This is a genomic window from Mesorhizobium ventifaucium (assembly GCF_935822925.1).
Classification (GTDB): Bacteria; Pseudomonadota; Alphaproteobacteria; order Rhizobiales; family Rhizobiaceae; genus Mesorhizobium; species Mesorhizobium ventifaucium.
This window is the reverse complement of record NZ_CAKXZS010000016.1, coordinates 1-56,651: the sequence shown is the minus strand read 5'-3', so window position 1 is coordinate 56,651 and position 56,651 is coordinate 1. Positions and strand designations below refer to the sequence as shown.

56 protein-coding genes and 1 pseudogene (1 of these 57 running past the window's edge) are annotated in these 56,651 nt (G+C 62.6%); 30 read left to right on the top strand and 27 right to left on the bottom strand.

What is annotated here, in order from left to right; translation table 11 throughout:
• The 4 genes in view from ehuA to ehuB are tightly spaced (at most 55 nt apart) and all read right to left on the bottom strand, a layout consistent with a single transcriptional unit that may run on beyond the window.
• On the bottom strand, positions 1–491 hold the 5' portion of the coding sequence (gene ehuA / locus NMG70_RS14985) for an ectoine/hydroxyectoine ABC transporter ATP-binding protein EhuA (RefSeq protein WP_301555157.1). It extends 289 nt beyond the left edge of the window; the window shows 491 of its 780 coding nt (coding positions 1–491); it begins with the start codon at positions 489–491; its stop codon lies beyond the left edge, outside the window.
• Positions 488–1,147, bottom strand: coding sequence for an ectoine/hydroxyectoine ABC transporter permease subunit EhuD (gene ehuD, locus NMG70_RS14980; RefSeq protein WP_254025253.1), 660 nt, complete (start codon positions 1,145–1,147; stop codon positions 488–490). The genes ehuA and ehuD overlap by 4 nt, the downstream gene beginning before the upstream one ends.
• Positions 1,144–1,872, bottom strand: coding sequence for an ectoine/hydroxyectoine ABC transporter permease subunit EhuC (gene ehuC / locus NMG70_RS14975; protein ID WP_254025252.1), 729 nt, complete (start codon positions 1,870–1,872; stop codon positions 1,144–1,146). Before ehuC ends, ehuD begins: the two co-directional genes overlap by 4 nt.
• A gap of 55 nt (positions 1,873–1,927) precedes the next feature.
• Positions 1,928–2,797 (bottom strand): ectoine/hydroxyectoine ABC transporter substrate-binding protein EhuB, encoded by an 870-nt coding sequence (ehuB, locus tag NMG70_RS14970; protein ID WP_254019840.1) that lies wholly within the window; start codon positions 2,795–2,797, stop codon positions 1,928–1,930.
• Between the two features lie 219 nt (positions 2,798–3,016).
• Between ehuB and NMG70_RS14965 the strand changes: the two genes are divergently transcribed.
• The 6 genes from NMG70_RS14965 to NMG70_RS14940 all read left to right on the top strand — a co-directional run bounded on the left by NMG70_RS14965 (position 3,017) and on the right by NMG70_RS14940 (position 10,451).
• A complete protein-coding gene (locus tag NMG70_RS14965) occupies positions 3,017–4,207 on the top strand; it encodes a M24 family metallopeptidase (protein ID WP_254025251.1) in 1,191 nt (396 codons plus the stop codon).
• Positions 4,208–4,284: 77 nt separating this feature from the next.
• Positions 4,285–5,433, top strand: a complete 1,149-nt coding sequence (locus NMG70_RS14960; protein ID WP_254025250.1) for a M24 family metallopeptidase — start codon at positions 4,285–4,287, stop codon at positions 5,431–5,433.
• Positions 5,434–5,443: 10 nt separating this feature from the next.
• Positions 5,444–6,700, top strand: a complete 1,257-nt coding sequence (locus NMG70_RS14955) for a sarcosine oxidase subunit beta family protein (RefSeq protein WP_254025249.1) — start codon at positions 5,444–5,446, stop codon at positions 6,698–6,700.
• Positions 6,701–6,713: 13 nt separating this feature from the next.
• Positions 6,714–7,010, top strand: a complete 297-nt coding sequence (locus NMG70_RS14950) for a sarcosine oxidase subunit delta (protein ID WP_436798393.1) — start codon at positions 6,714–6,716, stop codon at positions 7,008–7,010.
• A complete protein-coding gene (locus NMG70_RS14945; protein WP_254025248.1) occupies positions 7,007–9,961 on the top strand; it encodes a sarcosine oxidase subunit alpha family protein in 2,955 nt (984 codons plus the stop codon). Before NMG70_RS14950 ends, NMG70_RS14945 begins: the two co-directional genes overlap by 4 nt.
• Positions 9,954–10,451: an aminomethyltransferase family protein gene (locus tag NMG70_RS14940; protein ID WP_254025247.1), complete on the top strand. Its 498-nt coding sequence runs from the start codon at positions 9,954–9,956 to the stop codon at positions 10,449–10,451. The genes NMG70_RS14945 and NMG70_RS14940 overlap by 8 nt, the downstream gene beginning before the upstream one ends.
• Before the next feature lie 29 nt (positions 10,452–10,480).
• Here NMG70_RS14940 and NMG70_RS14935 read toward each other — a convergent pair whose 3' ends face one another.
• The 7 genes from NMG70_RS14935 to NMG70_RS14905 all read right to left on the bottom strand — a co-directional run bounded on the left by NMG70_RS14935 (position 10,481) and on the right by NMG70_RS14905 (position 17,569).
• Positions 10,481–11,512, bottom strand: coding sequence for a phosphotransferase family protein (locus NMG70_RS14935; protein WP_254025246.1), 1,032 nt, complete (start codon positions 11,510–11,512; stop codon positions 10,481–10,483).
• Positions 11,513–11,543: 31 nt separating this feature from the next.
• A complete protein-coding gene (locus NMG70_RS14930) occupies positions 11,544–12,755 on the bottom strand; it encodes an acyl-CoA dehydrogenase family protein (RefSeq protein WP_254025245.1) in 1,212 nt (403 codons plus the stop codon).
• Between the two features lie 318 nt (positions 12,756–13,073).
• Positions 13,074–14,036: a 3,5-dioxohexanoate:acetyl-CoA acetone transferase gene (gene kce, locus NMG70_RS14925; protein WP_254025244.1), complete on the bottom strand. Its 963-nt coding sequence runs from the start codon at positions 14,034–14,036 to the stop codon at positions 13,074–13,076.
• A complete protein-coding gene (locus tag NMG70_RS14920) occupies positions 14,033–14,980 on the bottom strand; it encodes a 3-hydroxyacyl-CoA dehydrogenase (RefSeq protein WP_254025243.1) in 948 nt (315 codons plus the stop codon). The genes kce and NMG70_RS14920 overlap by 4 nt, the downstream gene beginning before the upstream one ends.
• An 11-nt stretch (positions 14,981–14,991) precedes the next feature.
• Entirely contained in the window at positions 14,992–15,798 is an 807-nt protein-coding gene (locus NMG70_RS14915; RefSeq protein ID WP_254025242.1) for an SDR family oxidoreductase, read from the bottom strand.
• Between the two features lie 260 nt (positions 15,799–16,058).
• Positions 16,059–16,646 carry a sulfocyanin-like copper-binding protein gene (locus NMG70_RS14910; RefSeq protein ID WP_254025241.1) on the bottom strand — a complete coding sequence of 196 codons (588 nt, stop codon included), beginning with the start codon at positions 16,644–16,646 and terminating at the stop codon, positions 16,059–16,061.
• A 251-nt stretch (positions 16,647–16,897) separates the two neighbouring features.
• Positions 16,898–17,569: a GntR family transcriptional regulator gene (locus NMG70_RS14905; protein ID WP_254025240.1), complete on the bottom strand. Its 672-nt coding sequence runs from the start codon at positions 17,567–17,569 to the stop codon at positions 16,898–16,900.
• Positions 17,570–17,716: 147 nt separating this feature from the next.
• Between NMG70_RS14905 and NMG70_RS14900 the strand changes: the two genes are divergently transcribed.
• The 8 genes from NMG70_RS14900 to NMG70_RS14865 all read left to right on the top strand — a co-directional run bounded on the left by NMG70_RS14900 (position 17,717) and on the right by NMG70_RS14865 (position 26,494).
• Entirely contained in the window at positions 17,717–18,304 is a 588-nt protein-coding gene (locus NMG70_RS14900) for an amino acid synthesis family protein (RefSeq protein ID WP_254025239.1), read from the top strand.
• Positions 18,297–20,090 (top strand): alpha/beta fold hydrolase, encoded by a 1,794-nt coding sequence (locus tag NMG70_RS14895; RefSeq protein ID WP_254025238.1) that lies wholly within the window; start codon positions 18,297–18,299, stop codon positions 20,088–20,090. The genes NMG70_RS14900 and NMG70_RS14895 overlap by 8 nt, the downstream gene beginning before the upstream one ends.
• A 6-nt stretch (positions 20,091–20,096) precedes the next feature.
• Positions 20,097–21,149: an LLM class flavin-dependent oxidoreductase gene (locus tag NMG70_RS14890; RefSeq protein WP_254025237.1), complete on the top strand. Its 1,053-nt coding sequence runs from the start codon at positions 20,097–20,099 to the stop codon at positions 21,147–21,149.
• The gene (locus NMG70_RS14885; protein ID WP_254025236.1) at positions 21,146–22,621 is read left to right on the top strand and encodes an aldehyde dehydrogenase; all 1,476 of its coding nucleotides are present in this window, start codon (positions 21,146–21,148) and stop codon (positions 22,619–22,621) included. The genes NMG70_RS14890 and NMG70_RS14885 overlap by 4 nt, the downstream gene beginning before the upstream one ends.
• 62 nt (positions 22,622–22,683) lie before the next feature.
• Positions 22,684–23,688 (top strand): ABC transporter substrate-binding protein, encoded by a 1,005-nt coding sequence (locus NMG70_RS14880; RefSeq protein WP_254025235.1) that lies wholly within the window; start codon positions 22,684–22,686, stop codon positions 23,686–23,688.
• Positions 23,689–23,755: 67 nt separating this feature from the next.
• Positions 23,756–24,616 carry an ABC transporter permease gene (locus tag NMG70_RS14875; protein ID WP_254025234.1) on the top strand — a complete coding sequence of 287 codons (861 nt, stop codon included), beginning with the start codon at positions 23,756–23,758 and terminating at the stop codon, positions 24,614–24,616.
• A 1-nt stretch (position 24,617) separates the two neighbouring features.
• Entirely contained in the window at positions 24,618–25,418 is an 801-nt protein-coding gene (locus NMG70_RS14870) for an ABC transporter permease (RefSeq protein ID WP_254025233.1), read from the top strand.
• The gene (locus NMG70_RS14865; RefSeq protein ID WP_254025232.1) at positions 25,415–26,494 is read left to right on the top strand and encodes an ABC transporter ATP-binding protein; all 1,080 of its coding nucleotides are present in this window, start codon (positions 25,415–25,417) and stop codon (positions 26,492–26,494) included. Before NMG70_RS14870 ends, NMG70_RS14865 begins: the two co-directional genes overlap by 4 nt.
• Positions 26,495–26,511: 17 nt before the next feature.
• Here NMG70_RS14865 and NMG70_RS14860 read toward each other — a convergent pair whose 3' ends face one another.
• Entirely contained in the window at positions 26,512–27,000 is a 489-nt protein-coding gene (locus NMG70_RS14860) for a cupin domain-containing protein (protein ID WP_254025231.1), read from the bottom strand.
• Positions 27,001–27,014: 14 nt separating this feature from the next.
• Between NMG70_RS14860 and NMG70_RS14855 the strand changes: the two genes are divergently transcribed.
• The 3 genes from NMG70_RS14855 (at position 27,015) to NMG70_RS14845 (ending at position 29,726) form a co-directional block, all read left to right on the top strand.
• Positions 27,015–27,347 (top strand): LysR substrate-binding domain-containing protein, encoded by a 333-nt coding sequence (locus NMG70_RS14855; protein WP_436798392.1) that lies wholly within the window; start codon positions 27,015–27,017, stop codon positions 27,345–27,347.
• Positions 27,348–27,645: 298 nt separating this feature from the next.
• Positions 27,646–28,542 (top strand): arginase family protein, encoded by an 897-nt coding sequence (locus NMG70_RS14850; RefSeq protein WP_254025229.1) that lies wholly within the window; start codon positions 27,646–27,648, stop codon positions 28,540–28,542.
• A 284-nt stretch (positions 28,543–28,826) separates the two neighbouring features.
• Positions 28,827–29,726, top strand: a complete 900-nt coding sequence (locus NMG70_RS14845; protein ID WP_254025228.1) for a proline iminopeptidase-family hydrolase — start codon at positions 28,827–28,829, stop codon at positions 29,724–29,726.
• A gap of 49 nt (positions 29,727–29,775) precedes the next feature.
• Here NMG70_RS14845 and NMG70_RS14840 read toward each other — a convergent pair whose 3' ends face one another.
• The 13 genes from NMG70_RS14840 to NMG70_RS14780 form a co-directional block, all read right to left on the bottom strand.
• Complete coding sequence (locus tag NMG70_RS14840) at positions 29,776–30,636, bottom strand: alpha/beta hydrolase (RefSeq protein ID WP_254025227.1); 861 nt, start codon at positions 30,634–30,636, stop codon at positions 29,776–29,778.
• A gap of 12 nt (positions 30,637–30,648) precedes the next feature.
• Positions 30,649–30,831: a hypothetical protein gene (locus tag NMG70_RS14835; protein ID WP_254025226.1), complete on the bottom strand. Its 183-nt coding sequence runs from the start codon at positions 30,829–30,831 to the stop codon at positions 30,649–30,651.
• Positions 30,828–32,750 (bottom strand): CHASE2 domain-containing protein, encoded by a 1,923-nt coding sequence (locus NMG70_RS14830; protein ID WP_254025225.1) that lies wholly within the window; start codon positions 32,748–32,750, stop codon positions 30,828–30,830. Before NMG70_RS14830 ends, NMG70_RS14835 begins: the two co-directional genes overlap by 4 nt.
• Positions 32,751–32,761: 11 nt before the next feature.
• A complete protein-coding gene (locus NMG70_RS14825; RefSeq protein ID WP_254025224.1) occupies positions 32,762–33,475 on the bottom strand; it encodes a FecR domain-containing protein in 714 nt (237 codons plus the stop codon).
• Positions 33,476–33,571: 96 nt separating this feature from the next.
• The gene (locus NMG70_RS14820) at positions 33,572–34,846 is read right to left on the bottom strand and encodes a tetratricopeptide repeat protein (protein WP_254025223.1); all 1,275 of its coding nucleotides are present in this window, start codon (positions 34,844–34,846) and stop codon (positions 33,572–33,574) included.
• Between the two features lie 407 nt (positions 34,847–35,253).
• The gene (locus NMG70_RS14815) at positions 35,254–36,441 is read right to left on the bottom strand and encodes a magnesium transporter (RefSeq protein ID WP_254025222.1); all 1,188 of its coding nucleotides are present in this window, start codon (positions 36,439–36,441) and stop codon (positions 35,254–35,256) included.
• Positions 36,442–36,786: 345 nt separating this feature from the next.
• Positions 36,787–37,599, bottom strand: a complete 813-nt coding sequence (locus tag NMG70_RS14810; RefSeq protein ID WP_254025221.1) for an SDR family NAD(P)-dependent oxidoreductase — start codon at positions 37,597–37,599, stop codon at positions 36,787–36,789.
• Positions 37,596–38,492 carry a sugar phosphate isomerase/epimerase family protein gene (locus NMG70_RS14805; RefSeq protein ID WP_254025220.1) on the bottom strand — a complete coding sequence of 299 codons (897 nt, stop codon included), beginning with the start codon at positions 38,490–38,492 and terminating at the stop codon, positions 37,596–37,598. The genes NMG70_RS14810 and NMG70_RS14805 overlap by 4 nt, the downstream gene beginning before the upstream one ends.
• 145 nt (positions 38,493–38,637) lie before the next feature.
• On the bottom strand, positions 38,638–39,411 hold the full coding sequence (locus tag NMG70_RS14800) for an SDR family NAD(P)-dependent oxidoreductase (RefSeq protein ID WP_436798391.1): 774 nt from the start codon (positions 39,409–39,411) through the stop codon (positions 38,638–38,640).
• A 4-nt stretch (positions 39,412–39,415) separates the two neighbouring features.
• Complete coding sequence (locus NMG70_RS14795) at positions 39,416–40,513, bottom strand: ABC transporter ATP-binding protein (protein WP_254025219.1); 1,098 nt, start codon at positions 40,511–40,513, stop codon at positions 39,416–39,418.
• Positions 40,514–40,523: 10 nt separating this feature from the next.
• Positions 40,524–41,426 (bottom strand): carbohydrate ABC transporter permease, encoded by a 903-nt coding sequence (locus NMG70_RS14790; RefSeq protein WP_254025218.1) that lies wholly within the window; start codon positions 41,424–41,426, stop codon positions 40,524–40,526.
• Entirely contained in the window at positions 41,419–42,354 is a 936-nt protein-coding gene (locus tag NMG70_RS14785) for a carbohydrate ABC transporter permease (protein WP_254025217.1), read from the bottom strand. The genes NMG70_RS14790 and NMG70_RS14785 overlap by 8 nt, the downstream gene beginning before the upstream one ends.
• Positions 42,355–42,414: 60 nt before the next feature.
• Positions 42,415–43,680 (bottom strand): ABC transporter substrate-binding protein, encoded by a 1,266-nt coding sequence (locus tag NMG70_RS14780; protein WP_254025216.1) that lies wholly within the window; start codon positions 43,678–43,680, stop codon positions 42,415–42,417.
• A gap of 109 nt (positions 43,681–43,789) precedes the next feature.
• On the opposite strand from NMG70_RS14780, the gene NMG70_RS14775 reads away from it, so the two are divergent.
• From NMG70_RS14775 to NMG70_RS14735, 9 genes are all read left to right on the top strand, one after another.
• Positions 43,790–45,019, top strand: a complete 1,230-nt coding sequence (locus tag NMG70_RS14775) for an ROK family transcriptional regulator (RefSeq protein WP_254025215.1) — start codon at positions 43,790–43,792, stop codon at positions 45,017–45,019.
• A 296-nt stretch (positions 45,020–45,315) separates the two neighbouring features.
• Complete coding sequence (locus NMG70_RS14770; protein WP_254025214.1) at positions 45,316–46,338, top strand: LacI family DNA-binding transcriptional regulator; 1,023 nt, start codon at positions 45,316–45,318, stop codon at positions 46,336–46,338.
• 193 nt (positions 46,339–46,531) lie between these two features.
• Positions 46,532–47,545: an SIS domain-containing protein gene (locus NMG70_RS14765; RefSeq protein WP_254025213.1), complete on the top strand. Its 1,014-nt coding sequence runs from the start codon at positions 46,532–46,534 to the stop codon at positions 47,543–47,545.
• A 63-nt stretch (positions 47,546–47,608) separates the two neighbouring features.
• Entirely contained in the window at positions 47,609–48,895 is a 1,287-nt protein-coding gene (locus NMG70_RS14760; protein ID WP_254025212.1) for an ABC transporter substrate-binding protein, read from the top strand.
• 5 nt (positions 48,896–48,900) lie between these two features.
• Positions 48,901–49,740 (top strand): carbohydrate ABC transporter permease, encoded by an 840-nt coding sequence (locus NMG70_RS14755; protein ID WP_254025211.1) that lies wholly within the window; start codon positions 48,901–48,903, stop codon positions 49,738–49,740.
• Between the two features lie 119 nt (positions 49,741–49,859).
• Entirely contained in the window at positions 49,860–50,720 is an 861-nt protein-coding gene (locus tag NMG70_RS14750) for a carbohydrate ABC transporter permease (protein ID WP_254025210.1), read from the top strand.
• A 21-nt stretch (positions 50,721–50,741) separates the two neighbouring features.
• Positions 50,742–51,596, top strand: a complete 855-nt coding sequence (locus NMG70_RS14745; RefSeq protein ID WP_254025209.1) for a sugar phosphate isomerase/epimerase family protein — start codon at positions 50,742–50,744, stop codon at positions 51,594–51,596.
• Positions 51,593–52,453, top strand: coding sequence for a PfkB family carbohydrate kinase (locus NMG70_RS14740; RefSeq protein WP_254025208.1), 861 nt, complete (start codon positions 51,593–51,595; stop codon positions 52,451–52,453). The genes NMG70_RS14745 and NMG70_RS14740 overlap by 4 nt, the downstream gene beginning before the upstream one ends.
• 2 nt (positions 52,454–52,455) lie before the next feature.
• A complete protein-coding gene (locus NMG70_RS14735; RefSeq protein WP_254025207.1) occupies positions 52,456–53,874 on the top strand; it encodes an NAD(P)/FAD-dependent oxidoreductase in 1,419 nt (472 codons plus the stop codon).
• A 325-nt stretch (positions 53,875–54,199) separates the two neighbouring features.
• On the opposite strand, the gene NMG70_RS14730 is transcribed toward NMG70_RS14735, so the two are convergent.
• A complete protein-coding gene (locus NMG70_RS14730) occupies positions 54,200–54,577 on the bottom strand; it encodes a DoxX family protein (protein ID WP_254025410.1) in 378 nt (125 codons plus the stop codon).
• A 64-nt stretch (positions 54,578–54,641) separates the two neighbouring features.
• A complete protein-coding gene (locus NMG70_RS14725; protein WP_254025206.1) occupies positions 54,642–54,839 on the bottom strand; it encodes a hypothetical protein in 198 nt (65 codons plus the stop codon).
• A gap of 67 nt (positions 54,840–54,906) precedes the next feature.
• Between NMG70_RS14725 and NMG70_RS14720 the strand changes: the two genes are divergently transcribed.
• From NMG70_RS14720 to NMG70_RS14705, 4 genes and pseudogenes are all read left to right on the top strand, one after another.
• Positions 54,907–55,149, top strand: coding sequence for a type II toxin-antitoxin system Phd/YefM family antitoxin (locus NMG70_RS14720; RefSeq protein ID WP_254025205.1), 243 nt, complete (start codon positions 54,907–54,909; stop codon positions 55,147–55,149).
• Positions 55,149–55,564: pseudogene (locus NMG70_RS14715) on the top strand (type II toxin-antitoxin system VapC family toxin). Before NMG70_RS14720 ends, NMG70_RS14715 begins: the two are co-directional and overlap by 1 nt.
• 258 nt (positions 55,565–55,822) lie before the next feature.
• The gene (locus NMG70_RS14710) at positions 55,823–56,116 is read left to right on the top strand and encodes a hypothetical protein (protein ID WP_254025204.1); all 294 of its coding nucleotides are present in this window, start codon (positions 55,823–55,825) and stop codon (positions 56,114–56,116) included.
• A partial coding sequence (locus tag NMG70_RS14705) for a DUF2867 domain-containing protein (RefSeq protein ID WP_254025203.1) occupies positions 56,113–56,651 on the top strand: 539 nt, incomplete at its 3' end. The genes NMG70_RS14710 and NMG70_RS14705, both read left to right, overlap by 4 nt.

The following is a 56,651-nucleotide window of genomic DNA, read 5'->3' as shown; positions in this document are numbered from 1 at the left end:
CGCGCGATGGCGACACGCTGCTGCTGGCCGCCGGAAAGCTGCGAGGGATAGTGGTCCTTTTTCTCCGACAAGCCGACCATGTCGAGCAGTTCGGCCGCACGCGCCTCGGCATCGGCCCGCTTCATGCCGAGCACGGTTATCGGTGCCTCGATGCAGTTCTGCATCGCCGTCATGTGCGGGAACAGGTTGAACGACTGGAATACCATGCCGATCTTGGCGCGGATCTTGCGGATGTGCGCGAGATCGGCGGGAACAAGCTTGCCGTTCCTCTCCATGTGGGTGAGCGGCTCGCCTTCGACCCAGATGACGCCGTCATTGATCGTCTCCAGCGTCATCAGCATGCGCAGCACCGTGGTCTTGCCGGAGCCTGAGGGGCCGATGATGGAAACCTTTTCGCCGCGTGCTATGTCCAGATTGAGCCCGTCGAGAACTGTCAGCGCTCCGTAGCGTTTCGAAACATTGTCGAAGCGGACCATCGGTTGTTCCGTCATCGCATGGTCCTCCGGTTGAGCAAGCCTTCGAGGGAGCGAATGAGCGCGGCCGAAACCAGGCTCATGGCAAGGAAGAACAGGCCGACCAGCGTCATCGGCTCCGTGTAGCGGAAGGTTTCGGAGCCGATGATCTTGGCCGTCTGCATCAGCTCCAGCACGGCGATTGCGGAAAGCAATGGCGTCTCCTTGAACAAGGCAACCAGATAGTTGCCGAGCGCCGGAACGATCGGCGGGATCGCCTGCGGAATGATGATGTCGCGGAACGTCGTCCAGGCTGACAGATTGAGCGCGACCGAGGCTTCCCACTGGCCGCGATGGATGTTGTCGAAACCGGCGCGATAGACCTCGGAACAATAGGCTGCGTAGTGGATGCCGATGGCAAGCACCCCGGCGGTGAAGGCGTCGAGCACGACGCCAAATTTCGGAAAGACGAAATAGAGAAAGAATATCTGGATCAGCAGCGGGGTCGACCGGATCAATTCGACCAGCACCGAAATCGTCCAGCCGGTCCACGGCACGGCGATGCGGGCGACCGCCAGCACCAGGCCAAGCGAGGCGGCAAGCGCAAAGCCGATCAGCGTCGCCTCGATGGAAACGATGGCAGCGCTGGCGAGCACCGGCAGGATTTCAAAAGCAAATGCCCAGTCCCAGATCATGCTGCCTTCCCCCGCGCCAGTCCGAGCGAAGCCCGCCTTTCGAGAAGCCGCATGCCGATGGTCACAACCAGCGACATTGCCAAGTACATCAGCAGGACGAGGGTGAAGATCGGAATGGTCTTGAACGTGTTCTGGTTCATTTGCTGCGCCTTGAAGGCGAGGTCCGAGAGCGTGATCAGCGAGACCAGCGCTGTCGATTTCAAAAGCTCGATGAACAAATTGCCCCAAGGCGGGATCATGGCGACGAAAGCCTGCGGCAGGATGATCCGGCGCAACATCTGGGGGCGGCTCATGTTCAGTGCGGTAGACGCCTCCCACTGTCCGCGGGCGACGGACTGGATCGCACCGCGCACGACTTCCGACCCGTAAGCACCAACGTTCAGGCCGAGCGCCAGGACAGCAACCAGAAATGCGTCAAGCATGACACCGAATTGCGGCAGCACGAAAAACAGCCAAAACAATTGCACCAGCGCCGACGTGCCGCGGAAGATCTCGACATAGACCGTGGCCAGCCATCTGAGCGGCGCCGGGCCATACATCCTTGCCAGCGCCGCCAGCACGCCCATAACAATTGCCAGCAGGCTGCCGAGGACAGCGATCTCGATCGTCAGGACCGCGCCTTGCAGCAGCCCCGGCATAAACACTTTGTAAGATTCCTGTGTTGCCAAGGCACCGATCACGACAAGCGCGACGGCCAGCATGGCAACGAGCGTACGGATTCCCATGCGGATTCCCCCAGGAAAAAGGGGCGGCGCTTTCGCGCCGCCAGCAGTTGGGAACCTAGTTGCCCGCGCAAAGCTCCGCGGTGGTCTTGTTTGGGAGGTAGTCCTTGCCGAAGCCGAGCGGCTCGACCAGCGCGATGTGCTCCGGCGAACCGAGGAACGTCTTCAGTTCGGCGTTGAACGCCTCCAGCAGATCGGTGTCTTCCTTGCGGAAGCCGAAGCCGCCATGGCCTTTCACCGACTTGCCGGCAACCTCGCCGAACGGCTTGGTCGATTCGACGCCGTCGGCCTTCTTGGCCATGTCGGCGATCGAAAGAGCGGTTAGTGCGGCAGCGTCGGCGCGGCCCGACTGGACGGCGGCGACCAGACTGGACTGGTCGGGCAAGGCAACGATCTGCCCTGCGGCGACGCCAGCGTCCTTGGCATAGCCGCCCTCGACGGCGCCAGCCATCACGGCGAGCTTGAGATCCGGGTTTTCCTTGAAGCTGGAAAAGTCCTTCACGCCCTTCGGATTGCCCTTTGCCACCAGCATGGCCTGACCGATGCCGTAGGACGGCTCGGAGAAATTGATCTCGGCGCAGCGCTTCGGATTGATGAACATGCCGGCGGCGATGATATCGAAGCGGCCGGCCTTGAGACCTGGGATAAGCGAGCCGAATTCGGTCAGCACGCCGTCAACCTGCGAGATACCCATCTTGGCGAGCACCGCCTTGGCAACCTCCGGCGCTTCGCCGGTCAGCTTGCCGTCAGGCGTGGCGAAACCAAACGGCGCCTCGTTGGCAAAGCCGACGCGGATGTAGCCGTCCTTCTTGGCCCGTTCGAGGGTGGTTTCCGCATAAGCGGGCAGCGCCGTGAGTGATGTCGCGGCAAGCGCCAGGCAGGCGGCGGCTTTCACGACCATCCGGCGCGATATCGATGATTTGAACATGCTTTTCTCCCATTGAACAACTGACTGATGATTCCCAGGGCGCGGCCTTCTTCGAGGTCGACACCTGCTCGTCTAAGACGTATACAACTGCCCTAGACATTGTGCAAGCGAAGATATAAAAACCACAGAAAGTTGGTGATAATCCATAGCAGACCAAAAACTATTGCCCTAGTTGTGCACAATTTAAGAAAAACCAGCGTACCGGTAGGTGGGATTTCGGTGGCGAGCGCGAGCGGTTTCGGGACTTTCACGCAAGCGGAGTATGCGCAGCGCCTGGCGGGCGTGAAGTCACGCATGGAGAAGGCCGACTTCGACCTCATCATCTGTCAGGATCCAGCCAATATGTGCTGGCTGACCGGCTATGACGGATGGTCGTTCTATGTTCCGCAATGCGTGCTGGTCCATCTCAGGGAAGACCGGCCGATCTGGTTCGGCAGGGCGCAGGACGCCAGGAGCGCACGCCTGACCACCGGCCTGCCGGAGAAGAACATCGTGCCGTTTTCGGAACGGCTGGTGCAGCAGCCCGTCGAACACCCCTATGACGAACTCGCCCAGCTGATCCGGTCGCGTGGCTGGGGAAACGCCCGCATCGGCGTCGAGATGGACGCGCATTATTACACCGCGCGCTGCCATGCCCATCTCGTCAGCGGGCTGCCTGAAGCGCACTTCGCCAACAACCACGATCTCGTCAACTGGGCGCGGCTGGTCAAATCCGAAGCCGAGCTGGTGCTGATCCGCGAGGCCGGTGCGATCTGCACGCACGCTATGAAACGCGCCATCGAAAAAATGCGGCCCGGCGTGCCCCAGAACCATGTCATTGCGGAAATCTATCACGCACAGATCATGGGCGTGCCTGGAGCGGGCGGCGACTATGCCGCGATCTGTCCGCTGATGCCCGTCGGCGAGGGCACCAGCACGCCGCATCTGACCTGGTCCGACGCGCCGCTGCCGGACAGCGGCCTCGCCATTCTGGAGATCGCCGGGGTGCGGCGGCGCTATCATGTGGCGCTGACGCGGACCGTGCATTTCGGCAAGCCGCCGCAAGCCATCGTTGACATGGCCAAGGCGATCGTCGAGGGCGTCGACGCCGGCCTTGAGAAGGCGCGCCCCGGCTACACCGCCGAAGAGGTGGAAGCCGCCTGGCAGGCAGTGTTGAGGAAGAACGGGCTGAAGAAGGAGAGCCGCGTCGGCTATCCGGTCGGGCTCGCCTACCCGCCCGATTGGGGCGAACGCACCGCAAGTCTTCGTCCCGGCGACACCACCGAGATGCAGTCCGGGATGTGCTTCCATTTCATGGCCGGCGTTTGGCTCGACGATTTCGGCATCGCCATCTCGGAATCCTTCGTCGTCACGGATCACGGCGGCGAACGCCTCTGCGACGTGGCGCGCGAACTCATCGTCATCGACTGAGCATGACGGACGGGAAGCCGGTAACTGACGAAAGATCATGCCGGCAACGAAACCGGTAACCAGCACGAGGACGCCTGATGGACCGTAATCCGTTTTCCGAGGCCGAAATCGCCGGCCGCCTTGTCAGGGTCCGCACGGCGCTGGCTGAGCGCGAGTTGGACGCGGCGGTCTTTGCTTCGCCGGAGAACGTCTTTTACCTCACCGGGCTCGATCACTGGGGATATTTTGCCCCACACCTGCTGATCGTGCCGCTCGAAGGAAAACCTGTTCTGGTCACCCGCTCGATGGAAAAGGTGACGATCGAGAAACAAGTGACGGCAGCGGAATTCCGCGGCCATTCCGACAGCGAAACGGCGGCCGACCTCGCCGCGCGGGTGCTTGCGGAACTCAGCCTGTCCGGCAAGCGGATCGGCCTCGAATACTGGACGGCCGGCCTCAGCCATGGGCTTGCCGTCGCACTCCAGACGCAGGCCGATGCCAGATGGAGCGATGTTTCCGGCCTGGTCGACAGGATGCGGCGGGTGAAGAGCGCCGAGGAACAGGCGCTGATGCGTCAGGCGGCACAAGTGACCGACGCCGCCGCCGGCGCCGCGATCGCCGCGATCTCGGACAGCGCCTCCGAACAGGAGGTTGCGGCCCAATGCGTTGCGGCGATGATCCGCGCCGGCGGTCATGCTCCGGGCTTCGGACCCTTCATCCGCCCGGCCGCGCGACTGGGCGAGGAGCACACGACCTGGGGGGACGGGATCTACCGCAAGGGCGAGCCGGTCTTCGTCGAACTGTCCGGCTGCATCTCGCGTTATCACGCGCCGCTCGGCCGGCTCGTTCGCATCGGCTATATCAGCGACAAAGACGCCGCGATGGCAAAAGTGACCGCCAAGGCGTTCGATGCCGTCGTCGAGGCGCTGCGGCCCGGGGCCAAGGCGCGCGACGTGTACGCTGCCTGGCAGGCAGTCGCGGACGAGGCCGGTCTTTCCCACTATCGCCGCCATCACTGCGGCTATCTTGTCGGCGCCGGCCAGCCGCCATCATGGACCGGCGGCAATTCGGTGACTGGCTTGAGGCACGATTCCGACCTCGAGATCGAGACCGGGATGAGCTTCCACATCCTGTCGTGGCTGATGGGCACCGGTCGCGGCGATGACTTCGTCTCCAACACCGTACTTCTGACCGATGCGGGCGCTGAAGTGCTTACCCGCACGCCGGCCGGCCCGATCGTTCGATAGGCCCGCACGCATGTCGCGCTACTCGGCATTTTCGATTTTCCGCAACGCGCTGTCTGGCCAGAAGAACTGGCAGCGCGCCTGGCGGGCAGCAGAGCCAAAACCGTCCTACGACGTGATCGTCATCGGCGGCGGTGGACACGGCCTCGCTACCGCCTTCTACCTCGCCGAGAACCACGGCATCCGCAATGTCGCGGTGCTCGAAAAAGGCTATGTCGGCGGCGGCAATGTCGGCCGCAACACCACCGTCATCCGCTCCAACTACCTGCTCGACGGCAACACCCAGTTCTACGAATTCTCGATGAAGCTCTGGGAGGGCATGTCGCGGGCGCTGAACTTCAACGTCATGTTCTCGCAGCGCGGCCAGCTGGTCACCGCGCATTCGGCCGATCAGCTCGACGGCTTCAGCTACCGCGCCAACATCATGCGGCTGAACGGCATCGATGCCGATATCCTCGACCGCGACGAGGTGCGCCGGCTGGTGCCCTATCTCGATTTTTCCGACACGGCCCGCTTTCCGATCCATGGCGCCATCTTCCAGGGCCGGGCGGGCACGGCGCGCCACGACGCCGTCGCCTGGGGCTATGCGCGCGCCGCCGACGGCCATGGCGTCGACATTATTCAGAACTGCGAGGTGACAGGCTTCCTCCGCGACGGCGACAGTATCGTCGGCGTCGAAACGACGAAGGGCCGGATCGGCGCCGGCAAGGTCGGCCTCGCTGTTGCCGGTCATACATCCGTGCTCGGCGCCAAGGCCGGCCTTGAGCTGCCGATCGAAAGCCACGTCCTGCAGGCCTTCGTCACCGAACCGCTGAAGCCGTTGGTAGACCACGTCGTCGCCTACGGCGCCGACCATTTCTACGTCAGCCAGTCGGACAAAGGCGGGCTGGTCTTCGGCGGCAATCTCGACGGCTACAATTCCTACGCCCAGCGCGGCAATCTCGGCGTCGTGCGCGAAGTGGCGGAGGCGGCGATTGCGCTGATGCCGTGCATTTCGCGCGTCCGCCTGCTGCGCCATTGGGGCGGCGTCATGGATATGACGCCCGATGCCAGCCCGATCATCTGCCCGACGTCGATCGAAGGCCTCTATCTCAACGGCGGCTGGTGCTATGGCGGCTTCAAGGCGACGCCGGCTTCCGGCTGGTGCTTCGCCCACACGATCGCCACCGGCAAGCCGCATCCGTTGATCACAGCCTACGGGCTCGATCGTTTCAGCACCGGCCACACGCTCGACGAGGCTGGCGCCGGCCCCTCAGCCTGGCTGCAATAGGAGGCGGAAGACAATGCTGCGCATAGAATGCCCCTGCTGCGGTCTGCGCGACCATGACGAGTTCCGCTACGGCGGCGACGCTTCCGTCACGCGTCCGGCGCACGACGATCCCGATCCGCAGGCCTGGTACGCTTATGTCTATATCAGGGCAAATCCGGCTGGCCTGCACCGCGAATTCTGGCAGCACGTGACCGGTTGCCGCCAATGGCTGGTGGTCGAACGCGACACGCGCAACCACGCCATCGCATCGGTCGAGCTGGCCAGGAAATTAGCCCCAAGGAAATCGCTGGCCAGGAAATCACCGGCATGAATTCGAACCACAAGCGGTTGTCGATCGGTGGCCGCATCGACCGCGAGCAGCCGGTCGAGTTTACCTTCGACGGCCGGAGCCTGATCGGATATCGCGGCGACACGCTTGCCTCCGCGCTGCTCGCCAATGGCGTCACCCTGGTCGGGCGCAGCTTCAAATATCATCGTCCGCGCGGCATTTTTTCCGCCGGGCCCGAGGAGCCGAATGCGCTGGTCACGCTCGCAACTGCAGGCAGGCGCCAGCCGAACCTGCCGGCGACGACACTGGAACTCGAAGACGGCCTAGTCGCGGAGAGCCAGAACCGCTGGCCTTCGCTCGCCTTTGACGTGCAAAGCATCAACGGCCTGTTGGCGCCGTTCCTTTCGGCCGGCTTCTACTACAAGACCTTCATGGGCCCGACGCGCCGCGCCTGGATGTTCTACGAGCACTTCATCCGCAAGGCGGCCGGGCTGGGCAGAGCCGGCAGCGGCCATGATCCCGACCGCTACGACATCAGTCATGCCTTTGCCGATGTCGCAATCTGGGGCGGCGGCCCGGCAGGATTGTCGGCGGCGTGTGCTGCCGCAACGGCCGGCGCGCGGGTGGCGCTGATCGAGCAGGATTTCCTGCTCGGCGGCCAGCTTCTGGCGGAACAATCCGACAGCGCTGCGGCCGCATGGTTGAGACAGGCCGAGGCCGAGCTGGAAAGCTCCGAAACCGTCACTCTGATGAAGCGGACAACCGCTTTCGGCATCTATGACGGCAATGTCATCGGACTGGTCGAGCAACGCGACCCAAGCAATCCGCAGCTTGCCGGCGAAGCGCGGCAGACGTTCACCATGCTTCGCGCCCGCTCGATCGTTCTTGCCACCGGCGCCATCGAGCGGCCAATGGTATTCTCCAACAACGATCGGCCCGGCGTCATGCTTGCGTCGGCCGCCCGTAGCTATCTCAACCGTTTCGCCGTCCTGCCCGGCAAGAAGATAATCGTCGCCACCAGCAATGACGGCGCCTGGCGCGCCGCCTTCGATCTTGCCGATGCCGGCGCAGAGGTGATAGTTGCCGACGTTCGCGCAGCGCCGTCCACAGCGCTTGCCGCAGAAGCCGGACGGCTCGGCGTGGTGGTGCGGGCCGCAACGCGCATCGTCGACCTTAACGGCGGCCATGCCGTCAGGCGTGCAACGCTCAACGGACCGGACGGCCAGCCTGAGGCCGCCTGCGACCTGGTCTGCGTGTCCGGCGGCTGGTCGCCAACCGTGCATCTCACCTCGCATCTTGGCGTAAAACCTCAATATCGCGACGACATCGGCGGCTTCGTGCCGGGCGCGTTTCCAGCGGACCGGTTCGGCGCCGGCTCGATGATGGGAACTTATTCGACCGCGGGTGCCATCGAGGACGGTCATCGCGCCGGCATCGCGGCGGCATGGTTCTGCGGCAAGTCCATGCCGGTGCCCGCTCCTTCGAAACTCGATCTCGGCGAGACCGCCACGGCCCTGCTACGCGAAGCCCCTTCCATCGGACGTGGAAAAGCCTTCGTCGATTTCCAGATGGACGTGACGACTGGGGATATCGAACTCGCCCATCGCGAAGGCTATGAATCGGTCGAGCATCTGAAGCGCTACACCACGCTCGGAATGGGCACCGACCAGGGCAAGACCAGCAATTTTGCGGCGCTTGCCTCGATGGCGGCGTTACGCAACGCAACGATCCCCGAGACCGGCGCCACGACCTTTCGACCGCCCTATACGCCGGTCGCCATCGGTGCGCTTGCCGGATGCGCCATCGGCCATCATTTCAAGCCGATCCGCCGCACGCCGATGCACGACTGGCACATGGCGAACGGCGCCGAGATGATCGAGGTCGGGCTCTGGATGCGGCCCTTTTTCTACAGGCAGTCCGGGCGTGACTCGAACGAAGCCTATATCGCCGAAATGCGGAGTGTGCGCCAGGCCGCTGGCCTGATGGACATCTCCACTCTCGGCAAGATCGACGTCCAGGGCCCGGATGCCGCGATTTTCCTCGATCGCATCTACGCCAACGGCTTTGCCAAACTGCCGGTTGGCCGTGCGCGCTACGGCGTCATGCTGCGCGACGACGGCATCGTCTTCGACGACGGCACCACGACGCGGCTGGCCGAGAACCGGTTCTTCATGACCACCTCGACCGCCAAGGCCGCCGACGTGCTGTCGCGTCTTGAATTCCTGCTCGATACGGCCTGGCCGGATTTGCGCGTAGCCGTGACCTCGGTGAGCGATGAATGGGCGGCGATGTCGGTTGCCGGACCGAAAAGCCGCGCAATTCTGAGTGCCGCGTTTCCCGTTCTCGATGTTTCCGACGCGGCATTTGCGCATATGGGATTGCTCGAAAGCGAATGGCAGGGCCGTGCGCTCCGCATCCTGCGCCTCAGTTATTCCGGCGAGCGCGCCTACGAAATCTATGTCGGCGCAACTGCCGGTGAACAGCTTTGGAGCCGCCTGCTCGAAGCAGGCCGGCCGTTCGACCTGAAACCTTACGGCGTCGAGGCGCTTGGCGCGCTGCGCGTCGAAAAGGGCCATGTCGCCGGACCTGAAATCGATGGGCGCACGACGCTCGACGATCTTGGCCTCGGCCGCATGGCGGGCAAGCGTACCGGCTTCGTCGGCGACGTGCTGCGACGGCGCCCCGCCTTCCAGGCGCCCGACCGCCAGCGCCTGGTCGGACTGGAATGCATCGAGGAGGGAAAACGCCTTCGCGGTGGCGCCATCCTGTTTCTGCCGGGCGAGAAACCTTACGGCCACGGGCGCGGCCGCGTCACTTCCGTCACCTTCAGCCCCGAACGCGGCCACTATGTCGGGCTGGCCTTGCTTGCCGGCGATGTCGCCAGCGAAGGAAGCGAGGTCGTGGCGGTCTATCCGATGAAAGCCGAAACGGTCCGTGCCCGAATCGCCTCGCCGGTATTCCTCGATCCGCAGGGGGAGCGGCTGCATGGCTAGTCCGGATTTCAGCCTGTCCGTGGCCGATTGCCCGCTCATCCAGATCGAGGGCTGGGACGGGACGCTGGGGCAATTCGAAAAGAGCCTCTCGGCATTGCTAGGCACCAAACTTCCCGATTCGGTCGGAGAGACGGTTCGCCAAAAAGGTCTCCTCGTCATCCGCGTTGCACCTCGCCGTCTTTGGCTGGCTCTCGACGATGGTCTTGAAGCGCCTTCGCTGGCCGTCGACCCCGATCTCGGCTGTTCAGTTTCTCTCGGCGAGGGTCGCGAGCGTTTCAGAATGGCTGGGGCTCACATCGCTCCGGTTCTCTCCAAATGCATCACTGTCGACTGGCGCGCGCCGGCGGCCGCCCCGGGCCGCGCCGTGCTGACATCCTTGCACCATGTGCCCGTGCTCTTTCTGCGCACCGGCGATGCCGCGTGCGAACTCATCGTGCCGCGAAGTTTTTCGCGAAGCCTTTCGGACTGGATTGCTGACGCGGCGGGGTAGGGAAAGGACCAGGCGCGAACGCTCCTCCCTCAGGAGCCACTCCACGGTCTCGCCCCTTGGATGATCTCTTGAGCACGTACGGCAAAGCGGCCGGCGAGCGGCCACTTGCCGGCGGCATCGGCCGACGCCGCGCTGCCTGCCCGCGCCCGGTCGGCGATGCCGACGAAGATCACCGCGAAACGGAACAGCGAAAAAACCAGGTGGAAGCGTTGCAGGGGCGCGGTGGGCACGGCATGCGCGAAATAATGGTCGAGGAATTCGCGCTGGCTGGGAATGCCGAGTGCAGCATGATCGAGGCCGAGGATGCCGCCATATTCGTCAGGGGTCGAATGCCAGGTCATCGAGCAAAAGCCGAGATCGGCGAGCGGATGGCCGACCGTCGACAGTTCCCAATCGAGAATGCCGATCACTTCCGGCTTGCCGGGATGGAACAGCAGATTTCCGAGGCGGAAGTCGCCATGGGCGATCGACACGCGCCCATCATCCGCGGGCATATGCTGCGGCAGCCAGTCGGCGACCGCTTCGAGTGCCGGAATTCTGTCGCTCGGCGATTCCCTGAGCTGCCTGGTCCAGCGGCCAATCTGACGCTCGAAATAGTTGCCGGGCCGGCCATAGTCGCCGAGACCGACCTCGTCGGGACGGACAGCATGCAATCTGGCCATCGCTTCGGCCATGCCGAAATAGATGCCGCGTCGCTCGGCGGGGACAAGGCCGGGCAGCGAACAGTCGTGGAAGACGCGACCATCCAGCCGCTTCATCAGGTAGAAGGGCGTGCCGAGCGGCTCGACACCGTCGTGATAGAGCACCGGCCGGGGCACCGGGACGTTGGTCGGTGCGAGCGCTTCAAGCACGCGGAACTCGCGGTCGACGGCATGCGCCCCGCGCAGGATCGGCCCGGCCGGCTTCTTGCGCAGCACCATGCGATGCGCACCATAGTCGACGAAATAGGTCGGGTTGGACTGTCCGCCGCCGATCCGCTCGAGTGTCATTGCGGCATCGCCGAAGCGGTTCGCGAGAAAGCTCTTCAATGCCGCAGGATCGAAATCCGCATTCAACGGCATCTTTTCCTCCTGAGATGCCACCCCGCGCCCGCTATGCCTCGCCTTCGACGGTCCAGCGCCAGAAGCCCCTCTCCTCCTCGTCGAGGAAACGATTCAGCACCATCTTGTGGACCTCATCGGCACCATCGACCAGCCGCGCCTGGCGCGCATAGCGGTATATCCATTCGAGCACTGTGTCCTTGGAATAGCCTCGCGCGCCATTGATCTGGATCGCGACATCTGCCGCGTCATGCAGCACATTGGCGACCTGGACCTTGGCCATCGACACGTCCTTGCGGGCAAAGCCGCCGCGGTCCAGCTCCCACGCAGCCTTCATCACCAGGATGCGGCCGATCTCGATGCGCATGGCGAGGTCGCCGAGCTTCAGCTGGACGCTTTCGCGGTCGGCGAGCCGCTGGCCGAAACCATGGCGCTCGGCAGCGTAGGCGCGCGCGATCTCGACGCAGCGCTTGGACAATCCGAGCCAGCGCATGCAGTGGGTAAGCCGCGCCGGGCCGAGCCGCACCTGCGTCACCTTCATGCCCCTGCCCTCGCCAACCAGCATGTCTTCGACAGGAATTTCGAGTCCGTCGAATTCCAACTCGCAATGCCCGCCATGCTCCTCGGGGCCCAGGATCTCGATGCGGCGCATGATGCGCCAACCCGGCTGGTCCTTGTGGAACATCAGAGCCGACAGACCATGGCGCGGATCGTCCGAAGTTCGCGCGATCAGGATGAAATGGCTGGCCTCCTCCGCGCCGGTGATGAACCATTTGCGGCCGGTCACCACATATTTGTCGCCGCGCCGCTCAGCACGCGTCATGATCATCGAAGGGTCGGAGCCGCCGCCGGGATGCGGTTCGGTCATGGCAAAGGCCGAGCGCACGTTGCCCTCGACGATCGGCTTCAGCCATTTTTCCTTTTGCGCTGGCGTGCCGAGCGCCTCCAGAACCATCATGTTGCCATCGTCGGGCGCTGCCGAATTGAACACCACGGGTCCGAAGATCGACCGGTTCATCTCCTCGTAGCAGACCGCAATATCCATCTTGCCGAGGCCGGCGCCGCCGGTTTCGGGCTTGAGCTGCAGGCACCACAGGCCCGTCATCCGCGCCCTGGCGCGAAGCGTCTCCAGCAGCGGCAAGGCGATGTTTCCATGCCCGTCATAGGACATCTTGTCGGCTTCGAGCGGCAGGATCTCGCGCTCGACGAAGTCGGCAATGCGGACGCGGTAATCTTCGGCTCGGGCGGGAATGTCGAAGTTCATGGACAAACTCCCAGCGATGAAACGAGGTGGCCACCATCGATGGACGAGATCGCCGAAAAGCATCGGGTCCATATCTGAAATCGAGCGAGCGCTCGTTTTTCTTATTCGCCTCTATCCTCTTTTGCAGCCGCCGTCACCCGGCGAAGCGTGGTTCAGCAAAGCCTTTGATTCCAAGGCCGGTATCGCGAACAGGATGCGACGGTGCCGTCTGGCGCATAACGCACCAGCCGGCCGTCGTAGACGTGGGGCATTCCAGAGGAAGCCTTGCATCGACGGTTGACCTATCGGCGCCACCGTCGTGGCGATAGGCGAGCCGCCTCAGAACGCGACCTTGTCGCCGCCCTTCAATGACAGAATTTCGCGCGCCTCGTCGGGCGTCGCCACTTCCATGCCGAGTCCCTCGATGATCTTGCGGGCAAGCACCACCTGTTCGGCGTTCGATTTGGCGAGCTTACCCTTGCCGGCCCAAAGACTGTCTTCGAGCCCGACGCGGATGTTGCCGCCAAGGGCTGCCGACTGCGCGGCTATGCGAAGTTGGCTGGCGCCGGCGCCGAGCACCGACCAGCGGAACTGGTCGCCGAACAGCCGGTCAGCGGTGCGCTTCATATGGGCGACGTCTTCGGGATGGGTGCCGATGCCGCCAAGCAGACCAAACACCGACTGCACGAAGAACGGTGGCTTGACCAGCCCGCGATCGGCGAAGTGCGAGAGATTGTAGAGATGGGCGATGTCGTAGCACTCGAACTCGAAGCGCGTGCCGTTGTCGTAGCAGGTCGCAAGAATGTATTCGATGTCTTTGAACGAGTTGCGGAAGACCAGGTCGCGTGTCGCTTCCAGATGCGGCCTTTCCCAGTCGAACTTGAAAGTTTCGTATTTGTCGACGAGGTGATAGAGCCCGAAATTGATCGAGCCCATATTGAGCGAGGCGACCTCAGGCTTGAACTCGGCGGCCGGGCGCACGCGTTCCTCGACCTTCATGTAGGGACTGCCGCCAGTGGTTATGTTGATGGCGGCATTGGTAGCCTGCTTGATGCGCGGCAGGAAGCGGGCGAAGGCCGCCGGCGTCTGGTCGGGCTTGCCGGTCTCGGGGTCGCGGGCATGCAGGTGCAGGATCGCCGCACCCGCCTCCGCCGCGGCGATCGCCTCTGAAGCAATCTGGTCCGGCGTGATCGGCAGATAGGGCGACATGGTCGGCGTGTGGATCGCCCCCGTCACCGCACAGGTGATGATAATTTTGCTCCTGGTCTGCGTAGCGCCGGGCTTGTGGCTTGTTTCCGTCATCGTCCGAACTCCTGATCCGATTTTTTCTTGTGCGCCGCCAGCGCCATCAGCCGGCGGTCGCGCCACACCTGCCGTTCGCCGAGCTCTTCCCGCGGCAGGCGCTTGCGGCGGTCGGTCTCTACCGTCTCGATGACCTCGCCGGCCCAGTCGACGCGGCGCAGCGTTTGCGGAAAAATGTTGGAATAGATCGCTTGATAGCGTTCGACATAGTCGCGTACGCCGCCCGGCGCATTGAGGTCGATCGTTTCGAACGGCCCCATGAACGACCAGCGCAGCGCCAGCCCGTCGCGAATGCCGATATCGACATCCTCGACGCTGGCATAGCCGTCGGCGACAAGTCGAAAAGCCTCCTCCAGGAGCGCGCCCTGCAGGCGGTTCATGATGAAGCCGTCGAGTTCGTGCTTCATCACCAGCGGCGCGTGGCCTGCGGCGACGAGGAAGGCGCGGGTCCTTTCGACCGTCTCGGGGGAGGTCCATGGCGCCGGCACGACTTCCGCAGCCGGGATGAGATAGGGCGGATTGATCGGATGCACGACCAGGCAGCGGTGCCGCCCTTGCAGATGGTCGATGAATTTCGACGGCAGCAACGCCGAGGTGGAACTGGCGATCACCGCTTGCGGACCGGCCATTGCATCGATCAGGGAGAACACCTCGCGCTTGACGTCCAGACGTTCGGGCGTGTTCTCCTGGATATGGACCGCGTCGGCCAGCGCCTCGCCCAGTTCCGCAACGACGGCGATGCGGCCAAGCACAGCATCGATTGCCTGTCCGCGCAGCAGATCGTTCGCGGCGAGGTCGCCGAGCACGCCGGCGATATAATCATGCGCGCCGGTCGTCGCGGCCGGCGACTGGTCCCACATCCGCACGTCATGACCGGCGCGGCCAAAACTGATCGCCCAGGCCCGCCCGATGAAGCCGCTGCCGACAATTGCTACTTTCACCATGGTCGGGCTCCTCAAAGGGTTTCGACGTTGCCGTCGACGCCGAGCGACTGGCCGGAGATGTTGATCGCCGCATCGGACAGCAGGAAGGCGACCATCGCGGCGACGTCATAGGGGCTGGTCATGCGGCGCAGCGAGATGTTCTGGAGATAACGCTCCGTCATCTCCTCATTCGACACACCGAGCTGCCTGGCGCGGTCGGCGATGACCTTGTCGATGCGTGGTCCCTCGATGATGCCGGGCAGGATGGCGTTGACCCTTATGCCGTGCGGCCCGAGCTCCTTGGCAAGGCTTTGCGTGAAACCGATGACGCCGAACTTGGCCGCCGAATAGGGGGTGCGGAAAGCGTAACCGTGGCGGCCGGCGGCGGACGACATCGAGACGATCGAGCCGCCGCCCGCCGCCTTGATCAGCGGCACGGCGCGCCTGGCGCAGAGGAACTGGCCGGTCAGGCAGATGTCGATGCAGCGCCGCCACCCCGCCGGATCGATTTCGTCGACGCCGCCGGTCGGGCCGGCGATGCCGGCATTGTTGATCAGCGCGTCGAGCCCGCGGAGCTTTTCCTTCACCGTCTCGAACAGCCGGTCGACGTCGTCGTCGCGCGAGACATCGGCCTTGACCGCGGCGACGAGGGCGATCTTGTCCGGAGCAGCAGCCAGCGCCTCGTCGGAAACGTCGCAAACGACGATGCGCGCGCCGAGCCGCGACAGCGTTTCGGCAATGGCCAAGCCGATACCGCCGGCACCTGCCGTCACCAGCACGCGCTGCCCCTTCAGCCCGGTCAGAAAATCGTCCGCCGATGTCGGCGCCCCTTTGCTCATCGTGTATCCCTTCTCATTGCAGCCGCCGTTCGCGCAGCGCCATGACAGCGCCCAGAACGACCAAGTCGTACAGAATTGCCCTTGTGGCATAGGGCAGCTGAAATAGTGACGAAAGCGCGACCTCGCTGGTGGCTTGGCAAGCGGGAAGCAGTTCTAACCTGCTCGGGCACGCCAATACTCTCTCGAGTTCCAGATAAGCCGTCATGGATTTGCATGGATTTCACGACCAAGCCATAATGCGCGGCCAGCTCGCATAGCCCCTAAGGGCGCCCTGGAGGCTGCTCCTGCGGAAATTTGTTTTCGTCTATGATTGCCACGGCCTGCTCGATGCTGTCTCTCACCTCGAATCCGATCCAGTGTCCGTCCATCAGGTGCGTTTGCCTCGCACAGGCGAGGAAATAGCTCCCGGCCTGCCGCGCAACAAAGTTAAGCTGCCTCCTCTCATTGATTTTAATTCCCTCTGGCGGATCGGTGTACACCCCCCAGATCGCATCCTCGGCCGTCAACTTCACCGGCATCTCTGACTGAGCGTAGACCCTGGTCACCATCAGGCTGTGCGGGAAAGACGAGGAGCCATTGATGAACTCGATCTTTACCGACCATTCCGCTGGTACGACGATGGTGAGATTGCCGCCCCAGTAACCGTTGAAGTCAATAATGTCGGTCCGGATGTTGTCCCTGCGATACCGCTCGACTTGGTTCCAATCGGCAACAATCTCTATGGCTACTGTCTTGGCTGCAGGATCGTTCTTGATCCAGCTCGGGACGAAAGGCTCCCCAGCCAGTGCAATTCCGGGCAACAATCCCAAGGCGACGGCGAGAAGGGCAAGGTGAGCAAAGCGCGCCATCGCAATCAGAGGCTCCTCCCGAGCGGGCGGCCGAGCGCAAGCGACCGCCAATCGAGGTCGACCTGGCTTGTTCCCTAAGGAAGAGAATACGCTCGAAATAGCATCCACACCAGCAAACCCAAAATGCGCTATCGTCAGCAGTCAGAAACAGCGCCATTGCTGCTATTTCATCGGGTTGGATGCGCGTTTGCATTGCCTGCAGTGCGTCAGTGCGAGGGCGACGGGCGATTCCGTAGTGTGCAGTTTCTGCTTCAGCTATCGCGAAGAGTCTGTTGTGCAATTCGCCACGCCTGCTCCACATGCCGCCTGGCCGCCGCTTCGGCCTCATCGCCGTTGCGCGACTTGATCGCGTTCATGATGTCGGTCATTTCGGCGATTGCGGCATCGCGACGATTCACCGAAGCGATGGTCATGGAACGCAGCTGGTTGATGCGGACGTTCAGGCCTTGGACGATCTCCCAGGCGATGCGCTTGTCGGCGGCATCGAAAAGCACTTCATAGAATTTTGTCGTCGCCCGCATCACCTCGATCGGATCGGCTGAGGCCCACGCCGTGAGCAGCACATCCAGTGCGCGCTCAAGCGCGGCGATCTGATCCTCAGTCGCCGTCAGCGCGCAGGCGCGCGCCGCGATGCCCTCCATCAGAGCGCGCAGTTCATAAATCTCATCGGTGCGGCTGAGATCCGGCCTGGCCACGGCGGGTCCGTGGCCAGGTATCATCTGGACAAGGCCCTCAGTCTCCAACTGCCGCAGAACCTCGCGCACCACCGAGCGACTGACGCCGAGCTGATTGCAAAGCGGGCGCTCGACCAATCGTTCGCCGGGCTGGAAGTGAAACCCCATGATCGCGTCGCGCATGCGCTCCAGCGCCAGCGTCCTCAGCGTCTTGGCGGATCGCTCGATCCTCAGTGCGTCGTCGGCCAATTCATCACCTCCCAGTACCCGCAAGAAACAGATTCGGCGATCCGTTGACAAGCGATTTGGTCTTCGATAGTATGGTATACCATAAGACAGTGAGGCGAAAGGGGAACTGTACCGAATGCCTCAGCCGACCCGACCACCGAGGATTCGATGAAGCCGGCCATCCGAAAAATCGTCACCTATGTCGAGAACACGCTGATTGAAGGCGGCAAGGCGGCCCCCCGGCCGCTGCGCCTGATCGGCGTGGCGGCAGTGCTCGCCAATCCTTGGGCCGGACGCGGTTTCACCGACGACCTTTCGCCCGCGATCCGCGCCTATGCGCCGGTCCTGGGGGAAGTGCTGACCCATGAAATCCTAGCAGTCGCCGGATCCGGCGAAGCCATCGAAGGCTACGGCAAGGCCGCAATCTGCGGCACGTCGGGCGAGATCGAGCATGCCTCGGCGCTCATCCACACGCTGCATTTCGGCAACCACTATCGGCGTGCCGTCGGCGCCAAGACCTATCTTGCATTCACCAACCTGCGCGGCGGGCCGAACACGCCGATCATGATCCCGCTCATGGACAAGAACGATGAAGGCCGACGTTCGCACTACCTGACGGTGCATTTCCAGATCGGCGACGCGCCGGCGCCGGACGAGCTGGTGGTGGCGCTTGGCGCCTCGATCGGCGGGCGACCGCATCACCGCATCGGCGACCGCTACCAGGATCTCAAGGAGGTCGGCGACCTGCATGGCTGAGCTGACGGACCTTGGCTGGCATCGCGGAACGGCGCCTGACGGCACCGGCTACATCCGTGCCGGATCCGGCGCGCCGGTCCTCCTCATCCACGGCGTCGGCATGAACGCGGCGATCTGGGCACCCCAGATCGAGCTGATGAAAAACAGATGGGATGTCATCGCGATCGACATTCTGGGACATGGCCAGTCGCCGCTGCCGTCCAGGGACGCCAGCCTTGCCGACTATGCCGGACAGGCGATCCGGCTTCTTGATCACCTTGGCCTGGATGCGGTCTCGATCGTCGGCCATTCGATGGGGGCGCTGGTCGGGCAGGAAATCGCTCTCGACGCACCCGAACGGGTCCGCAGCCTTGTGTCGCTCAACGCGGTGTTTCGCCGCCCGGCAGAGCTTGCGCAGGCGGTGCGCGAGCGCGCCGCCGAATTGAATAGCGCGGAAAACCCGTCAGGGGCGGACGCAACGATCGCGCGCTGGTTCGGCGACCCGGTCCCCGACAGCCTGGCAGAGGCGGCAAGGACGACGCGCGCGGCACTGCAAAGCGTCAACCGCGAAGGCTATGCGCGCACCTACCGACTTTTCGCCCATGCCGATGCGGCGCATGGCGATCGTCTCTCCGGTCTCGCGGTGCCGGCCCTGTTCATGACCGGCTCGCAGGACAGAAATTCCTCACCTGCGATGTCGGCGGCGATGGCACGCCTCGCGCCGCGCGGTCGCTGCACCGTTCTGGAGGGCGAACGACACATGATGGCCGTAGCCTCGCCCGACACGGTCACACGGCGCATTGTCGATTTTCTCGAGAGCAACGACGGCGCAAGCACATCGGAGCGACCGACGATGGACACAGAATTCGACGCGGGTGAATTCAGGCGGGCGCTCGGTTCCTTCCTGACCGGCGTGACCATCGTCACCGCAATCGGGCCGGAAGGAGAGCCGCGAGGCTTCACCGCCAATTCGTTTACATCCGTTTCGCTCGATCCGCCGCTTGTGCTGGTCTGCATCGCCAAGAAAGCGCTGGGCCATCCGGTGTTTTCGACCTCGAAGTGCTTTGCCATCAACGTGCTCTCGGAGGAACAGCGAGCCGCATCCGGCGTCTTCGCTTCGAAATCGCAGGACAAGTTCTCGGCTGTCGAATGGCGCTTCGGCCAGACCGGCAGCCCACTGCTCGGTGGATCGGTGGCGACGTTTGACTGTGATATGGAGCAATTGGTCGACGCCGGCGACCATTCGATCCTCATCGGCCGCGTTCGCCAATTTTCCCACAATTCATCGCAGCCGCTCGGCTACTGCCGTGGCGCCTATGTCTCGCCCGGCCTCAGCCAGGAAGCGCTGGCGGCCGCGCCACCCGACATGGAGGTCGGCGCGATCCTCGAAGATGGAGGCCGCGTGCTGTTCTTCGAAACCGCCGAGGGCTTTTTCGAACTGCCGGCGGGCCGAGGGCTCGGGGCGCCCGGCGACTCGCGAAGCCTTAGGGGACGCCTCGCTGCGAAAGCCATCGAGGCGCATCTCGGATTCCTGTTTGCGGTCTGGGACGACGCGGCAAGCCCGTCGCGAACGCATGTCTACTACCGCGGCACGATAGACGTGCCCCACTCCAGCGATCGCCAGGTCCGGCTCGTCGACATCGACAGGATCGCCGGACTGAACATCGCCGACGCTGCTGTGCGCTCGATGCTCGCCCGCTACGTTCGCGAATGTCGGGAGGATGCGTTTGGCGTCTATGTCGGCAACGCAGTCGAAGGTGAAGTCCGTCCGCTCGCCAAGCCGGTAGCCATGAACACTTCGGGGTGAACAGATATGAAGTTCTCGCTCTTCGTCCATATGGAACGCTCGGACCCGGCAAAGCCGCATGCCGAGCTCATCGACGAGCTTGAGGAACTGGTCGTGATGGCCGAGGCGGCAGGTTTCGAGACGGCCTGGATCGGCGAGCACCACGGCATGGAGTTCACCATCTCGCCAAACCCGTTCATCAACATCGCCTATCTCGGCGCCAGGACGCAGCGCATCCGGCTCGGCACAGGAACGGTCGTCGCGCCGTTCTGGCATCCGATCAAGCTCGCCGGCGAAGCAGCCATGACCGACGTCGTCACCGGCGGCCGGCTCGACATCGGCATCGCGCGCGGTGCCTACAGCTATGAATACCAGCGCCTGTTCCCTGGGCTCGATGCCTGGGGCGCGGGCCAGCGCATGCGCGAGATCATCCCGGCCATCAAGGGCCTCTGGGAAGGCGATTTCGAGATGTCCGGCGAATTCTGGTCGTTTCCCTCGACCACGTCGTCGCCCAAGCCGGTGCAAAAACCGCACCCGCCGATCTGGGTGGCGGCGCGCGATCCGAACTCGCACGACTTCGCCGTCTCCAACGGCTGCAACGTCCAGGTGACGCCGCTCGCCTCCGGCGATGACGAGGTAACCAGCCTGATGGAGCGCTTCAACGCAGCGTGCGCGACGCATCCCGACATGACCCGCCCCGAGATCATGCTGCTGATGCACACATTCGTTGCCGAAGACGCCGCCGATGCGGAGCAGCTGACGAAGGACCTGTCGCTGTTCTACTGCCAGTTCGGCGCGTGGTTCCAGAACAAGAAGCCGGTTCGCCAAGGCATATTGGAAGCGCTCTCCGACGACGAGATCGCAGCCATGCCGCAATACGCGCCGGGAAAAATCCGACAGAATCTGGTCATCGGCGAAGCCGAAGAGGTGATCACCCGGCTGAAGGCATACGAGGCGCTCGGCTATGACCAGTACTCGATCTGGATCGACAGCGGCCTGCCACACGAGCGCAAGAAGAAGTCGCTGCAGCTGTTCGTCGACAGGGTGATGCCGGCCTTCGGGCATGGGAGGCGGCAATGACCCTTGTGGCCTTCAGCAACTTCATAGATGGGGCGTTCGATACGCCGACAACCACCTTCGAAAGCATCGATCCGTCCTCCGGCGTGCCCTGGGCGACGATGCCCGCCGCAACCGAAGCCGATGTCGACCGCGCCGTCGAGGCGGCGCACCGGACGTTGCACTCGGCCGCGTGGGCCTCGCTGACCGCGACGGCGCGCGGCAAGCTGCTGGTGCGCCTCGGCGACCTCGTCGTCGCCAATGCGGGGCGGCTGGCGGAACTGGAGACGCGCGACACCGGCAAGATCATCCGCGAGACCCGCGCCCAGATCGCCTATGTCGGCGACTATTACCGCTACTATGGCGGGCTTGCCGACAAGCATGAAGGCTCGCATGTGCCCATCGACAAGGCCGATATGGACGTCACCATCAGGCGCGAGCCGATCGGCGTCGTCGCTGCCGTCGTGCCGTGGAACTCGCAGCTTTTCCTTTCCGCCGTCAAACTCGGCCCGGCGCTGGCCGCCGGCTGCACAGTCGTCCTGAAAGCCTCGGAGGACGGTCCAGCGCCGCTGCTGGCCTTCGCCGAACTCGTTCATGAGGCCGGATTTCCCGCCGGTAGCGTTAACATACTGGCCGGATTCGGGCACGATTGCGGCCGACGCCTGACAAGTCACCCGCTGGTTTCACGCGTCGCCTTCACCGGCGGGCCTTTGACCGCTCGCGCGATTATCCGCAACACGGCGGAAAATCTCGCCTACACGACGCTGGAGCTGGGCGGGAAAAGCCCGGTTGTCGTTTTCGCCGATGCAGACCTGGACAGTGCGGCAAACGCGGTCGTCGCCGGGATTTTCGCAGCGTCTGGACAAAGCTGCGTCGCCGGCTCGCGGCTGCTTGTCGAGCGTTCGATAAAGGCCGAGTTGCTGGACAGGCTGAAGCACAAGGCCGAGGCCATCAGGACAGGCGATCCGCAGGATCCGGCCACCGAAATGGGACCACTGGCAACGCCACGCCAGCGGGAATGGATCGAGAAGATCGTTGCGACAAGCCTCGCCAATGGCGGGACGCTGGTCACCGGCGGAAAAAGGCCCGACGAGCATCCGAACGGCTTCTACTACGCGCCGACTATCATCGACGCCGAGGATACAGCACTGCCCTGCGTTCGGGAGGAATTGTTCGGTCCGGTGCTCAGCGTTCTCGCCTTCGACACGGAAGCTGAGGCGTTGGCGCTTGCCAACGATACGCCGTTCGGCCTGGCTTCGGGCGTGTTCACCACCAATCTCGCCAAGGCGCACCGCATGGCGCGCGACCTCCATGCCGGCGTCGTCTGGGTCAACACCTACCGCGCCGTTTCGCCGCTCGTGCCGTTCGGCGGCTATGGTCAGTCGGGGCTCGGCCGCGAGGGCGGGCTCGACGCCATCCGCGATTACACGCGCTCGAAATCCGTCTGGATACGCGTATCCGACGAGCCGATCCCGGATCCGTTCGTCATGCGATGAGGGCAGCGCCGCGATCGCGCAATTTCACAAAAACAAGAAAGCAACCAACAGAGGAGAATGACATGAAACTGATTTTGACCGGCATCTTGGCCGGACTCCTGGCAGCCACTGCCGCACGGGCCGATGAAATGGTGTTCACCAGCTGGGGCGGAACCACCCAGGAAGCGCAGACCAAATCCTGGGCTGCTCCGTTCGAAGCCAGCTCCGGCATCAAGGTCCTGCAGGACGGCCCGACCGACTACGGCAAGCTGAAGGCCATGGTGGAAGGCGGCAGCGTCGCCTGGGACGTCGTCGATGTCGAAATGGATTTCGCCATCAAAGCGGCCAAGGACGGCCTGCTCGAGCCGATCGATTTCAATGTCGTGCCGAAAACCGATCTCGATCCTCGCTTCACCACCGACCATGCGGTCGGCAGCTTCTACTACTCCTTCGTTCTTGCCTGGAACAAAGGGGCGGTGTCGGGCGAACCGGCAGGCTGGGCCGACATGTTCGACCTGACAAAATTTCCCGGCAAGCGCACCTTCTATAAATGGTCGGCGCCGGGCGTCATCGAAATCGCGCTGCTGGCCGACGGCGTGCCGGCAGACAAGCTCTATCCGCTCGACCTCGACCGGGCGTTCAAGAAACTCGACACGATCAAATCGGAAATCGTCTGGTGGGACAGCGGCGCGCAGTCGCAACAGCTGATCGCTTCCGGTGAAGCAGCCTTCGGCCAGCTCTGGAACGGACGTGTCTTCGCCCTCGAGCAGGACGGCGCCGATGTCGGCGTATCCTGGAAACAGAACATGACCGCCGCCGACGTGCTCGTCATCCCCAAGGGGTCGAAGAACAAGGCGAGCGCCATGAAATTCCTGGCCGCTGCGACAAGCCCGAAAAGCCAGGCGATGTTTGCTGAAGCAAGCGGCTATGCCCCCATCAACACGGCAGCCAAGGCCGAAATGCCGGCCGATGTCGTCAAGTCGCTGCCGGACGCCTATGTCGACGGGCAGATCAACCTCGACATGAACTACTGGGCTGAAAACCGCGACAAGATCGCGGAGCGTTGGTACGCCTGGCAGGCCAAATAGAAGCAGATTTCACATGAACCGGCGGGACGCTGCAGGGCGTCCCGCCTGATCTGACGGGATCATCGCCATGTCGGGCAATTTGCTTCATCGACCATCGATCCTTCGAAGGCCAGATGGCATCGGCGGCGCCCTGCCGGCGCTAACTCTTATCGCCCTGTTCTTCGTGGTGCCGGTTCTTGCGCTGCTGTTGCGCAGCGTGACCGAACCCGTGCCGGGCCTGCACAACTACGCCACGCTGTTTGGCGACGGCACCTATGCGCGGGTCTTCTTCAATACTTTTCTGGTCGCCACCGTCGTCACCGCCGTCACTGTCGTCGTGGCGTTTCCGGTCGCCTGGATGCTGGCGATCATGCCGCCCGCCCTCGGCTCGATCGTCTTCGGCATCATCATCCTGTCGATGTGGACCAATCTGCTCACCCGCACCTATGCCTGGATGGTGCTGCTTCAACGCACCGGCGTCATCAACCGGACGCTGATGGATATCGGCCTGATCAGCGAGCCGCTGCCGCTGATCAACAACCTGACCGGCGTCACCATCGGCATGGTCTACATCATGCTGCCCTTCATGATTCTGCCACTGGTCGGAACCCTGCGCGCCATCGATCCGATGACGCTGCGCGCCGCCGCCCTGTGCGGCGCGAGCCCGTTCGACGCCTTCCGCCGCATCCTGCTGCCATTGTCGCTCCCGGGAATCGCTGCAGGCGGCCTGATGGTTTTCGTCATGTCGCTCGGCTATTTCGTGACGCCGACGCTGCTCGGCGGCATCTCCAACATGATGCTCGCCGCAATGATCGCCCAGATGATCCAGTCCTTGCTCAACTGGGGGCTCGGAAGTGCTGCGGCTTTCATCCTGCTTTTGGTGACCATGGCACTCTACGCGCTGCAACTGCGTCTCGTCGGCGCCAGGCGCATGACAGGAGGCATCTGAGATGCTGCTCGACTACGACCGGCTGGGCTGGCTGCGTGCAGCACTGCTGGGTTTCACCGGCCTGGTTGCGGCGTTTCTGCTGCTGCCGGTGGTGTTCATCGTGCTTTTGTCGTTCGGGTCGTCGCGGTGGCTGGCTTTTCCGCCGCCAAGCTGGACGCTGAAATGGTATGGGGAGCTCTTCGCCGATCCGGCCTGGCTCGAAGCGGCGCTGACCAGCGCGCGCATTGCCGCCATGGCTGCGATTCTTGCCGTCGTCGTCGGGCTGCTGGCTTCCTTCGCCCTGGTCAGGGGACAATTTCGCGGGCGCAACGTGCTTCGCGGCCTGCTGCTGACGCCAATGGTGCTGCCGGTCGTGGTCTTTGCCATCGCCATTTATGCATTCTTCCTGCGGATCGGGCTCGGCGGCACCACGGCGGGCTTTGTCATCGCCCACACGGTCCTGGCACTGCCCTTCGCCATCATTCCGATCACCGCGGCACTCGAAAGTTTTGACAAATCCATCGAGGATGCGGCGATCGTCTGCGGCGCAAGCCCATTCGAAGCAAAACTCCGGGTCACCTTGCCGGCGATCAAGATCGGGATTTTTTCGGCGGCGATCTTCGCCTTCCTCGCCTCATGGGACGAGGTGGTGGTCGCGATCTTCATGGCAAGCCCCACCTCGCAGACGTTGCCGGTCAAGATCTGGGGCAGCCTGCGCCAGGATCTTAGCCCGGTCATCGCTGCAGCCTCCAGCCTTCTCGTTCTTCTGACGCTGTGCCTGATGATCGTAACCGCACTCATTCGGCGGAAATTGTCGAAATGACCAAACCGTTCCTCTCCATTCGCGACCTGCGCAAGGCGTTCGGCGGATTCGTCGCCGTGCACGATGTCACCATCGACATACCCAAGGGCGAATTCCTGACCTTCCTCGGCCCTTCCGGCTCTGGCAAATCGACGACGCTCTACGCGATCGCCGGCTTTCAGCAGCCGACATCCGGCGACGTTCTTCTCGAAGGCAGGTCGCTGCTGTCGGTGCCGTCGCACAAGCGCAACATCGGCATGGTGTTCCAGCGCTACACGCTGTTCCAGCATCTCACCGTCGCCGAGAACGTTGCCTTTCCGTTGCGCGTGCGCCGCCGGCCGGACGCCGAGGTGAACCGAAAAGTCGCCGAGATGCTGTCGCTGGTGCGGCTCGAGAGTTTCGGCGGCCGATATCCCGGCGCGCTTTCCGGCGGACAGCAGCAGCGCGTGGCGCTTGCCAGGGCGCTGGCCTACGATCCGCCGATCCTTTTGATGGACGAGCCGCTTTCGGCGCTCGACAAGAAGCTGCGCGAGGAAATCCAGGCCGAGATACGGCGCATCCATCGCGAAACCGGCGTAACGATCCTTTACGTCACCCACGACCAGGACGAGGCGCTGCATCTTTCGGATCGCATCGCGCTGTTTCGTGACGGGCGCATCGAGCAGATCGGCACCGGTGAGGACCTCTATCTGAGACCCGCGAGCGAATTCGTGGCCAGTTTTATCGGAAATTCCAATTTCCTGCCGGCCGAGCATCTTGAAACCGTCAACGGCTCCGCCACGATCCGCCTGGCCGATGGCTCGGTCGTCTCCGGCGTCAGGAACGATCGGGAGTTCAGCCAAGGCCAGAAGACCCGGCTGATGGTGCGGCCGGAAGCGTTTCGGCTGAGACCCGGCGCGGCCACGGCCGGGCTTGCGGTCGAATTCATCGACACCGCCTTCTTCGGCGAGCGGCGGCGCGTCATCGCACGCACCGCCGCCGGCCAGGAGATCGACGTCAGACCGACATCCGACATGGCGCAAGCACAGGAAGGCATCGCCCCGCGCGGACAGCAGATTTTTTTCGATCCCGCCGCCGCATTTTTGTTTCCGGCCTGACAGACGATCGTTCGACCTCAGCGCGGCGGATCAGCCGGCGCCTCGATGGTAACTCCGTATTTGGCGGCGATGGCCACGACCTTTGCCATTTCCGGCATGCCGGCGGTGGTCGCGGCGTCCATTTCCGCAAACATCTGATCAAGGCCGCAACTCGGCGCGCAGAAGACGAGCACGCGAGCTGGCTTGTCGGCGACATTGCGGATGGCATGGCGCCGACCGCGTGCGGCAAAGAAGAAGCCGCCGGGCGCAACGCGATGGGGCGTGGATTGGCCCTCGAGTTCGATCATGAGTTCGCCGCTCAGCACATAGAAGGCTTCATCCTCTCGGGCATGGGTGTGCGGTGGCGTTCCCGCCCCCGGCGGAACCACGGACTCCCAAAGCGAGAAGGACCCCGCGGTCTCGGCGCCGGTGGCTTTGTAGATATGGGTGATTCCCAAAACGTTGAGCGTCGAGCCGACCGCCGGCTCGCGAACGAACGCTTCGGCCGCTTTAGCTTTGCCATCCATCGTCGATCTCCTTCGTGGTTCGGGTGGCTCACCAGGACATAGGCCCTGCCGGCAAAATTGACGAGGTGCGGGTGGCCGTGAATGGCAATCTTCGCAGCAACAATGCGGAGATGCTGCGCGTTGCCGCGCTCGACGGCATCGGCATCGCCCTACTGCCCACATGGGCGGTGGCGGAGCCGCTGCGTACCGGCGCGCTGCGCCGCGTGCTGGATGGCTGGGAGGCTCCAGCCAGCACGATTTATACCGTCTACCCCAGCAACAGACTCATGTCGATGAAGGTCCGTGCCTTTGTCGACCACCTTGCGCGATGCATTGGACGCACCCCGTATTGGGACGAAGGCCTTTGAGAGAAGGGCGCCCCGTTTTGAATCGTCTTGAGCCACGGCAATCCATTGATCCGGCCGCGCAACGCTCTTTCTGATGCGCTCAAAAACGGTCTCCCATCGGTCAGAAACTTGCGATCCTGCCTTCAACAGGGAATCGGCTTGAAATCTCCTCGGTTTCGCCCAGGTACTGAGGTTACGCCGGCTGCGGGTGAGTTTTTTGGCTGTAAAACTAGGCCATCAAACCGGCAGCCGCGCAGCGCTCAGTAGCTGAGACCGCCGGCGTTACGCCGGTTCTCACTCGCAATAGCTGGAGCATCCGATGCCGAGCCGCCGCTATGCCCTCCTTGAAGCGCCGTCCTCGCTGGGTCTGGCGACCGACGGCGTTGAAGCCCTGCCCGGTCGGCTGCTGGAACTGGGCCTCGCCGAACGCATCCATGCGCGCCGCGCCGGGCGGCTGGCGGTCCCACCGAAAGACCCGAAGCCCGACCCTGCCACCCTGACGCTGAATGCCAAGGCGATCGCGGGGTGGTCGCCCAAGCTCGCCGACGCCGTGGAGGAGTTGCTGGACGCCGGCGAATTCCCGGTGGTGCTGGGCGGCGACTGTACGATCCTGCTGGGTCCGATGCTGGCGCTGCGCCGGCGCGGCCGCTACGGCCTGTTCTTCATCGACGGCCACGCCGACTTCTTCCAGCCCGAGGCCGAGCCCAACAGCGAAGGCGCGTCGATGGAACTGGCGTTCGTCACCGGCTATGGGCCGGCGCTGCTGACCGACCTGGAGGGCCGCCGCCCGTTGGTCCGCTCCGAGGACGTCGTTGCCTTCGCATTTCGCGACCACGAGGACCAGGCCGAATTCGGCAGCCAGCCTTTGCCAGCGGAGCTCACGGCGTACGATCTCCACGCCATCCGCCGCCTGGGCGTCGAAGCCGCCGCCCGAGCGGCCGTTGGCCAGATGACGCGGACTGAACTCGACGGCTTCTTCATCCATCTGGACGCCGATTGCCTCGACGATGCGATCATGCCGGCGGTCGATTTCCGCGTACCGGGCGGGCTGTCTTGGGACGAACTGTCGGCGGCGCTCCGCATCATCCTGGCGAGCGGAAAGGCAGTCGGGATCGAGGTCACCATCTACAATCCGCGCCTTGACGAGGACGGCAGCGCCGGCCGTTGCCTCGCTGATGTCCTGGCCGCAGCGCTCGGCACAGCCGCGCCCGTTTAAGCCCACGGCACCTATCGGCTATCGGGTGGCGTTGAAGCGCCATATGCAACCACCGCCGAACGAGAATCCCGCGCCTTATCCGCCGCCTGGATGGCAGGCGTCCAGGCGACCGTTTCGAGCCGGAGCATTGAGGCTCCCCACCTGAGGGCTCCTCCCGCCAGGGCAAACCTATTAATAGTGCTAGCTGTAAATGCGCCGGGCGGCTTAGTACCGTCGGCCGCAAACAAGGCTTGGGAGGGTCCGTCACTCGGTTCCTGCCGCGCCATGACGCGGAGCTTGGAACTGTGACGGCACATGCGACCACCGAAGGATTCAGCGACTACAGGGGCTACCGCACCTGGTACCGCGTGATCGGAGATCTCAAATCGGGCAAGCTGCCATTGGTCGTCGCTCACGGCGGGCCGGGTTGCACCCACGACTATGTCGATTCGTTCAAGGAGCTTGCCGATACCGGGCGGGCGGTCATCCACTACGATCAGATCGGCAACGGCAAATCGACCCATCTGCCCGACAAGGGCGGCGACTTCTGGACCGTCGATTTCTTTTTGGGCGAACTCGATGCGCTGCTCGCTCACATTGGCATTACCGAGCGCTACGCCCTGCTCGGCCAGTCCTGGGGCGGCATTCTCTCGGCCGAACATGCCGTGCGATGCCCTGCCGGGCTCAAGGCATTGATCCTGGCCAATTCACTGGCCTCGATGGCGCTATGGGTGGAAGGCGCGCTGCAATTGCGGGCCGGGCTGCCGGCCGATGTGCAAAGCGTGCTTGACCGGCACGAGGCAGCCGGGACCACCGATCACCCGGATTATCTTGCAGCAACCAAGGCGTTCTACGACCGCCACGTCTGCCGTGTCCTCCCAACGCCGCCGGAAGTAGCCCGGACATTCGCGGCAATCGACGCGGATCCGACGGTTTATCACACCATGAACGGACCCAATGAATTCCACGTCATCGGCACGATGCGGAACTGGACCATTGTCGACCGCCTGCATCTGATCGAGGCGCCGACCCTGGCGTTCCGCGGATTTTACGACGAAGCGACCGAAGCCTGCGTCCAGCCCTTTCTCGATCATATTCCCGACGTCGAAGGCATGGTATTCCCGAATTCCAGCCATATGCCGCATGTCGAGGAGAAGGATGATTGCCTCGCCGCCGTCGGACGCTTTGTGGCCAAATACGATTGAGGCCTGCCTGTTTTGCGCAGGCCTGTCGGTGCAGGGCCGGCTATCGCATTCATCCTGATGCGTTACGTCGTTCCTTGAGCACCTGGGCCAGGAAATCCTTGACCGAATCGAGCACCGTGTCGCGTTCGTGGGCTACCCCGGGCAGCAAATCAAAGCGCACGCGCACACCCGCTTCCTCGAACGATCGACACAACGTCCTGAGGCGTTCCGGCCGCGTTCGCCCGGCATCGTTGGCGCCCGGCATCCAATGGCTGCTGTCTTGGACGTGCGTGATTTCCCAGGTCTCCAGATCGGCATCGCCGACGATCATCTGGACAGGCACTTTTGCCAGCGCCGCGGCGTCGAAGCTGATGCCGAACTTCTCCGGCAGGTCACGAATGCCCATCCACCAGTCCCGCCCGGCATCGAGCAAGGTCACCGAGCCCGGCGCACCGATCGAAGCCGCCCATAGCCTGTCGGGATGGAGGATGGCGAAGCGATGGGTGAAATGCCCGCCGCCGGAAAATCCGAACATGGCGAAGCGGGTCCAGTCCTGACGATATTTTGCAACGACTTCCTCGACTATGGCGAGCAGCACCTGATCGTAGCGGATGTCGCCCTCGATCATGTATTTATATCCGCTGCGGGCGTCGTCGCCGAGAACGCCGATTGGGAACAGCGGGCACAAGATGGCGCAGTCGTTCCAGCGTCCGAACTCGGCGAACGCGTCGCGAAAACCCAGGAACGAGGTGCGGCCTGTACCGTGGATGGCGACCAGCAGATCGACTTTGGCGCCTTCTCCCACCGCAGGCGGCACATACAGACAATAATGGAAGCGTGGGTCTGATTTAGAAGCAAAGATGGCGGTCGCGCCAAGATCGTATGTAGCGCGGCCGCGATCCGCAACGGATCCCGTGGCTATGCTGGTCAAGTCTACAACTCCTCAGACAGTCTTGGCATTCATGTTTAGCGTATACTGGTCGGCCCGCGTCGTGAACTGGAAGGTCCTTTCGGGCAGCCACCAGGCGACATCGTAGCCCGGGCCGCCCATCGGATTTCCGCCGCCCTTGGCTTTCGCTCGCCGGCTGCCAATGAGGTAGCGAGTTGAGCCGGTGCCAAACATCATACGACTTCCTCGGCAGATCGCGACGAGGGGTATATCTCCGGAACGGTGAAAACCGGCACCTCGCCCTTGAAGCCTTGCAGTTCAAACACACCCGCCTGGACAACCGGCATCGATGCTCCCTGCGCAAATCCGGGACCAAGCACCAGGGGGATGCTCAGCTTTTTGGTCGTTGACTCGAGCCGTGCCGCGCGGTTCACCGGTGAGCCGATCGCGGTGTAATCGAAGCGCCGTTCGGAGCCGAAATTCCCGACGGAGCAGATGCCAGTCTCGATGGCGACGCCGATTTCAATAGGGGGGTGCCCGCGCGCGGTGAACGCGGCGTTTTCGCGCTTCACCCGTTCGATCAGGGCAAGCCCCGCTTCGAGCGCGCGCTCGCGATGATCTGGCTGGTCAAGCGGCGCGTTCCAGAAAGCTAGCACGGCATCGCCCATGAACTTATCGATGGTCCCGTCCCGCTTGAGTATCTCATCGGTCGCAAGGCCGAGGAATTGGTTGACCACCTTTCCGATTTCTTGGGCATCGAGTTGTTCGCTCATCGCCGTGAAGCCGCGTATATCACTCAGCAGGATTGTGATCTCGCGCTTCTCTCCGGACAGGATCGCTTCGGTATCCGAATTTGCGAGCCGTTGTACCACGGAGGGCGACAGAAATTGCGAAAACTGCCGGGCCAGGGTGGACCGGCGCTGCTCGCTGCGCCCGTAGAGGGCATAGCCTTCGGAGCCAGCTATGATGATCGTCGCAAGCGCCGGCTGCAGTGGGTCATAGAGCGCACCCTGCAGGCTGTATTCGAGAGCGCCAAACACGAAGGGCGTGGCAACCAGGAGCGCCAGAGCGAATGCGCCAAGCATGACACGCTGGGCGAGCACTCCCGAAAGCCCGATGAAAACGATGCCACTGAGGACCAGCCACAGCCGCTCCAGCGTACGCGCTTGCGTTGGCTCTACAAGATAGCGCGCGGCAAGCATCTGGCCGATTGCGTCTGCGTGGATGTCCACGCCTGGTCGCGCCGGACGCGTCGGGGTGGGCAGATACTGGGTCAATCCCACGGCCGACAGATCAACAATGGCGATGGCGTTCCGCAGCAGTGGATCGCCGCGGCCCGAAAGGATATTACTGGCAGATATGCGCGGCGTGTTGGTGTCGGTTTCCCAGAGGCGGATGCTGCCCTGCGGCTCGAGTGGCACAATGGTTCCGGCCATCCTGAGTGCGTCAAACCCGGCGGCATTCATCCGGGCTACGTAGCCGTTCTCTCCAGCGTAGAGGCGCAGGAGCTCGAGCGCAAAGGACGGCCAGAGCTGCACGCCTTGAGCCGTATTTCGGATCCAGAGCAGCGGCACATGGCGTAATACGCCGTCGGGATCGGGCAGAGTGCGAATTACGCCGAGGCCTGCTGCGGCGCTCGAGAAATTAGGAAGCGAGCCTGTCAGACCGGTGAAGCCAGGAAGCGTCTCGGGTACTTGCCCGACGATCGACCAGCCGGCTTTGGGCTCTGCTTCTGAAACCGTTGCCTCATTGCCCAGGCTGACGGCGAGCGCCGTTCGATTCTTCGCCAGTGCGGTGGCGAGGCGTTTGTCTCCGGCGATGCCATCAGGAGAGGTGTCAGCCTCGGGCAGCACCAGCGCAAGCCCAATCACCGCGGCACCAGACTCGGCGACACCGTCGACCAGATCGGCCAAAAGGCCACGATTCCAGGGCCATCGCCCATATGCCATAAGGCTCGCATCGTCTATCGAGACAATCACAACAGGATTGCTCGTCGCCTGGCGCGGAGCGAGGGACTGGTAGAGGTCGTACGTGCGCTCGCGCAGGCGCGACAGCGGCCCGTCGAAAGCAGAATGGCAAGCGAGCAGCAAGAGTACGACCGCAAGACCAGGTATTTTCAGCCTGGCAGCCCGCCGCCAATCAATTGAGGGGCTCATGCCGGCCGGCCTTACCGGCAGTCGGGAAAGCAGTCATCATCCTCATCCACCCCGCTGCCTACAGGGGGCGTTGGGCTGTCAGGGAACTCCATGACCACTCCTGGCAATGCGCCGTCGGTGGACTTGCAGGCTTTGAGCGAGCTGCCGAGTGCTGACGCACAAATCGCGCTTACGTTCAGCCCCGGACCCGGTTCGCCCGGCAGGCCGGTGCCGGCTATCCGATCGATGCTGTCCAATATCGGAAAGGTGTCGATACCGCCGTAGCCGGTCAGCAGTTTGTCATTGTCCGACGTGCAGGCGTGACCCGGGTTTGTGATTACGACCTTGCGGCCATTCATCATGCAGGTCATGCGGCCGGCGCGCAGTATGCCGACGCTCTGACCAGCTATCACAAGCACTTCGATGATGCCGCCTCTGGCTCCGAGCACCATGTGCGGCGTCGCAACTTGCATGTCGCCGCCTTTCGAAACCTGACCGCCGTAGAAACGGGCCAGGCCGCTCTTCATCCCGATGTCGATCTTTCCTGATCGGGACCCCGGATTGTAGACGAATTCATCGATCGTCAGGCTGGTGTTCGGACCAATCTTGGCGCTCGACTCGTCCCGGAACACGAGCATTCCGAGACCGGTGATATTGCTGCGCAGCTGGTCGCCGAGTTCGACGCCAGCGCCGACGTTCATCGCCTCGCCGTCATTGCGGATGATGTTGGTCTGGTAGGCCGTCATGGACCCGACCGTTTCGGCGGCAGATGGTGCCGCAAAGGCAAGACAGCCGATACAAGTGGCTATCTGACGATACAGGATCCTCATCCGCGGCCTCTTTCAGTTGAGCGTCAACGTGTAGCTCACGAGCAATTCGAATGAATTTCGGTCGTCGCTGGCGATCTCGAAGTCGGTTTCGCCGTAGGCGAGGTCGACACTGACCTTCTGCGACTCAGTAAGCTGAAAATCGCTTTCCGAGGCAATGCCCCAGAAGTCGCTCTCTACGTTTGTGCCGATGCCGAAGGACAAGTCGGGAGTGTCGCTGTGGCCGGCCGAGACGGCGACCTGGTGAGACCATACGAAAAGGTCCGGTATTTCCATCACCACGCCGCCGTAGCGGACCTCTCCCATGTAGCTGCGGCCGATTTCGCCAGCTCCGGAGGCGAAGTCAGTCGAGCCGACCAGGCGCACTCCCAGCGCCTGGCCATTACGGAAGCGGTAGCTGCCGCCTGCCTCGTAGAAGACCCTGCCATCGGCGAAGATGCCTTTCGAGCCGCTTAGATCGATGTAGCCAGCACCTGCAAACAGCGTTGTCTCGACGGTGGGGCGCACGAGGAAGCGCCCGCTTAGACCGACACCGGTCTCGTGAACGTCGCTGTCGAAGCGATCCGTAACGGCGAACGCGGAAAGCAGCAGCCGTAGCGAATCGATCCCGCTGTTGGGCAGTCCCTTGTCCAAGGTAAGGGCGGCGTTCCCATTGATAAAAGTCTCCTCGGCACCGGGAACCGACAGGTCTTCGGTGAAAAAGCGCTTTGTCGCTGCCAACGAGCCCGAGAGGACAAGTGAATCAGCACTTGGCGTGCCGAGATCCCATCGGACAAAGCCTTCCGCCCGCCCATAGGGCGAGACCAAGGTGCGGTCGTCTTCGGCCCCGCCCGGCTCAAAATCGGTGGATTCGCTGAACATGCCGCCAGTCAGAGCGATTTCCCAGGTGACGCCACGTAACGCGCGCTCGATGCGGGCGAGCAGGCGAACGGCTTCCTGCTGCTCATCCCCAGACAGGTCCCCGACCTCGAGCCCGTACTGCGCCTGCCGCCGGGCCAATTCATAGGAGCCGACATGATAGTACAACCGGCTGGCCGCGAGCCGGGCGCGCGCATCGCGAGGATATTTGACGAGGTACTGCTCGATCGACGAGATCGCCTGATCGTACTGCCCTGCGTTGACGGCAACTGTGACGAATTGAGCTAGCGCTCCGTTGTCGGTCGGATTGGCAATACGTGCCGAGAACGCATCGTCATAGGCCGGATAGAGACCTTGTGCGCCGGCCGGCAATATGCCGGTACAAAGCAGCGCTGCGGCGAAGCCGAAAATCATTGAAAACGAGGAATGCATGCCGAGAACCCCCAAACCCGACTAGTGCAGCGGATCTAGCACGCCGCCACGAAAAAAAGCGACAGAACTGTCACGGGATATTCCGAGTCTTCAGCAGCTGTTGCAGCTGCGCAACAAACTATCGGATTCATTCGCATTTCTCCTACTCTGGTTGGCTAAACATCTTTTCAGCGTTGCTGGACCCAAAGAAAGTATTCGCTACAAACGGCAACTAAGACAAATCATAATCATCCGTGGGTTGCGCTGCCCACAAGATCAACATTGTTTACGAAATTCTGCACGAATCTGACCGCCGTCTGACGCATCTTGGGTCAAATGTGGCTCATCCGAAGGTCTTCGGTACAGTCGGTCCGCCGGATCGCCAGTGCGGCACAGCACGGCGCCCGGCGCTCAAGCGGCGCGACGGACTACAGCACCAGTATGGTGGCCAGCCCCAGCATCAGGCCCATGCCTACGATATCGGTTACGGTGGTTAGGAAGATCGCCGAAGCCACGGCCGGATCGGCGCCGACCCTCCGCAGGCCCAACGGGATCAGCACGCCGGAGATCCCGGACATGAGGCACGATCCGGACATGGCGAGCAGGATCACAAGTGCCAGCATGGGCGCCTGGGATGCCGAGTCCGGCTGCCGTGAAGCGTAGAACCACATGGCCGCAGCCGCCACCAGACCGACGAGCAAGCCGTTGGCGATCCCGAGCGCTCCCTCCCTCAGCACCAGGTGCAGCTTCGGTCGTTTGTCCACATCCCCTAAGGCGAGGCCACGCAGCGTAATAGCCAGCGCCTGGCAGCCGGTGTTTCCGCTCTGTCCGGCCAACACCGGGAGGAACGCCGCCAACGCGACGATCTTCTCGATCGTGCCTGTGAACGAGCCGACCACGAAAGCGGCTATGAAGGCCGTCAGCAGGTTGAGCTGCAGCCAAGGATGACGTTTCAAGAAGGCTGAAACCAGTGGCGTGAAAGAACGCTCCTCCTTCTGGACGCCCACCATCTGGCCAGGCTGGGCAGAAATTTCGATGATTTGCTGCTCAAACAGCCGCCAACCGCGAACCTGCCCGAGCAGCCGGTTCTCCACGTCCACCACGGGATAGACAGGGTAGTGGCGGCGTACCGCCGCCTTGCAGGCTTCGCTCAAAGGCATATCGACGTGAAGGGCGAACGGTTTCGGCAGCATAATCTGATCCACCGTCGCGTCGGCCTCGCTCAGCATCAGATCGCGCAAGACCACTAGGCCAACCAGTCTATCGCCCTCGTCCGTGATGTAGAGGTAAGTCAACTCGGTCGGCACCTCCGCGCGCCTGACGGCCTCCACGGCGGCGGCTACCGTCGTCCCGACAGGAACGCTGGCGGGGATCGGGTCCATCAACTCGACGACGGATCCGCGGACCGCGATATCCTTGCCGTCGCTATGAGGCTTGATAGGCCTCATATCCGGAGGCAAATGCTCCGCCACCTTCCGGGCGTGCGTATCCGGCAACAACTTTAATATGTCTCGGATGAACTCGGGAGATTCTCGGGCGAGCAATTCAGCCGCGTCGTCGGGTGCTCGAGCACGCAACGTGCGCACCGACTTCTCAACGTCGTTCTCTTGCCTCATCTGTCCCCCAATTCTTTAATGTTGCGCCTCTGAACGTGTAGACAGGAGCGGTCCGCCCTGCCGCGGGCAGTGGCCCAGCGCCTCGATCCGGAAAATCTCGCCTTCTCAGGGCGCAGAGTAGACCGACCCCAGACAAATCTGAGCCATTGCGTGGGTGCATACAAGCGGGCTGTAACGTCAGCGTGTCGCCAAGAGAATTGTCGTGTTGCCGAACTTCACCCGTCGATTCCTGGGCTCTGCGAGCACGTCGCACGCATCAACGAAGTAAGGTCGGCAATGGGCCGTCGTGGCCCTGCTCATTGGGGTGCGCTCAGCCCGACAGTTCGCGGTGTGAACGGCCGCGATTCAACCTGGGAAGATGGTGAAACCGCCATCGACGCGAATGACCTGCCCGTTGATGAAGCGCCCGCGCGGACCGGCGAGGAAGGCCACCGCTTCGGCGATCTCTTCAGGCTCGGCATAGCGATTCAGCGATTTCTTGCTCGAATCCATGCGCTCCGGATCGACGACGCGGCTCGCTTGAAACCGTGCCGTCTTGGTGGCGCCGGGACTCACCGCATTGATGCGCACGCCATCGTCGATCAGTTCCTTGGCGAGGCAACGCGTATAATGGACGACGGCCGCCTTAAGCGTCGAGTAGACCACCTCCGGCGAGCATCCGATATGCGCTGCCGCAGAGGCAATGTTGATCACCGAGCCTGAGCCGCGCTTGACCATAGGCGGAATGAACGCTTGGCAGACCAGCATCGTGCCGATGAGATTGTTCTCGGTCAGAACTTTGATGTCATCATAGTCGATGTCGAGCGCGTTGTTGGGGCTGGGCTTTACCCCCTTGGCTCCGATGTCCCCGCCGGCGCAGTTGACCAGAACATGCACATCGCCGAGTTCCGCCTCGATCTTCCTCTTCATTTCGGCAACGGCTTGCCTGTCGCCGATGTTGCCGGTGACTGCTGTCACCCGTGTCCCATGCTTTTCCAAACCCCTGGCGGATTCGCCGAGGTCTGCGAATTCGCCATACTGCGATGGCCGGGTCCAATCGAGATCGTGGATCGCGACGTTCGCGCCAAGTTCGGCCAGACGATCGGCCATGACGCGGCCGAGGCCGCGTCCCGAGCCGGTCACGAAGGCAGTCAGGCCGCTGAGTTCTCGGGCAGTCATGCTGATTTCTCCTTTGCAATGAAATCGAACTTCTTCATGTTGGCGGCGCTGCGCCGGATCATGTCGAGCTCATACGAAACCAGCGCGCCGTCATCGTCGCGCTCCCATGGCGTCCGGTAGTCGGCGTCGTCCGCAAGGCGGTTCACGCGCGCGGCATTCAGGCAGGCCGCGAACTCGCGCGCGGATTTCGGCGCATACCCGTTCCACCAGTCGTCGCTGAGGCAGCGAACGTGACGGGCCTCCAGAGCGCCCGGCTCAAGCACCGCCGTCAGCCTGTCGTTGTGCTCGGCGAGGATGGCTGCCAGTCCGGCAAAAGGCACGGCGCCGTCGCCGATCGCGCAGCGGACCAGACGGTAGCCCTCATCGGTGAACTGCACGCGATAGTCCTTGAGGTGGACATGACAGACGTGCGGCGCAATCCGCCGCGTGAAGGCAAGCGGTGCCTCGCCGACAGGGAAGGTGTTGCCGGTATCGTAGGTGATGCCGACACCCGGCCCAGCGAGTTCGCAGAACGCGACCAGTTCGTCGCTGCCGAAGTCCTGATGGTTCTCGATGCCGAGCATCCGGCCCTCGGCCGCCGCACGCGGCCCCCATTCCTTCAAGGCAGCGCGGATCGTCGCGTCGAACTCGCTCCATTTCCCGCCCCAGACGTTGCGGTCACCGCACAGGACGGGGGTCAGCGCGATACGGATCGTTGTCGCCTCGAGCAGGCGCGCCGCCCGAAAGGCGCTGTCCAACGGACCTGCCACCAGAAGTCCGCCACTTACCACCGCGACAATGTCAAGCGCGGCCAGACGCCTGCGCAGATCGACGATTTCGTCGTCCGGCAAGTCGGTCAGCCATGGTTCATAGATCTCGAGCGTGCGTGCGCCCAGTTCCTGCGCGAGCGCCATGAAGCCTTCCAGCCCCGTCCCGTCCGGATTGTGCCGCGGCGTACCGCGTCCCTGCAGGCCGAGAGTGTAGGTCAGTCCGTAAGGGTTGAGGCCGAGACGAAGCATCAGCTTGGCAGTTCCGTTGAAAGATGTGGAAGCGATCGCATCAGCGAAGACCGGCATCGACGGTGATGGACTGCTTCGTGATCATGCGGCTGTCATCGGCGGCAAGGAAGAGCACGGTCCTTGCAATCTCCTCGCCCAGGAGGACGCGGCGGATCAATTGCCGCTCCACCGTCTGGTCGATTGCGTCCTGGGCCTTGAACCACAGCTGGCGCTGCCGCTCGGTGATGACAGCGCCGGGTTCGACTGCATTGACGCGGATGTTGTCGGGTCCGAACGACCGCGCCAGTGCGCGCGTCAGCGCCACCACTGCCCCCTTGGCAGTGGCATAGGCCACCATCTGGTCCGCGCCGAAACGCCAGGCGATGGAAGAGAAGTTTATGATCGAGCCGAAGCCGAGTTCCTTCATATGCGGATGCACCGCCTGCGCGGCGAAAAAGTGATGCCGGAGATTGACGTCGAAGCTACGGCCCCAATATTCGGCTGTCATGGCGTCAACAGGATGGCGCTGATCGTCGGCAGCGTTGTTGACCAGGACGGCGACCGGACCAAGCCGCGCGCGCACGCCCTCAACCGAAGCCTGCAGTGCAGCGATGTCGGTGACATCGCAGTGGAGGTACAACGGGGCCTGTCTGGCGGCACCGCTGAGCTCACGGACCAGCGCCTCTGCGGGCCCATCCTGTACATCGAGAAAGCCGACGCGGGCGCCATTCGAGGCAAAGGCGCGGACCATATCGGCGCCGATCCCGGAGGCGCCGCCGGAGATCAGCACGACGCGATCGGTCAAGCTTGGGTAGGTCGCGAATTGCATGGACATCAGATCACAGAAGCGCCTTGGTTACTGGATCGAACAGACAGGCGCGCGACATGTCGATGCCAAGCGTTATCGTCTCGCCCATGACGGGAGCGTCATCCGGCTCGAAACGGCCGGTGATCTCCAGGTCGCCCAGCCTGAGGACGGCAAGCGTCTCGGCCCCGGTCGGCTCGACCAGTTCGACCGGGGCCTGCATGGACTGCACAGCCGGTTTGCGCGCCTTCAGGTCGGTCGTGAAGCGGTAGATGTGTTCGGGCCGGACACCAAGCACCATGTCCTTTGGCGCGCCGACAGGCAGCGGAGCGGCAAGGGCAAGGGTGGCGTCGCCGCCGTCAGCGGCGCGCACCGAGATGCTGGTTGAGCCGGCAAGCCGGGCGGGGATGAAATTCATCGCCGGCGATCCCATGAAACCGGCCACGAACATGTTGGTCGGCCGGTCATAGATCCGCTTCGGCGTGTCGAACTGCTGCACCGAACCCTGGTTCATCACCGCAATGCGGGACGCGAGCGTCATCGCCTCGACCTGATCGTGGGTGACGTAGACCGTCGTCTTGCCGACGCGATGGTGAAGCTTCTTGATTTCGGTGCGCATGTCTACGCGCAGCTTGGCATCGAGGTTGGACAGCGGCTCGTCGAACAGAAACAGCTTCGGGTCGCGCACCAGAGCGCGCCCCATCGCAACGCGCTGCCGCTGGCCACCCGACAATTGCCCAGGCTTGCGGTTGAGCAACTGCTCGATCTGGAGGAGTGCGGCAACCCGCTTTACGGCTTCCGCCTGCTCCGCTTTGGGCACGCCACGGCTTTCCATGCCGAAGGTGATGTTCTGGCGCACTGTCATGGTCGGATAGAGGGCGTATGATTGGAACACCATCGCTATGTCGCGGTCCTTGGGCTGCACGGAGTTCACCAGCCGGTCGCCGATCCAGATCTCGCCTGACGTAACGGTTTCCAGGCCGGCGATCATGGCGAGCAAGGTTGATTTGCCGCAGCCGGAGGGACCGACAAGGGCGACGAACTCCCCGGTTCGCGCCTCAAGATTGATGCCGGCCAGAATCTCGAGCCCGCCATAGCTCTTGTGAAGGTCGCGGATCATCAGCGCGGACATGGGCGATGCCTCATTTGATGGCACCCTGTGTCAGGCCGCGCACAAAGTATTTTCCACCGAACAAGTAGATCAGCAGCGGCGGCAGCGCGCCGATCAGCACGGCTGCGCTCATCACATCGTAAGCACGGGCGGTCGTACCGCCGGCAGTAAGCGCGACCAATGCCGCCGTAATCGGCTGCTGCTGGCCGGAGGTGAAGACGACGCCGAACAGATACTCGTTCCAGATGCCGGTGAACTGCCAGATGACGGTGACGATCAAAATCGGCGGCGACAGCGGCAGGATGATCTTGCGAAAAATCCGCCAGAAGCCGGCGCCGTCGATGCGTGCCGCCTTGATAAGGTCGTCCGGTATGCTGACGTAGAAGTTGCGGCAGAACAGGGTCGTAAACGAGACGCCCTGGACGACGTGAATCAACACCAGCCCATACGTCGAATTGGTCAGGCCGAGCTTGCCGAGCAGGAACGCCCACGGCATCAGCGAGATCTGGCCTGGCATGAAGACGCCGAGCAGCATCAGATTGAACAGAATTTCCGAGCCCTTGAAACGCCATTTCGACAGCACGTAGCCGTTCATCGCACCGAGGAGCGTGGAGATGAGCGTTGCGGGGATCGTCATCCAGAGCGAGTTGAAGAAATTGCGCTTCATGCCTTCGCAGGTGCCGCTGACGCAATAAGTGCCCCAGGCCTGCGCCCACGCGTCGAAGCGGAAGCTGCGCGGCAGGGAGATGAGGCCGTTGCGGGCAATGTCGGACTGCTCCCGCAACGAGTTGAAGACGACGACCAGCAGCGGTGCAAGGTAGATGACGGCGAAAAGCGCCAGCACCGCATAGACAAGGAAGCGGTTCCAGAAATATCGCCGCGTAGCCGCGGCCGCTTCGGGATCATGCCGGGCGCTGGGAGCAATTTCAGCCATTGCGGCCCTCCGCCCGCCTGCGCCAAACGATCCACAAGGAATAGGGCATCAGCACAACCGCGAGGGCCGCGAGCATCATCATCGCCGCAGCGGCACCCTCGCCGATCTGCCCGCGCTGGAACATCAGGTCGTAGACATAGATCGCCGGGAAGGTCGTCGACACACCTGGCCCACCCCGCGTCAACGCCGCCACCAGGTCGAACGTCTTGATGGCGAACTGGATCTGAATCACCGCCACCGCCAGAAAAATCGGGGCGATCGTCGGCAGAATGACCTTCCGATAGGTTCGGGAAACCGACGCACCGTCGATCTGCGCTGCTTTGACGAGATCCGGATCGACCGACCGCAGGCCAGCCAGGAAAAGCGCCATTGCGAAGCCGGACGACTGCCAGATACCGGTTATGATCACCGCATAGATTGCGGTGTTGCGGTTGGCGGTCAGGGCGAAACTGAAGTCGGTCCAGCCGAGCCCTCGCACGAAGGCCTGGATACCGTCGACGGGATTATAGAGCCAGCTCCACACCGTGCCGGTGACGATGAAGGACACCGCCAGCGGGTAGAGGAAGATGGTGCGCCAGACCGCTTCGCCGCGAACGCGCTGGTCGATCAGGATCGCCAGAAGCAGTCCGATGGCCATCGAGCCGACGATATAGAAGCCGCTGAACAGAAAGAGGTTGGTGTAGGCGATGTTCCAGCGCCGGTTCGCCCAGAGCGAAGCATAATTGTCCAGACCGACGAACCCATAGGTCGGCATCAGCGACGAACTGGAGAGCGAGAGATACAGCGTCCAGAGCGTGAAGACGAAGACGTAGATGAAACTCGCCGCAAGCGACGGCGCCAGCACCAGAATGGGCACCATCGTGCCCAGGCGCTGCCGCCACGGGGTCGCGGGAGCCGCAACCGGTACGGTCAGGTCACGCGTGGACATCGGCTGCTCCGGCGAAGTCGGGGCCGGGCGCGTCGCGCCGGGCCATCATCGGCAGCGTCTTCACATCTGCGCTTCGGCCGCATCGGCCATCGCACTGGCTGCGTCCTGCGCGGTCATGTCCGGCGTCGCCACGAATTCGGTGACGGTATCCATGATCGCGCCGCGCACCTTCTGCGGGATCGTCATGTTGTGCGCCATCGACCGGACAAGCGTGCCGCCATCGATCGACGCCTGCAGATCCTTCTGGGAAAGCTGCTGGCAGGGATTGAAGCCGTTCGAAAGATCGACGTCGAGACGAGCCGGGATCGAGCCCTTGGTCTGATTGAAAATCGTCTGGAACTCGGGCGACAGGATGGTGCTGGCGAGCAGTTTCTGCCCCTCGACGTAGTCCGGATCCTTCTGCTGGAAGAACACGACCGAGTCGGAATTCAGGACGAAGCCGGGTTTGCCCCAATCAGTCGGCGCCTGGGCGCAGACATAGTCGGCACCCTCCTTGAAGCCGCCAGCCGTGAGCAGGCCGAGCGTCCAGTCGCCCATGATGTGGAAGGCGGCCTCGCCGCGGCCGACCAGATGCGACATGCTATCCCAGTCGCGCCCGTTCATGCCGGGGTCCATATACTTCGTCGTCATGGTGCGGAACTGTTCGAAGGCGTTGACCATGCCGTCGCTGCGCATCGACTCGACGTCACCCTCGACGAAGGCCTTCTTGAAGAGATCGAGATCCATTCCGTAGACCACGACCTCGAAGACCGTCGCATCGGTCCAGTCGGCGGTCGAATGCGAGATGCAGATTTTGCCTGACGCGACGACCTTGTCGCAGGCGGCGTTGAAGTCCGCCCACGTTTTCGGCACCTCGGCAACGCCTGCCTCCTGCATGACCTTCGGCGATGCCCACAGCCAGTTGATGCGATGGATATTCATCGGCGCCGCCACCCAGCTGCCGGTCGGCTTCATCACCGGCAGCAATTCGGGAGCGACGACCTTCTCCCAATTTTCCGCTGTCGCCAGTTCGTCGAGATTGGCTGTCATGCCGGTCTCGTTCCATTCGGCGATCTCGGGTCCTTTGAGCTGCACCGCAGGAGGTGCATTGCCGGCGATGACGTCGGCGCGCAGTTTCGCCAGCGTGTTGGCCGTGTGGCCTGCGATGGAGGTCTGCTGCCAGGCGCCACCCTTGGCGGTAAACATCTCGCCGAGCTTGGCGATAGCCTGGGCGTCCGATCCGGTCGCCCATTGATGCAACAGGTTGGTCTTGGGCTCTGCGAGCGCGGCTCCCGCAACAACGGTGTATGCCGCAGCGGCCGCAACGGCCGTCCTCAGATATTCCATCGATTCACTCCCATAGGTGATGCACGGTTCGTATCGACCGCTTGTGGACGCAGTTTTGAGCTCCTCGCAGAGGAGATGCAGTATCTCCGTTCTTTCCAAGATGACACATTTGAGCTATCAGTCAACGTCCTTTGTGCTCATCATGAACAAACCTTCGCTTAGAAACTGGCTGATCGACAAGCCCTCCGCATCACCGGAGAGCCTGGTCGTGCGATGCCTGCGTGAGCGCGGCGTGCTTTCTGCGTCGCAAATCACGCATATCACCGGTTTGGCGAGATCGACGGTCTCAACTGCGCTCAATGGCTTGAAAAAATCCGGAATGGTGATCGAATCTTCGGCCCATCATGCCGGGGCCAGGGGCATTGGCAGGCCCGCCGCGACCTTGACGCTCAATCCCGCTGCGGGCACCTGCGTCGGGATCCATCTGGGCCTCGACGAGATGCGGTGCATCGTCGCCGACGTCTCGCATTCTGTCATTGCAGAACAAACTATCCCCATGGGTCTGGACTACCAGCCACAACAGGCGGCCCAGCTCGCCAAGTCGGCAATTGCCCAATGCTACGAAGGGAATGGTCTGCCGATGGCGGGGCTCCTGGGGGTCGGGGTTTCGGTCTCGGGCCCTGTCAGCCGCGAGGGAGTGGTGCTGCGCGCGAGTATTGTTCCGACCTGGGCCGGGGTCAACATCCGCGATGTGTTCGGGCCGGTTCTCGAACAGCCGATTTTCGCCGATAACGAGAGCAACTGCTCGGCCATTGCCGAGCTGATGTGGGGCGCGGCCGTTGGCCAGGACGATTTCGTGCTGTTCAAGATCGATCTGGGCGTCGGCGGGGCCATAGTCCAGCATGGCCGGCTGGTGACGGGTATCGCCGGCGGCGCCGGCGAATTCGGGCATATCAGCATCGATCCCGGCGGCGATCTTTGCCGGTGCGGCAATCGCGGATGCCTGGAGCTCTATGCGAGTTTTGCCCGGCCGCTCGAGCAGATTTCGCGCATCGTGCGGCGGCCGGTCACGATGGACGACGTGATCATGATGGCTGAGCAGGGCGACGTCGGTGCGCTTCGGATGATCGAGGACACAGCAGAGTTCGCCGGCCGTGGTCTTGGTCTGATCAGCTCGGTGATCAACCCGCCGCTCATCATCATCGGTGGCCGCATGGCCTTGGCGGGCGACATTCTCCTGGCACCGCTGATCGCGTCATATGAACGCCACACGCTCATCAAGTCCCGCGATATCGCGCCCGCCCTGCGCACGCGGATAATCGTTGGCAAGCACACGCAGAACGATGCATTGCTCGGCGCAGTTGGCCTGGTGCTGCGCCACAACAGCCGACTGCAATGATCTGACTTTGCGCCGAGTGGCCCCGTTTCCCCGCTACTCCCATTCGTTGCCGGCGCATCCCGCAAGATGCCGCCCGAAGACCGCGGCGGCGCCCCTGATCAGCTTTTCTCGCGTTCCTATCTGGAGCGCGTCGATCCAGGCGGCGACCGCGGCGTTTCGTCCAACGGGGCATCCGCGTCAATACGATCTCACCCACTATCATCGAAAATCGGCATGGTGGTTTGAGAACGCGCTTATATGCTGCAACGCCAAACAAAACACCACATCAGGCCGAGCTTGCAGAAAGATAAGTACCCGTGACGCAGAAAGGTATCACCCTCAAGGACGTTGCTGCAGCGGCCAACGTGTCCCGGGCTACGGCTGCGCGAGCGCTCAACAGCTACGGGTACGTTGGTGACGAGACCGCGCTTCGCGTGATCGAGGCGGCCGACAGGCTTGGCTACCGGGCCAACCTCGTCGCGCAGGCGCTGCGCAGCGGACAGCTGCCTATTGTCGGCTTCGTGCCGGGCGACATCCAGAATCCATTCTTTGCGCGCATCGCCCATGACATTGAGGCGGAGTTGCGCAAACACCGTCACAATCTTCTGATTGCCAGCAGCGAGGAGAATGTCGAACAGGAGAAGGAGTTGCTGGAGAGCCTGCGCTCGCTCAGCATCCGCGGCTTCATCCTGGCGCCCACGTCGGCGACCGACAGCCAGCACATCGTGCAGCTCGCCCGCGAGGGCGCCCCGATCGTAATGATCGATCGCGTCGCCAAGGAGGTGCACTGCGACAGCGTCGTCGTCGACAATGAAGGCGGCGCCCGCGAAGCCGTGGATTATCTTGTCGCCCATGGACACCGTCGAATAGGTTTGCTGCGAGACGAATCCCGCATCTTTACCGCGCAGGAGCGCCTCGCGGGTTATCAGAATTCATTGCAGTCGCATGGCATCACCTTTGACGAATCGCTGATCAGCGTCTCGCGCTCGACTGTCGAACATGCCATCGAGGCCACCATTCGCCTGTTCAGCCGTCATAACCGACCGACTGCTGTGTTCACCGTGGACAGCCTGATGACGCAAGGCGCATTGCTTGGCCTGCGTTCGATGGGATTGTCTATCCCGGACGACGTGTCGCTGGTTGGCTTCGACGACTTCAACCTCGCCACCTTCACCGACCCGCAGATCACGGTAGTCGCCCAGCCGATCTCTGAAATCGGACCGCTCGCCGCAAAGCTGTTGCTCGAACGGCTCGCCGGCAAGAAAGTCGCGCCACGCCATATCAGGTTCCCGACACGGCTCATTGTCCGCGGTTCGGTTTCGCGGCTGCACAAACGCTAATCCGAGTTTTCAAATCCACCTGCCTTAAGAAAATTTCGTCGCGAAAGGACTTGCCAGCGGCGAAAATGCGTGTCGTATATTCCATTGTGAGATCGATCTCACATTGGCCGGCGAGCCCGAAAAGCTCGGCTCGCTTCTCGTGAGATCCTGCGCCGAGGCGCTGTCGCACATGCGAAATACAAGGAAGAACTGAATGCTCAACTTCGACAGGGACCGCTTCGTCAGGATCCAAAGCGGCGCCGTTTCCATCGCCGGTGAGGCCCAATTCCTCATGCGCAAGCTGCTTTCGGAGGGGGTCGAGCGGCTGTACTTCATGGGCACCGGGGGCGTACAGCTCCTGACCCTTCCCGCGATCGAACTGGCGCAGCGCCGTTCCAGCTTTCCTGTGAGCGCGCAATACCCGGCTCAAGTCGTACTTGATCCGCCCGCCGGTCTCGATGGAAACGCGGTGGTCGTCATTCCCTCGCTGTCGGGCACGACGAAGGAAAGCGTCGAACTCATGGCTTTCCTCAAGAAGCGGGGCGTGCGCACGCTCTCGTTGACCGGCCACGCCGATACGCCGATCGCCAGGGAAGCCGACCACAACTTCACCAATTTTGCCGAGGACGACACCTCATCGGAATCGTTCTACCTGCAGACATTGCTGATCGTGCTGGCGCTGCTCGCCGAGCGCCGCGAGTATGACGGTTTTGACGCGACTGTCGCGGAACTTCAGCTTCTGCCGGGCTTGCTCGCCGATGCCAAGGCCAGCTTCGAGGACAAGGCCGCCGAGCTCGCTGCGATCATCAAGGACGATGCCTATCACATCTTCACTGGCGCCGGATCAGTCTGGCCGGAGGCCAACTACTACGGCATGTGCATCCTGGAAGAGATGCAGTGGATCCGCACCCGGCCGGTGCATGCCGCGGACTTCTTCCACGGCACGCTTGAACTGGTCGAGCCTGGCGTCAGCGTCTTCGTCTTGAAGGGCGAGGATGCCACGCGTCCGCTGGCCGACCGGGTCGAGAACTTCGCCCGACGTTACACCGATCGCGTCCGCACGCTGGATGCCGCCTCGGTCGAACTTCCGGGCATTTCCGCTGAAGTGCGCAGTCTGATCTCGCCGGTGCTGCTCGCCACCTTGCTCGAACGGCTGAGCGCTCACCTGGAGGTGCTGCGCAATCACCCGCTGACGACACGCCGCTACTACAAACGCGTTGAATACTGATCCCCTCTGACCTCTCTGAAGGAGCTGCTTATGAAATGTTCGCTGCAAGTTGTGGCGGTCTCAGTGGCCGCGGTATCATCAATGGGGCTGTCGATCAGCAGTTCCATTAGTGCCGAAGCCGTCGCGGCAGACCCTGACGCGAAGGTCGAATACAGCGGCACGCTGTCGGTCCTGACCAAGTTCGGGTCGCAGCAGCTGTCCCCGTATTTCGTCGATGTGGCGAAGCAATATGAGAAGCTCCATCCGGGCGTGAAGGTCGAGCTGATCCAGGAAAGCGACGACAGCGTCAAGGGCAAGACCAAGACGCTGGTCGCTTCGGACTCGCTTCCCGATATCTATTTCTCCTGGACGGGAAGCTGGGGGGCCAATTTTGTTCGCGGCAATCGCGCCGTCGATCTCACCAAAATTATCGGACCCGGCACTGACTGGGGCAAAACCCTGTCTCCAGCAGCCGTCAAAGCGTTCGAGTACAATGGCAAGCTCTATGGCATACCGCTTTATCAGGATGCCAAATTCATGGGCTACAACAAGCAGGTCTTTGGCAAACTCGGGTTGAAGACTCCGGCGAATTTCGAAGAGTTGCTCGTAAGTTGCGACGCCATTCGCATATCCGGGATGACGCCCATTTCACTGGGCAACAAGGAAGCCTGGCCGGTTATCCACTATATCGGCCAACTGCTCGCCTACAACGTGCCGCAGGCGACGCTGGAACGCGACTTCGATCCCGCCACGGCGCAATATACCGATCCCGGCTATGTCGATGCCCTGAAGCAGTTGAGCGAGCTTCTTGAGCGCTGCACCGACGGCGCCGCGGTCAATGGCACGTCCTACAGCTCCGCTGTACAAGCCTTCAGCAACACGCAATCGGCCATGTACTACCAGGAGATCCTCGAATTCGACTCGAGCGCGACGCCGGACACAGCGCTGAAGCCTGCCGACTTTGGCTTCTTCAAACTGCCAGTGCCCGATGGCGCCAAGGGTGACCTGAAGGCGATCGAAGGCGCGCCAGAGGGCTACATGATCAGTTCGGCGTCGACCAACATTCCGCTGGCGATCGATTTCATGAAGTTCGTCACGTCGCCTGAGAACGGCCAGGTGCTTTCTGCGCCTCCCTATGGCCAGCCCAGCGCCACGATCGGAGGCGCGTCTGCATCGACCATGAGCAAGGCAGTCGTCGAAGGCATCAAGCACATAAACTCGGCATCGTATTTGATGCCTTGGCTCGACACGGCAAATCCGCCGCGCGTCGCAGCTGCGTGGTTGTCCAGCCTGCAGGCGCTCACCGGAGGTTCGATGTCTCCCGAACAGGTCATCGAGGAGGTCCGGCGGACCGCTTCTGCGGCCAAATAGCCGAGATGATGGTGGCGACTGCGGAGAAAGTCAGCGCCGTTGCTTACGGCGCCGCGAGGCGGCGATGGGCCAGCAAGAAGGTCCGGGTCCGCCTGGGCAATCTGCTGTCGTTGCGATGGGCGGCGATCGCGCTGATTCTTGTTGGCTGGTTTGTCTATTATCCCATCGTCGACAACTTCATCGTCAGCACGACGGATGAAGACATCTATACGGGCGAGGTCACCAATGTGGGCCTCGCCAATTACGACCGGCTGCTGCACGACCCGATCGTACTGGTCGCGCTCTTCAACAACTGCCTTTACGCCCTGATTTCCGTCGTGTTCCAGGTCTTCGGCGCCTTTCTGCTGGCGGCGATCATCGAGGACCTGAGGAGCGAGCGCTGGCGCCGCTTTTGGCGGGCCGTTTACTTCGTTCCGTCCGCCATTTCGATCACGGTCACCGGCCTGCTGTTCTACTTCATCTACCAGCCGCAGATCGGATTGCTGGACGCAGCGCTTGCTCGGCTGGGTCTCGGGCAACTCGTCCAGCCTTGGCTGGGCAACGAGCACACGGCGATCTACGCGATCATCGCCATGAGCCAGTGGCAGGGCTTTGGATACACGACGCTGCTGTTTGCCATCGCAATCCAGAAAATTCCGCGCGACCTCTATGACGCAGCCACAATGGATGGCGCGGGTGCGCTGAGACGCCTGTGGAACATTACCTTTCCGCTCACCCGGGAGATGACGGGACTGATGGTGATCGTCACCGTTGCCGGGGCATTCCAGGTCTTCAACGAGGTCATGGTCATGACCGCCGGCGGCCCCAACAACAGCAGCCAAGTTTTGGGCACATGGCTCTATTAGAAAGCTTTTATCGAGGACAATTTCGGTTATGGCGCGGCGATCGCCGCCGTCATCTTCATGCTGACATTGCTCACCGGCATGGCGCAGCTTTGGTACACCAGGCGCCGTAGGGTGCAGCTATGAACGCGACGCTCGCCGCTGGCCGCGCTCGGCACGTCAACGCGTGGGCCGTCATCGCTAGGACGTTGCTCTACTCGTTCCTGGTCTGCCTGGGCGTCGTGGTCATCTACCCGCTGGTCTGGATGGCGTTCAACGGGTTCAAGGATAATGCGCAGATCTTCGGCGATCCGTTCGCCCTGCCTGCCCGTTGGTCGTGGGGCAACTATGTGCAGGCCTGGAATCACGGCGTGCGCGACTACGTGACTGTCTCCGTCCTTGTAACGGTCGCATCGGCCATGTGCACCGTGCTGATCAGCGCCTGGACGGCGTTTGGGCTCACCCGGACCAAAATGCCGGCAAAGCCGCTGGTCGTCGCCATCGTGCTCGGCGGATTGATGCTCAGTCCGACGGTGGCGGTCATTCCGCTGGTCAAGATGCTGCAGGCGCTCGGCCTCTACAACACATATTGGGCGCTGATTATCCTCTATACGGCGTTTCGCGTACCGTTCACCACCTTCCTGATCCGCGCCTATATGCTCGATCTGCCCAGGGATCTCGACGAGGCGGCGACGATGGACGGCGCGAGCGAGGGGCAGGTATTCTGGCGGATCATTCTGCCATTGTGCCGGCCCATCATCATATCCTGCGTGATCCTGCACGTTCTGTTCGCCTGGAACGAATACCTGTTCGCGATGATCTTCACCAGCGGCGCGCATGTGCAGACGCTGCCGGTCGGGCTGACTTCAATCATGGCCAAGCACGGGACCAATTATCCCGTCGTCTTCGCAGCGATGACGATCTCGGCCTTGCCTATCGTTGTCGTGTTCTTTGCCGCGCAGCGCTACTTCATCCGTGGCCTGTCCGAGGGCATCGGCAAATAGCAATGCTCGAAAGGAGCCTTCATGCCGCAGCTTGCTGCCAATCAGCTGATCGGAGCCAATTTCAGCTTTCAGCATTTTCCATTCGAACGGGTTGCTGAGATGATCCGTGGCTTCGGCGTTTGCGAGATCGAGTTGTGGGGGATTGCGCCGCATCTCGACCTGTTCCACGCAACCGACATGCGCGTCGATTTTGTGCGTCGTGTGCTCGCCGACAACGGCCTGTCCACCTGGTGTTTCACTCCAGAGCAGGTTCTGTATCCGATCAATATCGCCTCTGGCGACAAGGATTTTCGCCGTGCCAGTATCGAGCGGTTTTGCCGTGCGGCCGACATAAGCGCGACGCTGGGAGCGCGCTACCTGTTCCTGACGCCCGGACGACGCTACGAGAACGAAGCTCCTGAACAGGCATGGCCGCGCGCGGTCGATGCCCTTGGCGAGGTGGCCCAGCATGCCGATCGAAACGGCGTGCGTTGCCTGCTCGAGCCGCTGCAGCGCTTCGAGACCAACATCGTCAACGATGCGGCAGGCTTGCGCCGCATGCTCGACCAGATCGGCGCAGACTATGTGGACGTGGTGCTGGATACCGTCGGCATGGCCACGGCGGGCGATACGGTGGCGGAGTACATCAATCTGTTCGGCTCCCAGCTGGCGCATGTCCAGCTGGGAGACGGCACGCCGGCCGGACACCTGGTTTGGGGCGACGGCTCGCTACCGCTTGGTCGCTACGTCAGCGAACTGGCGCGCTCAGGATACAAAGGCAAGATCACGTTTGAGCCGTTCGGCAACGGGTCTTATGCACTTGATCCGGTGACGGCCTGGACACGCTGCCTCGCTGCGATCGAGCCTTATCTGAACCGGTCCGCGGTGCCGGCATGACGTCGATGCCCGGACTTGTCGCGGTCGGAGACAATTGCCTCGACGTGTATCTCATGAGCGGTCTGCTGACCGTCGGCGGCAATGCCTTGAATGTCGCTGCGCAGTGGCAGCGTAGCGGCCGGCCGGCGCGGTATTTCGGTGCGGTCGGCGAAGACGCCGAGGGCGAGATGGTGCTGGCCGAGCTTGCTGCGGTCGGACTGTCGTCGAATGATGTGGAACGCCGTCCCGGCGATACCGCCCTCACTTTGCTTCGGGAGGAGTTCGGCGAACGCAATTTTCTGCTCGAATGCCTCGGCGTCGGCGAAAACTACATGCCGGCTCCTGAACACTACGCCCATATCGCTGCCGCTGACTGGGTGCATCTAGGCACCAACGCCAACAAGGAGCTCGTTCGCCTCCTGGTGGCCGATAAAGTGCCGTTCAGTGTCGACGTATCGACGGCGCATCTGGTGCTGCCGCTCGACGGCGTACCGCTTGTGTTTGCGTCCGGGCCAGACACTATCGACACACCGGTCGAGCCGCTTTTGGCGGCAATAAGCGCAGCCGGCGCACGCCAGGTGGTGCTGACCTGCGGACGCCGCGGCTCCTACTTCGACGATGGCGCCAGCATCGTGCACGCCGCCGCCACGCCGATCGATGTCGTCGACACATGCGGCGCGGGAGACAGCTTTATCGCGACGTTCCTGACCGGCTTCCGCTGCGACCGGCTGAGCGGCGCCGAAGCGCTGCACAGGGCCTCCGTCGCGGCTGCCGAGACCTGCACCCATATTGGCGGTTTTCCGCAGCAGCCGCGTCCTATTCCGGACTGGCTGCTCGCCAAATATGCCAGCTCGATCATCGACGCCCAGGGAGCTTGAACGTGGCGACACTTCGCTTGCGACAGCCGACAGCGGCAGCCCCGTCGGATCGCTCATTCTGGCTGCAGGACATCGGTGCCGCTACGCGTACTGAGCCGCTGCAGGGCAGCGAGCGCGCCGACGTGGTGATTGTCGGCGGTGGCTACACTGGCCTGTGGACGGCGCTGCGCATCCGCGAGCTCGCTCCGGAAACCCGTGTGACCGTGATCGAGGCCGATCTCTGCGGCTCGGGAGCCTCCGGCCGCAATGGCGGTCAGGTTCACTCCTGGTTCGCCGAACTCGACCAGATCAGCAGTGTCGTGGGGCTCGAGGAGGCGCGGCAGCTTTGCGCCGATACCGTGGATGCCATCACGGAGCTGGAACAGTTGCAGCGGCAAGGTACGATCGACATGGACCTGCGGCTGGACGGTTGGCTGTGGACGGCGAGCTCAATCGCCCAGGAGGGAGCCTGGGACCGCGCGGTCGAAATGACGGCGGCAGCCGGCCAGAACCGTTTTAGGCCGCTGACCGCCCAGGAGATCGAGCGGCGCACGGGTTCGTCAGCATCCTACGCCGGCGTCGTCGAGCCAAATGCAGGCACTGTGCACCCGGCCAAGCTCGCTACCGGACTGCGCGACCTGGCGATCTCACGCGGCGTCGTCGTCCATGAGCGCAGCCCGGTCATCGATATCGTTGCGGCAAGCATATGTAGCGTGCATACGCCGCAGGGCACTGTGCAGGCCGAGAAAGTGGTGCTTGCGGCAAACGCCTGGCTGTCGGCGTTGCCGGAGTTGCGCCGCCACCTTTACGTCGTTGCCAGCCAGGTGATCGCCACCTCCGAGATACCCGAATTGCTCGACCAGATCGGCTGGTGTGACGGCGCATCGATCTGTGACTCGCAGAGCCATGTTCTGTATTATCAGCGCACCGCAAAGGGCCGGGTCGTGTTCGGCCGGGGAAGCGGCAACGTCGCTTTCAGAGGCAATTTCGGCTCCAGCTTCAACCGCAGCCCAGAGCATGGTCGCGACAATGCGCGCGAACTGCATCGGGTCTATCCGGCACTGCGTGGCGTCCAGATCGAATATGACTGGGCCGGCCCGATCGATTGCGTGCCCGAGAATGTCCCGGTCTTCGATCACCTGCGCGGTCATCCCAACATCTTCTATGGCATGGGGTTTAACGGGACCGGCATTGCGCAAACGCCGGTCGGCGGCCGCATCCTGGCCAGCCTGGTGCTCGAGCGCAAGGATCGCTGGAGCGCCAGCGGCCTGGTCGGCATCGACCGGCGGCTGGCATTGCCTCCGGAGCCGTTCCGCTATCTCGGCGCCAAGCTTGTGCGCAGCGCAATCCGACGCAAGAACGACGTCGAGATCCACAACCGGAAGCCAGATGCGCTCACCCGTTTTCTTGCGCAGCTCACGCCGGGGCACCGCAAGCAATAATAGTCCCACCCAGCAGTCCGCTTGAGCTGTCATTCAGCCGAGATTCGCAATTGGCCGATGTGATGGTGGGCGACGAAACATCCGGCAGGTCGATATCCCTCATGGCATCGATCTCGGCATAAAGAGGCGCTGCAGATGGTCTCCAGCTATACCGTCGCGGCTGGATCAGACGGGCCCCGCGGTTGAGATGAACCGCAATCGAATTAAGCTCCACCAAGCGGGCCACCAGGACACGGTGCTCGAAAGGTAAGGTGGCCTCCGCTTGCCTCTTCAAGAGAAGCTCCGTCGCCGCCGCTCCGGGGTTATCGGGAGGAGGTTGGCCGCGTCAAAGCAGCGCCGTCAGCGCGTAGGGCGACGGCAGTTCGCGAGCTGCGTTTTGCGTCAGGAAGGAGGCTGCCAACAACGCGAGGCCTTCGGCCGCCGGGAGAGCACCGCCGGGCTTGCGTACCCCGACGTGGGCCAAGCCGGACAGCAGCAGGTGATAGAACATCCCAGCGTAGGCGAGATCGCTGAGCGCAACGCTGAAGAGTGACAAGATGGCCGCCGCGCTCAGAACCTTCACGGCGATTATGACCGGCACAAGGTAAGCTGGATAGCCGAGGTCGTCGAGCGCCTGACGAACCCAGGCGCCCTTGGTCACGTACGCAATTGCGGAACTCAGATACCGTGCTGATGCAATATGTATAAGTTGCGGCCATGTGATCTTCCTGTTTGCCGCCCGGCAGCGACATCTCTTTCATCGACTTTCGCGCTTCCTGGTCGCAACTTCATACTGCGCACCTGCAGCACAGATCGAAAATGTCGTCTAGAATGATATTCGCCAGTAGGATGAATAATTTGCTGTTAGTATGGAAGAGGCTGCATTCTTCAAAGAAGGCCGCATTTTCAGCCGACAGCAGCACTTCGGACGCGGCACGCTCGCAGATCATGTCATTGAGCTGCTGCCGGGTCAGAACGTGACGCATGAAACCTCTCACTGGAAGTGTTAAGCGCAATACGCTATATGACCATCTACATAGTCAGGAGCGTGACATGAGTGTGATCAACCTGGCAGATGCCAAAGCCCATTTGAGCGAACTGGTGGATCGGGTCGAGGCAGGAGATTCGATCGACATCACCCGGCGGGGTAAACCAGTTGCACGGCTCACCGCCGTGGCGAGACCGCGGCAGCGGATCGACGCGACCCTCCTGAAATCCTTGACCACGACCATGCCGCCTCAGGCCGAGAGTTCTGCCGATCTGGTACGGTCGATGCGGGATGGCGACCACTACTGATGCACTATCTCGACACGTCGCTGATCGTTGCCGCCCTTTCAAATGAAGCGATGACGCCCCGCGTTCAGAGCTGGCTGGCGGAGCAGGATCCGGCGCAGCTTCTGATCAGCGACTGGACCATCACCGAGCTGTCCTCTGCCATGGCGATCAAGCTGCGAACCGGGCAGATCAACGTGGAGCAGCGCTCGCGATGTTCCACAAGCTGGTCGCCGAGAGCTTCACCGTGCTGCCGGTCACTGGCGGGCATTTCCGCACGGCGGCAAGGTTCGCCGATCAGCATGGTCTCGGGCTTCGCGCTGGTGACACGCTGCATCTCGCAACGGCATCGGAGCATGGCGCCACGGTGCATACGCTCGACCAAAAGCTCGCCGAGGCTGGACCGTTGCTCGGAGTGGCGACGCAGTTTCTGGCATGATCCGAGGCTTCTCATCCCGCCCATCGGACATTCTCGGAGAAGCGGAAAGCCGAATGGCGCCGAACGGACTAAGCAACGCGCCTGAGCGGACTGCACGGCGTCTGGACTGCTGAGGAAGCCAGGCGCGGAAGCCTACAGCACGACCAGCCAGGCAGCCCACCTTATCGTCTGAGCACTCAGATATCACCGGCCCCGCTGGCATGCGGCCTCGGCGGCGTCCAAAGCGGTCTCGACCGCGGTTAAGAATGATTCGTCGCATTGTGGAAATGGGACCACTGGGGGCCGCTAGCTGATCAGCGTCCCGGCCTGGTACTCAGCGGACTCGCCTTCTGGTCGACGGTCGGCAGCTTTGCAATCCCGTTGATCGTCCTGGGCCTGCTCCCCCTCTGGATGACGCGCAGGGGCATTGTCGCGCCACGGTTCGTCGGCTTGGCATTGTTGGGATGGGGAACTGTTGCTACGCTGATCATGCTGCCAAGCGGCTTTCCGCTACCCGTGCTTGTTCTGATCGGCCTGTGTCTTGGCGAGCGGCAGGGGACTAAGGCGCAATGATTTGCATCGCCAGGCATCGCCCTCCCCGGCCGCAAGTTGTGGCGAAACCTTTTGCCAAGCCCTTTGCGCAGGCTGACCGGCTTCTTCCCGGTGCAAACTTCGGCGACACTCATGCATTGATTGTGACAGGTCTCGCCTTGGACGCTGTCGGCGTTTCGCAGCAGGTATTCGGGTCGCAGCCAAGCTGGATCAAGTGGCTGCTGGCGTTGCGAAATGGCATTGTGACGCCTTTCGGCTTGAAAACTGGACCGGAGCCCGGAAGTAAATCCGGCCCCCATATTGGCTTCTTGCCAGTTGTCAGGCAGTCCGCCAATTGTGTCGTGTTCGGTTTCGATGACTGGCATCTCGATTTTCGCGTGTTGTTGGAAGTCAGGGAATGCACATCGACCCAGCATGAGATCTCGGTCTCGGCCGCAGTCAAGACCCACAATTTGGTAGGCAGCAGCTATCTTGCGTTGGTGAAGCCATTTCACCGTATCATCGTTCTTGATGCTGATGCAGGTGGTTTCCGACCACTAGAGCGTCGGACGCTCAG

What these genes read in the sequence shown, in the direction of transcription:
- NMG70_RS14930 (WP_254025245.1), bottom strand. Translation starts at nt 12,755, where the DNA reads ATGAACTTCGACATTCCCGCCCGAGCCGAAGATTACCGCGTCCGCATT.
- NMG70_RS14910 (WP_254025241.1), bottom strand. Translation starts at nt 16,646, where the DNA reads ATGGCGCGCTTTGCTCACCTTGCCCTTCTCGCCGTCGCCTTGGGATTG.
- ehuC (WP_254025252.1), bottom strand. Translation starts at nt 1,872, where the DNA reads ATGGGAATCCGTACGCTCGTTGCCATGCTGGCCGTCGCGCTTGTCGTG.
- NMG70_RS14745 (WP_254025209.1), top strand. Translation starts at nt 50,742, where the DNA reads ATGCCGCAGCTTGCTGCCAATCAGCTGATCGGAGCCAATTTCAGCTTT.
- NMG70_RS14945 (WP_254025248.1), top strand. Translation starts at nt 7,007, where the DNA reads ATGAATTCGAACCACAAGCGGTTGTCGATCGGTGGCCGCATCGACCGC.
- NMG70_RS14720 (WP_254025205.1), top strand. Translation starts at nt 54,907, where the DNA reads ATGAGTGTGATCAACCTGGCAGATGCCAAAGCCCATTTGAGCGAACTG.
- NMG70_RS14740 (WP_254025208.1), top strand. Translation starts at nt 51,593, where the DNA reads ATGACGTCGATGCCCGGACTTGTCGCGGTCGGAGACAATTGCCTCGAC.
- NMG70_RS14915 (WP_254025242.1), bottom strand. Translation starts at nt 15,798, where the DNA reads ATGAGCAAAGGGGCGCCGACATCGGCGGACGATTTTCTGACCGGGCTG.
- NMG70_RS14805 (WP_254025220.1), bottom strand. Translation starts at nt 38,492, where the DNA reads ATGGCGCTCGCGCAGGAACTGGGCGCACGCACGCTCGAGATCTATGAA.
- NMG70_RS14725 (WP_254025206.1), bottom strand. Translation starts at nt 54,839, where the DNA reads ATGCGTCACGTTCTGACCCGGCAGCAGCTCAATGACATGATCTGCGAG.
- NMG70_RS14870 (WP_254025233.1), top strand. Translation starts at nt 24,618, where the DNA reads ATGCTGCTCGACTACGACCGGCTGGGCTGGCTGCGTGCAGCACTGCTG.
- NMG70_RS14920 (WP_254025243.1), bottom strand. Translation starts at nt 14,980, where the DNA reads ATGGTGAAAGTAGCAATTGTCGGCAGCGGCTTCATCGGGCGGGCCTGG.
- NMG70_RS14950 (WP_436798393.1), top strand. Translation starts at nt 6,714, where the DNA reads ATGCTGCGCATAGAATGCCCCTGCTGCGGTCTGCGCGACCATGACGAG.
- NMG70_RS14765 (WP_254025213.1), top strand. Translation starts at nt 46,532, where the DNA reads ATGCTCAACTTCGACAGGGACCGCTTCGTCAGGATCCAAAGCGGCGCC.
- NMG70_RS14955 (WP_254025249.1), top strand. Translation starts at nt 5,444, where the DNA reads ATGTCGCGCTACTCGGCATTTTCGATTTTCCGCAACGCGCTGTCTGGC.
- NMG70_RS14890 (WP_254025237.1), top strand. Translation starts at nt 20,097, where the DNA reads ATGAAGTTCTCGCTCTTCGTCCATATGGAACGCTCGGACCCGGCAAAG.
- NMG70_RS14865 (WP_254025232.1), top strand. Translation starts at nt 25,415, where the DNA reads ATGACCAAACCGTTCCTCTCCATTCGCGACCTGCGCAAGGCGTTCGGC.
- NMG70_RS14830 (WP_254025225.1), bottom strand. Translation starts at nt 32,750, where the DNA reads ATGAGCCCCTCAATTGATTGGCGGCGGGCTGCCAGGCTGAAAATACCT.
- NMG70_RS14885 (WP_254025236.1), top strand. Translation starts at nt 21,146, where the DNA reads ATGACCCTTGTGGCCTTCAGCAACTTCATAGATGGGGCGTTCGATACG.
- NMG70_RS14850 (WP_254025229.1), top strand. Translation starts at nt 27,646, where the DNA reads ATGCCGAGCCGCCGCTATGCCCTCCTTGAAGCGCCGTCCTCGCTGGGT.
- NMG70_RS14935 (WP_254025246.1), bottom strand. Translation starts at nt 11,512, where the DNA reads ATGCCGTTGAATGCGGATTTCGATCCTGCGGCATTGAAGAGCTTTCTC.
- NMG70_RS14900 (WP_254025239.1), top strand. Translation starts at nt 17,717, where the DNA reads ATGAAGCCGGCCATCCGAAAAATCGTCACCTATGTCGAGAACACGCTG.
- ehuD (WP_254025253.1), bottom strand. Translation starts at nt 1,147, where the DNA reads ATGATCTGGGACTGGGCATTTGCTTTTGAAATCCTGCCGGTGCTCGCC.
- NMG70_RS14940 (WP_254025247.1), top strand. Translation starts at nt 9,954, where the DNA reads ATGGCTAGTCCGGATTTCAGCCTGTCCGTGGCCGATTGCCCGCTCATC.
- kce (WP_254025244.1), bottom strand. Translation starts at nt 14,036, where the DNA reads ATGACGGAAACAAGCCACAAGCCCGGCGCTACGCAGACCAGGAGCAAA.
- NMG70_RS14860 (WP_254025231.1), bottom strand. Translation starts at nt 27,000, where the DNA reads ATGGATGGCAAAGCTAAAGCGGCCGAAGCGTTCGTTCGCGAGCCGGCG.
- NMG70_RS14825 (WP_254025224.1), bottom strand. Translation starts at nt 33,475, where the DNA reads ATGACGGCCTACCAGACCAACATCATCCGCAATGACGGCGAGGCGATG.
- NMG70_RS14785 (WP_254025217.1), bottom strand. Translation starts at nt 42,354, where the DNA reads ATGTCCACGCGTGACCTGACCGTACCGGTTGCGGCTCCCGCGACCCCG.
- NMG70_RS14820 (WP_254025223.1), bottom strand. Translation starts at nt 34,846, where the DNA reads ATGCATTCCTCGTTTTCAATGATTTTCGGCTTCGCCGCAGCGCTGCTT.
- NMG70_RS14960 (WP_254025250.1), top strand. Translation starts at nt 4,285, where the DNA reads ATGGACCGTAATCCGTTTTCCGAGGCCGAAATCGCCGGCCGCCTTGTC.
- NMG70_RS14790 (WP_254025218.1), bottom strand. Translation starts at nt 41,426, where the DNA reads ATGGCTGAAATTGCTCCCAGCGCCCGGCATGATCCCGAAGCGGCCGCG.
- NMG70_RS14800 (WP_436798391.1), bottom strand. Translation starts at nt 39,411, where the DNA reads ATGTCCATGCAATTCGCGACCTACCCAAGCTTGACCGATCGCGTCGTG.
- NMG70_RS14755 (WP_254025211.1), top strand. Translation starts at nt 48,901, where the DNA reads ATGATGGTGGCGACTGCGGAGAAAGTCAGCGCCGTTGCTTACGGCGCC.
- NMG70_RS14810 (WP_254025221.1), bottom strand. Translation starts at nt 37,599, where the DNA reads ATGACTGCCCGAGAACTCAGCGGCCTGACTGCCTTCGTGACCGGCTCG.
- NMG70_RS14780 (WP_254025216.1), bottom strand. Translation starts at nt 43,680, where the DNA reads ATGGAATATCTGAGGACGGCCGTTGCGGCCGCTGCGGCATACACCGTT.
- NMG70_RS14875 (WP_254025234.1), top strand. Translation starts at nt 23,756, where the DNA reads ATGTCGGGCAATTTGCTTCATCGACCATCGATCCTTCGAAGGCCAGAT.
- NMG70_RS14795 (WP_254025219.1), bottom strand. Translation starts at nt 40,513, where the DNA reads ATGTCCGCGCTGATGATCCGCGACCTTCACAAGAGCTATGGCGGGCTC.
- NMG70_RS14750 (WP_254025210.1), top strand. Translation starts at nt 49,860, where the DNA reads ATGAACGCGACGCTCGCCGCTGGCCGCGCTCGGCACGTCAACGCGTGG.
- NMG70_RS14895 (WP_254025238.1), top strand. Translation starts at nt 18,297, where the DNA reads ATGGCTGAGCTGACGGACCTTGGCTGGCATCGCGGAACGGCGCCTGAC.
- ehuB (WP_254019840.1), bottom strand. Translation starts at nt 2,797, where the DNA reads ATGTTCAAATCATCGATATCGCGCCGGATGGTCGTGAAAGCCGCCGCC.
- NMG70_RS14880 (WP_254025235.1), top strand. Translation starts at nt 22,684, where the DNA reads ATGAAACTGATTTTGACCGGCATCTTGGCCGGACTCCTGGCAGCCACT.
- NMG70_RS14815 (WP_254025222.1), bottom strand. Translation starts at nt 36,441, where the DNA reads ATGAGGCAAGAGAACGACGTTGAGAAGTCGGTGCGCACGTTGCGTGCT.
- NMG70_RS14835 (WP_254025226.1), bottom strand. Translation starts at nt 30,831, where the DNA reads ATGATGTTTGGCACCGGCTCAACTCGCTACCTCATTGGCAGCCGGCGA.